This window comes from Streptomyces aureoversilis (assembly GCF_042657885.1).
Classification (GTDB): domain Bacteria; phylum Actinomycetota; class Actinomycetes; order Streptomycetales; family Streptomycetaceae; genus Streptomyces; species Streptomyces aureoversilis.
The window spans coordinates 172409-230079 of the sequence record NZ_JBHSKJ010000004.1; the positions used below are offsets into that span (position 1 = coordinate 172409).

A 57671-nucleotide genomic window follows, 5' to 3' on the forward strand; every position below is an offset into this window, starting at 1 on the left:
TCTTCGCCGACCGCTGGCAGACCGTGGCCCGGACCGTCCGGGCCCTCACGGAGGCGGTCGAGGACGGCTTCCACGACGGCACGGCCGCCTCGGCGCTGGGTCCCGGTTCGGCGTCGGCCCGGGCGTTGGGCGTCCGGCTGCCCGTCGCGCAGGGCCCGATGACCAGGGTGAGTGACCGGCCCGCGTTCGCCGCTGCCGTGGCGGCGGAGGGCGGGCTCCCCTTCATCGCCCTCGCCCTGGCACCGCCGGACCGGGCGCGCACCGTGTTGCGCGACACCGCGGCGGCCCTCGCCGGGCGGCCCTGGGGCGTGGGCGTGCTCGGCTTCGCCCCGGAAGAGATCCGGGGCGCCCAGCTCGACGTCATCCGGGAGGTGCGCCCGAGCCATGCCGTCATCGCGGGCGGACGGCCCGCCCAGGCCGCCGCCCTCGAAGAGGCCGGGATCGCCACGTTCCTGCACGTCCCCTCGCCCGGCCTGCTGCGGCGGTTCCTGCGGGCCGGGGCCCGCAGGTTCGTCTTCGAGGGCGCGGAGTGCGGCGGCCATGTGGGACCGCGGAACAGCTTCCCGCTGTGGGAGGCGCAGACTGCGGTGCTCACGGACTTCCTGGCCGGGCACGGGAGCCGGGACGCCCAGGAAGCGGCGGGTACCCGGGAAGGCCGCATGGAGGTGTTCTTCGCCGGCGGCATCCACGACGAGCGGTCCGCCGCCATGGTCGCCGCCATGGCCGCCCCGCTGGTCCGGCGCGGCGTCGCGGTGGGTCTGCTGATGGGGACGGCCTACCTGTTCACGGAAGAGGCCGTCGCCTGCGGCGCCGTGCAGCCGCTCTTCCAGCGGCAGATACTGGCGGCGCACCGCACGACCCTGCTGGAGACGGCGCCGGGCCACGCCACCCGGTGCCTCACGACCCCCGTCACGGCGGACTTCGGCGCACTCAAGGAGCGGCTCCAGGCGCAGGGTGTACCGGCACGGCAGCGCTGGGAGAGCCTTGAGCGGCACAACGTCGGACGGTTGCGGCTCGCCAGCAGGGGTGTCGAACGCGGTCCCGGCGGAGAGCTGGTGCCGGTGGGCGAGGACCGGCAGTTCCACGAGGGCCTGTTCATGGCCGGGGACGTCGCGGCGCTGCGCTCCGGCGTCACCACCGTCGGAGCGCTGCACCGTGCCGTGACCGAAGGGGCCGCGGACCACCTGGAGCGGCGGGCCGAGGAGCTGCGCCGCGTACCGGAGGAGGGCGCACCCGGGGAGACGTCCGAGGCGGCCGTCTCCCGGCCGCTGGACATCGCCGTCGTCGGCATGGCCTGCATGTTCCCGGGCGCACCCGACATGGCCGCCTTCTGGGCCAACGTGCTCAGCGGCGCCGACGCCGTCACCGAGGTGCCGGCCGACCGCTGGGACCCCGCCCTCCACCACGGCGCCGCCACCGTCTCCAAATGGGGCGGATTCCTGCCGCGCATCCCCTTCGACCCGCTGCGCTACGGCATTCCGCCCGCCTCCCTGGGCAGCACCGAGCCGGTGCAGCTGCTCGCCTTGGAGGCCGCGCGCCGGGCCCTGGACGACGCCGGGTACGGCGACGGCGGCCAGGGCGGCAGCGGCAGCGGCAGCGGCAGCGGCAGGACCTTCGACCGCTCCCGCGCCTCCGTGATCTTCGGCGCCGAGTCCGGAGGCGAGCTGTCCCACGCCTACACCCTGCGCGCGGTCCTGCCCTCCTACTTCGGCACGGTCCCGCCCGACCTGGCGGAACAACTGCCCACGCCCACCGAGGACTCCTTCCCCGGCATCCTGGCCAACGTCGTCTCCGGACGCATCGCCCACCGCCTCGACCTGGGCGGGGCGAACTACACCGTGGACGCGGCGTGCGCCTCGTCCCTCGCCGCTCTCGACTCCGCCTGCAAGGAACTGGTCACCGGCAGCAGCGACCTCGTCCTGTGCGGGGGTGCGGACCTGCACAACAGCATCGCCGACTACGCCCTCTTCTCCTCCGTGCAGGCGCTCTCGCCGACAGGACGGTGCCGCCCGTTCGACGCCGCGGCCGACGGGACCGTCCTCGGGGAGGGCGTGGCCTGCGTGGTGCTCAAGCGGCTGGCCGACGCCGAACGGGACGGCGACCGCGTCTACGCCGTGGTCAAGGGGGTGGGCAGCTCCAGCGACGGCAGGGCACGGAGCCTCACCGCGCCGTCTCCGCAGGGCCAGCGCGCCGCCCTGGAGCGGGCCTACAGGAGCGCCGGCGTCTCGCCCGCCGACGTCGGGCTGGTCGAGGCCCACGGTACGGGCACCGTCGTCGGCGACCGTACCGAGATGGCCGCCCTCGACGAGGTGTTCACCGCGGCCGGGGCCCGGCCGGGGAGCTGTGCCCTGGGGTCCGTCAAGGCGCAGATCGGGCACACCAAATGCGCCGCGGGCCTGGCCGGTCTCGTCAAGACCGCCCTGGCGCTGTACACGGGCGTCACACCGCCGACCGCGCAGCTGGAGCGGCCCGGCCCCGGCTGGCGGGAGGGGGACAGCCCCTTCGCCTTCCACACCCGGGCGCGGCCGTGGGCGGTCCCGGCCGCCGAGCGGATCGCGGGGCTCAGCGCCTTCGGCTTCGGCGGCACCAACTTCCATGCGGTGCTCACCGCCCACGAGGCGGGCATGCCCCCGCGGCACGGTCTGGACGCCTGGCCCGCCGAGCTCTTCCTCTTCCGCGGCACCGACCCTTCCGCCGCCCTCCGCGCCGCCGGGAAGATGCTGGAACTGGCCGAGGCCAACGACGCCGCCGGACGGCCCCGGCGCCTCCGCGACCTGGCCCTGACCGCGTCCCGCACGGCCGACGCCGGCCGGGAGCCGGTCCGGGTCGCCCTGGTCGCAGCCGATCTCGGCGACCTCGCGGGCAAGCTGCGCCGGATCCTGGAGACCGGCGACGGACCGGCAGCCGGCGGCGGCCCCGCACCGGGCGTCCACGTCGCGGAACCGGGGAGGGGGACGGGAAGGGGGACGGACCCCGGCAAGGTCGCCTTCCTCTTCCCCGGCCAGGGCAGTCAGCGCCCCGGCATGTTCGCGGACCTCTTCATCGCCTTCCCGGAACTGCAGCGCCATCTCGGCCTCGGCCGGGGCCACGCCGCCGTCCTCCACCCCCCGGCCGCCTTCGACGACGCGCGGCGAGCGGAACACCGGGCCCGCCTCACCGACACCCGAGCGGCACAACCGGCGCTGGGCATCGCCGGCCTCGCCGCGCACACCCTCCTCGAAACGGCCGGCATCCGGCCCGACATGGCGGCCGGGCACAGCTACGGGGAGCTCGTGGCGCTCTGCGCGGCAGGCGTCATGGACGCCCGCACCCTGCTGCACCTGAGCGCCGAGCGGGCGAACGCGATCCACGCGGCCGCCGGGGCGCACGCGGACGGGCCGGGCGGCATGGCGGCGGTCGCCGCCGGACCCGCCGAGGTCGAACGCGCCCTCGCGGAAGCGGGCCTGTCCGGCCGGGTCGTCGTGGCCAACCACAACGGCCCGGCCCAGACCGTCGTCTCCGGGCCGGTGGACGCGGTCGACGCGGCGGTGGAGGCCGCGCGTGCCGCAGGCCGCTCCGCGACCCGCATTCCGGTGGCCTGTGCCTTCCACAGCCCGCTCGTGTCGGCGGCCGAAGCCCGGTTCGCCGAGGCGCTGGAGAGCCGGGCCCTGGGCGCGGCGGAGTTCCCCGTCTGGTCCAACCGGACGGCCGCCGAGCACGGCGGTCCGGCGGACGTGCTGCGCGCGGAACTGGCCGCACAGATCGGTGCGCCGGTGCGCTTCGCCGAGCAGATCGAGGCCATGTACGCGGCGGGGGCCAGGATCTTCGTCGAGGCCGGACCGGGCACCGTGCTCACCGGCCAGGTCCGGTCGATCCTCAGCGGCCGGCCGCACCGGGCCGTCGCCTGTGCAGGAAGCCCCGGGGAGGCCGGCCGCGAGCTGCCCGGATTCCTCGACGCCCTGGCCGAGCTCGCGGTCGCCGGACTGCCGGTGCGCACCGCCTGGATGTTCCGCGGCCGTGACGCCGTCGACGCCGAGCCCCTGCCGCAGGAGCGGCCGGGCTGGACGGTCGACGGTCACCTGGTCCGCACCCGGGACGGTGACCCCGTTCCCGGCGGGGCGGCACCCGCTCGGCGCATCGCCGCCCCGGTGGTGGCGGCCCCGTACCACGAGGGTGATCCCCGAGGGGACAAGGACGAGCTGGTCTCCGAATTCCTGCGCACGAGCAGGGCCATGATCGCCGCCCAGCGCGATGTGCTGCTCGGGTACTTCGGCGCCGGGCAGCAAGAGCCCGTGACACTCCGGGCCCGGGCTCCCCTGCGTCCGGATCAAGCTCCCGCGCGTCCGGCTCAGGCTCCCGTACGTCCGGCGCCGGAGGCCGTGGCGCCCGCCCCCGCCGCACCGCCCGCGGCCCTGACCGAGGCGGACGCGCTGAAGCTGGTGTCGGAGGTCATCAGCAGGCGCACCGGCTACCCGCTCGACATGATCGCGCCGGGCCTGGACCTGGACGCCGATCTCGGCATCGACTCCATCAAACGGGCCGAGATCGCGGGCGAGTTCGCCCAGCGTGCGGGCCTGGGCACCGACGACGGTGCGGCGGCCCTCAGCGACGAGGAACTGGAAGAGCTCGGCAAGGCCCGTACCGCGGAGGCCACCGCGGCATGGCTGATCAGGAAGATCGCCGCCGCATCCCCGCCGGACGCGCACCCGCGGCAGCCGGTGCCGGTGGCCGGCGGAGTCCCGCGGCGGTTCCGGCTCGGGCCCGTACCGCTCGAAGGTGTTCCTGCCGCCGCGCCGTCCCCCCGCCTCGCCGGCCGGCGCTTCGCGCTCCTCGGCGCCGGCGACGTCGCCACGGCGCTGGCGGCCCGGCTGGAGCGGCACGGGGCACAGACCGTGGTCCTGCCGGCCGATCATCTGCTGACCGAGCAGGACGGCCCTGTGGACGGCGCGGTGCTCCTCGGCCCGCTGACCGGCTCGGACCTGCCGGTTCTCCCCGGTGCGTACCCTGCCCTCCGGGCCGCCCTGCAGTGCGGCCCGCACTGGCTCCTGACCGTCCGGGACGCCGCGCCGCACGACGCCCACGCGGCCGGCCTGCGCGGGCTGTTCCGCACCGTGGCCCGGGAGTATCCGCAGGCCGTGGCCCGGCTCGTGGAGCTGTCCCCCGGCCTGCCCGCGTCCGACGTGGCCGACGCCCTCGCCACGGAGATCCTTTTCGACGACCGGGACGCCCCGGTCGTGCTCCGTACCGGTGCCGGCCGGCAGGGCCTGGAGCTGCAGGAGATCCCGATCGTCCGCCCGGAGGCCGCCCTTGCGGGGCAGGAGAGCGACGCCGACGCCACGGCCGCCGCCGGGCTGAACCGCGACTCGGTGGTCGTCCTGGTCGGCGGTGCCCGCGGCATCACGGCACGGTTCGCCGTCGCCCTCGCGACCGCCGCCCGCTGCCGCGTCGAGCTGCTGGGCCGTACGCCCTGGCCCGGACCGGACGAGGAGCCGGCCATCGCCGCAGCGGGCGACCCGACGGCGCTGCACGGCGCACTCGCGGCCCGGGGAGGCCTGACGCCGTCACAGATCCGCGAGGAGAGCGCGCTCATCCTGGCACGACGCGAGATCGCCGCCACGATGGACGAGCTGAAGGGCGTCGCCGCCCGCGTGCGGTACCGGCCGGTGGACGTCCGGGAACCCGAGGCCGTGTGCCGGGCGGTCAAGGAGATCCATGCCGAGTACGGCCGTCTCGACGGCGTCGTCCACGGGGCGGGCGTGATCGAGGACGGGCTGATCGCGCAGAAGTCCGCCGCGTCCTTCCAGCGGGTCTTCGCCACCAAGGCGGACGGCGCCGCCACGCTGCTGGGCGCGCTCGAAGGACTGCCGGCCCTTCCCGCCTTCGTCGTGCTCTTCGGAAGCGTCGCCGCGGCGCTCGGCAACCGGGGCCAGGCGGACTACGCGGCCGCCAACGACGCACTGGAGGAACTGGGCGCCCAGTGGGCGGCCCGCACCGGAGGCCGGGCCCTGACCGTCCACTGGGGGCCGTGGGCCCCCACCGGAGCCCACCCGGGGATGGTCACCCCGGAGCTCGGCCGCGCGTACGCCCGGCGCGGAGTCGGTCTCATCGACCCCCATGAGGGTGCCCGGGCCCTGCTGCGCGAACTCGCCTGGGGCGGCATCCGCTCCGGTGCCGTCGTCTACACCGCCCCGGGCCGGTGACCATGACGCACACACCGGCGCCGCCGGTCGCCGTGATCGGAATGGCCGTGCTGCTGCCCGGCTCCCCCGATCTGGAGGCGTACTGGCGGAACCTGACGGCCGGCACGGACGCGATCACCGACGTCCCGGCGGAGCGGTGGGACGCCGGCTACTACGACCCGGCGGGTGCCCGCGGGGCCGACCGCATCTACTGCCGGCGGGGCGGGTTCGTGGACGAGTTCGCCGTGGTGGACACCGCCCGGTGCGGCATCATGCCCGCTGCCGTGCCCGGCACCGAGCCCGATCAGCTGCTCGCGCTGCACGTGGCGGCGGCTGCCGTGGCCGACGCGGGCGGCGAGCAGCGGCTGCCAGACCGGGACCGGGTGGGCGTGGTGCTGGGCCGCGGCAACTACATGGGGGCCGGGCTCGCCCGTCTCACCCAGCGAGTGGGGTTCGCCCACCAATTGGTGCGCACCCTCGGCGAGCTGCTGCCCGACCTGGAACCGGATCAGCTCGATCGCGTCCGGGCCGCGTTCACCCGCCGTCTGGGCGCCGACAGCCCGGATGCGGCGGCCGGCCTCGTGCCCAACCTCGTCGCGTCGCGGACGGCGAGCCGGCTCGACCTGCGCGGCCCGGCCTACACGATCGACGCCGCCTGCGCCTCGTCCCTGGTGGCGGTCGACCAGGCGGTCGCCGAGCTCGCCACCGGCCGCTGCGACGTGATGCTGGCCGGCGGGGTCCACCACTGCCACGACATCACCCTGTGGAGCGTCTTCAGCCAGCTGCGCGCCCTCTCTCCGAGCCAGCGCATCCGTCCCTTCCACCGGCACGCCGACGGCCTCCTGATCGGCGAGGGGTCGGCCGTCGTGGTCCTCAAGCGCCTCGCGGACGCCCAGCGGGACGGCGACCGCGTCTATGCGGTCGTCCGCGGCACCGGGGTGTCCGGCGACGGCCGCGCCTCGGGGCTCCTCAGCCCGGACCCGGGCGGCCAGGTACGGGCTGTGCGGCAGGCGTGGCGAGCCGCCGGCCTCGACCCGCGCGCACCGCACTGCCTCGGGCTCCTCGAAGCCCACGGCACCGCGACCCCGGCCGGGGACGCGGCCGAACTCGCCACCCTGGCCGAGGTGTTCGGTCCCGCGGCGGGCGGCGACCGCGCCGTGCTCGGATCGGTGAAATCGATGATCGGCCACACCATGCCGGCCGCCGGAGCGGCCGGGCTGGTCAAGGCTGCCCTCGCGGTCCACCACGGGGTGCTGCCGCCCACGCTGCACTGCGACGATCCGCATCCGGCGCTGGCCGGCACGCGGTTCCGCGTCACGGGCTCGGCGGAGCCGTGGGAGGGCGGGCCCGGCCCGGCCGCACGCCGCGCCGCCGTCAACGCCTTCGGCTTCGGCGGCATCAACGCCCACGTCGTCCTCGAACAGCCGCCGCCCGCCACCGGTGCGCGGAACCAGCGGAACCGCAGGGCCACGACCGCCGTGAGCGAGCCGGAGCGCGTCCTGGCCCTGGCCGCGGACACCCCGCGGGAACTCGCGGACCTGCTCGCCCTGGAGAACCACGCGACGGCGGCCCCCCTGGGCACCGGCCCGGTCCGGCTCGGCATCGTGGCTCCGACCCCCGAGCGGCGCGCGCTCGCCGCACGCGTGGTGGCCAGGGAACGTCACTGGCGCGGCCGCAACGACATCTGGTACGCGCCCGCCCCGCTCCTGGGCCCCGGCACCACGGGCAGAATCGCGTTCGTCTTCCCCGGCCTGGAGGCCGAGTTCGCACCCCGGGCGGACGGGATCGCCGAGTACTTCGGCCTTCCGCCCACCGCCGGCCGCCCATCCGGAGCGGGAGCGCCCGTCGGTGATCTCGGGCGCCATGCCGTCGAGGTGTTCGCCCTCGGCCGCCTCCTCGACGGCGCGCTGCGGCGGATGGGCATCCGTCCGGACGCCGTCGCCGGCCACAGCGTCGGCGAGTGGAACGCCATGGCGATGGCCGGCATGTACGCGCGGGAGGCCGTCGACGGACTCCTGGCCGCCTTCGACCCCGACCGGCTGCGCGTGCCCGGTCTCGCCTTCGCGGTGCTGGGCACCTCGGCCCGGCGGGCGCAGGCCGCACTGGCGGCGCCGGGGGACGGCCGCGTCGTCCTCTCCCACGACAACGCACCCGGGCAGTGCATGATCTGCGGCCCCCGTCCCCAGGTCGAAGAGGTCGTCCGGTCGCTGCGCGCCGAGGGGGTGTTCGGGCGCGTCCTGCCGTTCCAGTCGGGCTTCCACACCCCCATGCTGGCCCCGTGGCTGGAGCCGATCACCGCCGAGGCGGAGCGTCTGGAGCTGGTGCCCCCCGATGTCCCGCTCTGGTCGGCGACGACCGCCTCCCCGTACCCCACGGACCCGGCGGAGGTACGGAAGCTGTTCGTCCGCCACCTGCTGGAGCCGGTGCGCTTCCGGTCGCTCGTCGATGCCCTGCACGACGCGGGGTTCCGCGCGTTCGTCCAGGTCGGCACCGGACAGCTCACCTCACTCGTCTCCGCCACGCTGGAGGGCAGGGACCACCTCGCCGTGGCCGCCGACTCGCCCCGCAGGGACGGACTCGCCCAGCTCCGCCGCGTGGCCCTGGCCCTGTGGACCCACGGCGCCGGCATCGACCCCGCCCTGCCGCCCGCGCACGGTGCCGCCACGGTCCACAGGCGGGTGGACCGGTCCCGTGTCACGGTCCAGACGCCGACCCGGCTCGCCCTGGGCAGCACACTCGTCTCCCTGAACGGGCAGGACCTGGCGGAACTGCGCCGCGACCTTGCGCTCACCCGCACCGCGGCAACGGGTTCCGGCGAATCCGGCGCCGATTCCGTCGGCCGGTGCGTCACCGCGCTGGAGAAGGCCGCCGGGCGCTTCCCTCCCGCCGCGGAGCTCGCCGCGCTCATCCGGGAGACGGCCGCCACCGCGGCCGCACTGATCGACGCTGCCACGCCGGGCAACGCCGGCACGTGGGGCAACGCCGGCATGCCGGGCGACTCCGCCGCGCCCAGCGACGCCGTCACGCCGGGCCGCGGGTGGCAGACGGTGCTGCCCGTCTCCGTCGAGGCGATGCCGTACCTGCTCGACCACTGCTTCATCCACCAGCGCCCCGGCTGGCCCGATCTGGACGACAGGAGACCTGTCGTCCCGGGCACCACCATCGTCCACCACCTCATGGATGCGGCGGAACGGGCCGTCCCGGGCATGCGGGCGGTCGCCGTGCACCATGTGCGCTTCGATCAGTGGGTGGCCGCCTCCGAGCCCGTCGACGTACCCATCACGGGGATCCCGTCGCCGGACGGCGCGGACAGGTTCGACGTCTCCTTCGGCCGGAGTGCACGGGCGACCGTCGAGCTCGCGCCGCAGTACCCGGAGGCCGGCCGGGGCGCACAGCACCCGGCCCCTGCGGCCGAACGCACCCCCGAGCACACGGCGGCCCAGATCTACGACGAGCGCTGGATGTTCCACGGCCCGTCGTTCCAGGGCGTCACCGACATCACGGCCATCGGTGAACAGCATGTGCGCGGCGTGATTTCCGCCTCTGCCACGCCGGGGGCGCTGCTGGACAACGTCGGTCAGCTCATCGGCTACTGGATCATGGCGAGCCGGGCCGAGCGGGTCGCCGTGCTCCCCGTGGGCATCCGGCACATCCGCTTCGCCGGCCCCCGCCCCGCACCCGGCACCCCGGTGGAATGCCTCGTCAGGATCGTCTCGCTGACGGACACCATGCTCGAGGCCGACGCGCAGATCGTCACGGGCGGCCGGGTGTGGGCCGAGCTCACCGGCTGGCAGGACCGGCGCTTCGACAACCTGCCCGAGACCCGCAAGGTGGAACGCTTCCCCGAACGTCACACCCTCTCCCGCCCGCAACCCGGAGGCTGGAGCCTGCTCCACGCGTGGTGGCACGACAGCGCCTCCCGCGACCTGGTCATGCGCAACCATCTGGCCCGCGCCGAACGGCAGGCCTACGAGCGGCAGCCCCCGCGCGGCCGGGGACAGTGGCTGCTCGGCCGGATCGCGGTCAAGGACGCAGTGCGGCAGCGGCTGTGGGAGGAGGGCGAAGGGCCGGTCTTCCCCGCCGAGATCCGGGTGGGCAACGACGAACAGGGCAGACCGTTCGTCACCGGAGTGCACGGCCGGACCCTGCCCGACCTCGATGTGTCGCTCGCTCACTGCGCCGAGACCGCTGTGGCCCTGGTGCGGCACCGCAGCACCTGCACACCGGGAGGCGTGGGCATCGACGTCGAGGAGATCACGGAACGGCCCGCAGACCTGCACGAGTTCGCCCTGGGACCGGCTGAACGCCGGCTGCTCGCCTCTGCATGCGCGGAGACGGGTGAACCGGAGGCCCTGTGGTTCACCCGGTTCTGGGCGGCGAAGGAAGCCGTGGCCAAGGCGGAGGGCACCGGCCTGCGGGGCCGCCCCCGGGATTTCACGGTGCTCGGTGTCGGCCCGGACGGGCTCGTGGCGGCGGCCGGGAGACACGCCTGGTCCGTGCGGTGCCGGCGTATCGGCAACCCTCCCGGCCTGACCGCCAGGGACTACGTCGTCGCGTGGACGACCGGCACGACGGACGAGGTGCCCGGGCAAGCGACCAAGGAAGTGACGGAGGCAGCGACCGAGGAAGTGGCCGGGGAAACGGTCGGGGAAACGGTCGGCGAGGCGATCCGGAACGGGATCCAGGAGAGAGGGACGGCATGAACGACGAACGGACGAGCCCGACGGGTGCCGAGGACGGGACCGTGGTGTTCGAGGAGGTCCTCGAAATGATCGGCGCCATTCTCGGGGAGCCCGTGGACGACTTCCACGACGGGGAGATCACCAGGGAGACCAGGCTCCACGAGGACCTGGACATGGTCAGCATCGACTTCGCGGACCTGGGCGGCCGGCTCGCCGCGGCGTACGGGGAGAGGGTGAACCTGGCGGATTACTTCGCGGGACTCGACCTCAGCCAGATCATGTACCTCACGGTCGGTGACATCGTCGACTACGTCGTCTCGTGCCTCCACGGGGACGCGGCCGGGGCGGCGGGGCGCCGGGGATGAGAGGCGGCAGGCCATGAGCGGCTTCCTGTTCGTCGTGCCCCCGTTCGCGGGACACGTCAACCCCACCGTCGGTGTCGCGGCGGAACTGGTCCGGCGCGGCCACCGGGTCGCCTGGGCAGGTCCGCGGCACGCCGTGGAGCCGCTGGTGGGGGCGCGAGCGACCGTGTTCCCCTGCGCCGCCCCGGGGGTGCCGGGATCCGTTGGCGCCGCCGTTGCGAAAGCACCGGGAACGGGGGCTCCGGATCCAGGAAGGCCGGGCCCCGGAAGGCCGGATCCAGGTGCGTCGTTCCCGCCCCGGGAGCAACGGGGGGCGGCGGCGCTGAAATCCCTGTGGGAGGACTGCCTGGGGCCGCTCGCCGAGGCCATGGCACCCGGGGTCCGGGCAGCCGTACGGGAGTTCCGGCCGGACGTGCTCGTAGCCGACCAGCAGGCCCTCGCAGGAGGTCTGGTGGCCGACCAGCTGGGGATCCCCTGGGCCACCTCGGCGACCACGTCGGCGGAATTCACGGCGCTCACCGGCACGCCACAACTGCGGGCGTGGACCGACGAACAGATCCAGAGCCTGCGGAAACGCACTGGGGCACGGGGCAGCCGATCCGATCCGCGCCGTTCGGACCGGCTCGTCCTGGTGTTCACCACCGAGGCACTGGCAGGCCCGGCCCGGCACTTCGGCCCGCAGGTACGGCTGGTCGGACCGTCGATCGCCCCGCGGCCCTCCCCCGGCGGCTTCCCCTGGCACCGCCTGGACGACGCGCGCCCGACCGTGCTGATCACGCTCGGCACGGTGAGCGGCGATGCCGGGGCGCACTTCCTGCCCGCCTGCGCCGCGGCGGTACGCGACCGGTCCGACGCCCTCCAAGCGGTGATCGTCGACCCGTCCGGCGCCGTTCGCGACACCGGCGACGGGATCCTCGCCCTGCCGCGCGTGCCGCAGCTCGCCCTGCTGGAGCGGTGCTCGGCCGTGCTCTGCCACGGCGGGCACAACACCGTCTGCGAGGCCCTGTGGCACGGACTGCCCCTCGTGGTCGCACCCATCCGGTACGACCAGCCCGTGGTCGCCTCCCAGGTGGCCCGGGCGGGGGCCGGGCTGCGCGTCCGGTTCCGCCACGCGACCGCCGACCGGATCGGCGCGGGCCTCGACACCGTTCTCGGCGAGCCGCAGTACCGGGCCGCGGCCCGGCGCGTGGGGGAATCCTTCCGCGCGGCGGGAGGCGCGGCCGCCGCGGCGACCCACCTCGAACACCTCGCCGCCCGCACCGCGGTGGTACGGGCCCGAGCTCTGTGAACGTGACCGCGGGCCATGCCCGAACCGTCCCTCCTCCCCCTGGAGTTCCCACGTGCGTCATTCCTCGCCACCCCCCTCTCCTGAGCAGCGGGCCTCCTACCGTGACGCCCTCGCCCGGGGCGTGGACCGGTTCCTGCACCCGCCCCGGACCACCTGTCCTTGGTGTGACTCCGGGCGCCTCCGGCAACGCCTGCGCACCACGGACCTCCTGCAGCGCAAGCCGGGCACCTTCACCCTCGACCAGTGCCTGGACTGCGGTCACGTATTCCAGAACCCGCAGCTGAACGAGGACGGCCTGGACTTCTACTACCGCGACTTCTACGACGGCTACTGGGAGGAGCGCGCCGGGGAGACCTGGGCGAGCCTTCGGAAGGCGTACGAGCAGCGCGCCGCGTTCGCAGCCCCTCACGTCCGGCCGAAGACGTGGCTGGACGTCGGCACCGGGCACGGTCACTTCTGCGCGGCCGCCGCGGACCGGTTCCCCGGCACGGTCTTCGACGGCCTCGACCGGGGCGAGTGCGTCGAACTGGCCGCCCGGCGGGGATGGATCGAGCGCGCCCACCGCGGCCTGTTCCCGGATCTGGCCCCCGAACTGGCCGACGCGTACGACGTGGTCAGCATGCAGCACTACCTGGAACACACGGTCCAGCCGCTGCGAGAGCTGCAGGCCGCGGCCCAGGTCGTCCGTCCCGGCGGTCACCTCTTCATCGAAGTGCCCGACCCCGAATGCCGGTTCAGCCGCATTCTGGGCCGCTGGTGGATGCCCTGGTTCCAGCCGCAGCACCTGCATCTGATGCCCATGGCGAACCTCCGGCGCCGTCTGAAGGACCTCGGATTCACCGTGGTGGCCCAGGAGCGCTGCTATTTCAACGGCCCCGTCAACCTCCTGTACTCCGCCTTCCTCCGCATGCACAACGCGGCCCCCGCCCCCGATGCGCCCTGGTTCCCCGCCGCACCGACACAGCTGCAGAAGACGGCCCGCCAGGCGATGTTCCTCGGCGCTCTCCCCCTGATCCTCACGGCGAAGGCCGCCGACCGGCTCACCGGGCTCCTGCCGTCCGGCGCACGCGTGACCGACGCATACCGGCTCCTGGCACGCCGGGAAGCCCTGGACCCGGCGTGAGAAACAGATGACCGCTGCCGAGGTCTGAGCAGGCCGTTGCGTGTCATGCGGGCCCGCCGGCTGTGGGGGGCGATGTGTGTGAGGGGTTCAGGAGAGCCAGTCGGCGTAGCGGGTGGGGGCGAGGTGGGCGTTCTTGTCGGTGAGGACGTCGCCCTTGACGGCGGCGAACATGCCGGCGGTGGGATCGGTGACAACGGTGCGGCCGTCGGACTTGTGGGACAGGGTGAGCCGGCCCAGCTCGTCCAGGGCGAAGACCTCGGGTCCGGCGACGTTGCGGATGCCTCCCAGCGGGGCACCTGCGGCGACTTCCGCCACGGCATCGGCCACGTCCTTGGCGGCGATCGGCTGGATCGGCGTCGCCGGCAGCCGCACGGTGTCACCGTCGGCGGTCCAGGACAGGATCGCGTCGATGAATTCCATGAACTGCGTCGCGCGGACGATCGAGTAGGGGATCGGCCCGGCGGCGAGGATGTCCTCCTGGAGCGCCTTGGCCCGGTAGTAGTCCAGCTCGGGTACCTGGTCCACGCCGACGATCGAGAGAATGACGAAGTGCCGGACATCACCCTTCCGGCCCGCGGCCAGAAGATTGTCCATGGAGGTCTGGAAGAAGGCCGGGGAGGCTTCGTCGAAGGTCGGGGAGTTCGTCAGATTGACAAGGACATCGGCCCCCTCCACCGCCTCGTCCAGTCCTCGGCCACTGATGACGTCGGTTCCGGTGGACTGCGAGTGCGGGACCGCCTCGTGCCCGGCGGCGTTCAGTTTTCCGACGACCTGCGCCCCGATCAGCCCGGTACCGCCGATGACCGCAAACTTCATGACATACCTTTCGCCAGGACAGGTAGAGGTCGTACATTCGGCCGACGTGTTGCTCGGTTGGCCGACTCCTGCACTCAGCGGCCGACCGAAGGGTTCTGACCGCGTTTCCGTGACGACTATGCCAGAAAGACAGCCCGCGCCCAGTGGATGCGCAGTGCGTTCCAGTCTCGGGTGAGGGTGGCAAGGCGGCTCTGCTGCCAGGGCGCGGGGGGGCAGTTCCCGGTGGGTGCGTAGCTCGCGGGTCAGGAGCATGGCCCGGTTTACGGTGAACGCAGCCTGGTGGGCAGGGCCGCCGGCGGCGACGCGTTCCTCGTTCAGGGTCCGGGCGCGGGGTGTGGCGTGAAGGAGGATCCACAGCAGGGCCCAGTCCAGGTGCGGGAGGTAGTAGCCGGCGAATTCCCAGTCCAGCAGCCCGACGTCTGGACCGTCGAGGAGGCCGTTGGCGGGAAGCGGGTCGCCGTGGGCGAAGTTACGGGCGGGTCCGGCTGCCTGCAGCAGCCGGGTCAGGGCCTGGTGGTCAACGTTTGGAGGAGGCCGTAACCGAGGTAGCGGTCCAGCCGGTGCCGGTAGTCCCAGGCTTGGGCGAACGCCCCAGATGCGGGGGTCCAGCAGGCGAGGGATCCCAGGGCGTCGACGACTGCGCACACGTCCTGGTGCTCGAGTGCGGTCGGCGGGTACCGATCGGGGCTGAGGCGATGGCCCGGCAACCGCTCCAGCAGGAGCACTCCTGCCTCGGTGTCGGCGGCGATCAGGCGCGGTACGCGCACCCGCGGTGTGCAGCGGGCGAAGGCCAGGTAGGCGGCGGCCTCGCGGCCGAACTTCTCCCGCCAGAACGCTTCCCCGGTGGTGAGGACTTTCGCAACGACCGGCTCGCCGGCGCAGGTGCCGGCGATCAGGATGCTCTTGTCGGTGGCCTGCAGCAGCTGATCGGGGACGAAGTCCGTGCGCAGGCGCCGGGTCAGTGCCGCAGCCTCCGTCCACGAGGCGGAGGAGCTCATCATGTAGCCGTCGTACAGCAGGATGCCGATGTCCAGGGCCGGGCTGTCGGCGTGGGCGGCGCGGACTGCGCGGTTCCAAAGTCGGCCGCGCCGACCGTGGCGAGCGCGGCTGTGCCCACGGCCCCGCGCAGCAGGTGCCTGCGTGTCGTCATATGGCTCATGGCAGGGAAGTCTTGTGCCCTGAGGCGTCGCGTGCTCGCGGCATGTCCGGCATCTTGCGAATCATGTCCCCGCCCAACCCATAGTGGTCCAGGAACGCCTGCCTCAGCGTCTGCGGTGACTTGAACCCGCAGCGCCGGGCTATGGCGGCCAGTGACAGGCGGCTCGACCGCACCAGATGCGCGGCGCGCCTCCGTGCGGGCCTCGCGCACCGCCCGGGCCGGCGTCGTGCCGAGGTGCTCGGTGAACAGCCGCGTCAGATGCCGGGTGCCCACACCCGCCCGGGCTGCCAGCGTGCCGGGGGGCAGGTCCTCGGCCAGATGCGCGGCGAGGTAGCCGGCGAGGTCCCGCACCAGCCGGTCGCCGGGCGGCGAGCTGCTCACCGTACCCCCAGTGCGTCGTGACCCGCCGATGGTCCACCTGCCACGCCGCGGCCAGCACATACGTACCGGTGCACACGGAGGCGACGCGCCGGCTGCGCTCCGCCAGCCGCCGGACCTGCGCCGGCAACGGCTCGTCCGCCGACGCCTCCTCGAAACCCACGCCACCGACGACGATCAGCGTGTCCAGCCGCCCCGTCACCGTCTCCAGGCCACGCCCGGCTCCCAGCACGATGCCCGCCGAGCTGCGGGCCGCGCGACGGCCCAGCGTGCCGAGCTCTATGACGTACGGCGGGGTCGCTCCGTACCGGTTGGCGATGTCCAACGCACCGCTGGGGCAGGCAATGAGGACTCAGCTGACGATCTTCGATGCCGCCACGCCCTTGAGCGCTACGTCCCTGACGCCGCAGTAGGCCTCGGCCGGGCTGGCGTAATAGCGCCAGGGAAGGGCCGCCACGTAGCCGTCCACCAGCCGGAACTGTTCCAAGGCGGCCTCGTGGCGGCCCTGCTTGGTCAGGCAGTAGGCCAGCAGATGCCGGACCTCCGCGACCCTGGGGTGGTCCGGCCGGGCCGCGGCGACGTCCGCCAGGGCCGCCTCGGTCAGCTCCATCATCTCCGGCCAGCCGTAGGCCTCGTCCGGGGCGTCGTCGTCGTTGTGTTCGTACCAGCTGACCAGCGGGAACATCGTCAGCAGGCTGCCGTGCGGAGCCGTCGCCGCTGCCTGCGCGGCGAAGTTGCGGGCGAGGTCCGCGGAGCCGCACCACTTCGCGCTCCAGTACTGGAGCGCGTACCAGTGGGCCTGGTAGTGGTACGGAGCGCGGGCCGTGACCTGGCCCCACAGCTCGTGCAGCGCCTCGTGCGGGGCGCTCAGGCCCATGTACAGCGGGATCTGAAGGAGGTACGGGGTCGGGTCGCCGGGGTGGGCCAGGGCCGCGGCCCGGTCGAAGTCTTCCTTGGCCTCGTTCAGCACCCGGTGGAAGCCGGCGAACTGCTCGGCGGAGGTGTCCTCGGCCCAGGCCCCGCCACGGATCTGCCAGGCCAGCGACACCTTGGCGTTCGCGTGGACCACGGCCGCGTCCGGGTCGCCGGGGCGCGCGGCCTGCCAGGCCCGCAGCCAGGTGTCGTCGTCGGCCGCCCGCCTCCCGATGACAGCGACAAGGTAGGAGCGGCGTTCCCAGTCGGTGCCCGCGGCGGTGAGCGCCTGGGCGGCGGGCTGCCAATCGCCCCGGGAGAGGGCCGCCAGCACGGCTTCCGCCTCGGGGTCCGGGTACGTGCGGTCCGTTCTCTGGCGCTCCGGCGGCAACAGGTCCGTGCCGATTTCGGAGGCGAGTCTCTCCGCGCGCCTGGCGAGCCTCTTGGACCGCAGCCAGAAGCAGAGCATGACGATGATGAAGACGAGCGGGAGGATCTTCCCGGACATGGTTTTCTACGGTCCGATCAGTCGTGAGTTCAAGAGGTACGCAAGAGATGTGCAGAGGTGTGGACGGGAATCCCGGCAAGGCGGAGATGCGCGCGCGGAGATGCCGTCACAGAGCAGAGTCCCCCACATGAAGAAGAATCAGAGTGGAGAGATCATATGTGCGAATCGCGCATGGGCTGGATCGGTTTCACCGGAGCCGACCGGGGACGCGACGCGAGCGGCCCGGCCTCTCGACCGAGCGAGCGACAGGAAGTTCCGAACAATCTCGCGCATCGGCCGAAGCAACACGGTCGCAGTCGCCCCAGAAGTGCCTTCCCGGGCATGCGAGAGTTACCTCCTGATCAACAACACGCCGTCAACCACCGGGACCCGCTGCTCCGCCCTCGGCCCCGACGACCGCATGGACACCTTCGGATGGCCCCGGTGCGATCTGCCCGCCGACCACGCCGGCCCTCACCAGGACTCGCACCTCGACATGATCTGGGTCGGAGAAGACTGACCGCCACGAGGACCACGCGCCGCCGCGCTTCCGGCCGCGGTCGCCGAGCGCTGCGTCCGGGCGATATCCGGGTCGGCCGCGCCCGCCGCGCACCTGGGGTGGCCGGCGTCGATGTGGGCAAGGGCCTGAAGCAGGTGACGCAGCGCCGGGCCGGGCGGTCCCGGTGGCACGGCCAGCGACGTGGTGAGGGCGGGCCCGGTCAGTGGGCGCACGGCTACGCCTGGGAATGGCGGTAGCCCGGTCACCTCGTAGAAGACCGTCCAGGAGGGCGGCCGGCCCGTCCCGATCGCGGTGAGTGTCGCCTGGAAGTCGGTGAACGGTGGCCCCAGGAGCGGTTCAGCGCCGGCGGCACGGAAGGCGTCGGTGATCAGATCGTGGAACGGCGGATTGTTCTCCCGCGGTGCGAGCCTCAACGGCAGGTCAGCCAGCTGCTCCAGGCGCAGGGCGGGCTCGGCCGTCAGCGGATGCCCGGCGGGCAGAGCCACGTGGAGCGGGTCGCTCCACACCGGCAGGAGCTCAAGTCCCGCCGCCCCAGGCAGGGCCCGTACGAGCGCGGCGTCAAGTTCGCCGGAGCGCACCGCGGCCAGTCGGTCGGCGAAGGCCAGGCGCCGTAGCCGGACTTGGAGCTGCGGGGCGGTGGATGCCAGGTGGTTCAGCAGGCGGTAGATCCGGTCGCCGGGGCCCTGGACGCTGCCCAGCCGCAGGATCCCGTCGTCACCGGAGGCGATGTCGGCCGCCACCTGGCGGGTGCGGTGCACGGCCGCGAGCACGGCGTGGGCTTCGGGCAGCAACCGCTCACCGGCCCCGGACAGACGCACATGGCGGGTGGAGCGTTCGAACAGGGTGATCCCCAGCTCGCGCTCGAGGCGGCGGAGCTGCTGGCTCACCGCCGACTGGACGATGCCGAGGCGCTCGGCGGCACGGCCGAAGCCGCCCTCCTCGGCGACGGCCACGAAGTACTGCAGCTGCCGCAGCTCCATGCGTTCCCCTCCCCCGATTCTTCACGATCGGTGATTTCTGCAGGCGACAACCGCTTCTGGTTCGCAGATTCATCCCCGGTTCAAATGGAACCCGACCTCAGGGGATTCGAGGAAGGATACAGAGAAGATGATTCGGCACACGGACGGCACCGGGGACGCACTGATCGTGCAGCCCGAGGAGGCCGAGCACGTACCGCTGCCGCATGGCGGAGGCTTCCGGTTGCTGGCCGACGCCAGCGGGACCGCCGGCGCGCTGGGAGCGAACCGGCTCACCCTCGGTGAGGGCGCCGACGGCGCCAGACCGCACTACCACGCGCTGTCGTCGGAGCTGTTCTACGTACTCGACGGCACGATGGAATTCTTCCTGGACGGTGAGGTGACGACCGTGGGGCAGGGTGGTCTGGTCGTCGTCCCGCCCGGGATGCCGCACGCCTTCGGTGCCGCTCCCGGCTCGACGGCCGACCTGATGGCGGTCCTGACACCGGGCGTCGACCGTTTCGGTTACTTCCGGGCTCTGGGCCGAATCCAGCACGGCCTGGACTCCTTTGACAGTCTCCTGTCCGAGCAGGACCGCTACGACGTGCATTTCCTCGACGCCTCGGCCTGGCGGTCCGTACGGTCCGGCTGACGGGCGGCCCTGGTACGGCGGTCACAGCAGGCGCTCCGCGAGGTAGCGCTGGAACTGCCACAACGGGCGTTCCAGATGGGAGAACCGTCCGTTGGACGGAGCCGGGTGGGAGGCCAGGCCGCGCTGAACACCCCGGGCGGCCACCAGGTCCTCTTCCTGGATCCGGGCGATCTGAGCGCGTATGCCGACCATCTGCTCTTCGAAGCCGGGTGTGTCCGGTACTCCGGGCGGGACCATGGCCGTGATCCGTGTGTCGTGGGTGGCGGGACCGGTGGGCAACCAGCGGATGCTGACCGCGCTGTCGGGCAGGAGCGCCAGGACGAACTGCGGGAAGATCCCGGCGATGAGCATCCCCGGCCGCGGCCCCTGATCGGATCGCGGATGCCTCCCCGGGCCGGTGTCGTCCCGCTCGGGGTCCGACAGCGGCGTGAACATGGTGAACCAGCGACCGTCGCACTCGTGGACCTCTGTGTCCCGGCCCGGCAGCACCGGCTCCAGGGTTGCCGCGTGCGTACCCATGTGGTGGTAGTTCTCCGAACCGTTCTCCACCGCCACCTTCCAGTTCGCGGGTACGCCCTCCCAAGTCTGTGTGTGAACACTCACCCAGTCCGCGATGTTGTGGCCGCTGAGCCGCAGGTCCAGCTCGTGCAGTTCGGGTGCCGCCGGTGCCGCGCCGGGGTCGAGGTTGAGCATGACAAAGCCGTTCCAGACCTCGACGCGGTGCGCCGGGAGCCGGCAGCCAGCTTGGTCGAAGTCGACCCGCTGCATCAGTGGAGCACCGGCGAGCTGCCCCGCGTACTGGCCGTTCAGCCGGTAGGTCCAGGTGTGATACGGGCAGGTCAGCCGTTTCAGGCAGCCTTGCTCGGGGACGGTCTCCGGGGGCAGGAGGTCCATGAACCGGTGGCGGCACACCCGGGACAGGGCATGCAGCTCGCCCTCCTCGTCCCGGGTGATCACCAGTGGCGTGCCGAGGACGTCCAGCCGCAGATAGCTGCCCGGCTGCGGAATCTCCTCGGCCCGCGCCACGCACAGCCACTCCCGCCGGAAGATCCGTTCGACCTCCCATTCGTACAGCTCGGGAGAGGTATAGGCATGGGGTGGCAGCGTCTGGCCGCGTTCGAGCGGGAGCGCGGCCAGACGCCGCAGCTCCGCGAGCATCTCGCGCAGCGCCTCAGCCTTGGTCTGGTCGAGAGTCATGGTGATCAGCCTTCCCTTCTGGTGATCAGGGGTGCCGAACCGAAGAGGGACAGCGCATGCCGCCGCCCGTAGCGGCGGCTGTAGGAGACGGTGATGAGGACGACAGCGCACAACAGCGCCAGTCCCTTCGCGCGGTTGAGCGCCGGGACCGCCTCCACCGGAAGCAGCAGGGCGACGAACACTCCGGCACCGCAGTCCAGCAGCTGGGCACAGCCCCACAGGACCGTCAGCCGGGTCAGTCCGCGGCGCAGCGCCGGCGAGACGCCCCAGGCAGCTTCCCGGGTCCGTGCCGCGGTGGGCACCTGCCAGTACTGGCCCACCTGGAACGCGAAGGGCTTCGCCACGAGAAGCGAGCCCAGGATCCAGAGCCCGGCGGCCGCTGCGAGTCCGGCGTCCTTGACGAGGATGACCCGCGGACTGCCGGTGAGCAGCGACGTCACGATGCGCACCGCCAACATGCCGATCATGAACGCCTCGAAGCTGTGCACACGACGCCGCGTCGCGACCTCGACGGCCATGCGCACCGCCGGGACCGCCCCGCTGAGCGTCAGCGCCAGCCACTGGCTGATCCCCTGCGACCGCAGAACGTAGAACACGGCCAGCGGAAGAGCCACGGCGAACAGGATCGGAGTGGCGGCTGTCCGCCACGCCGGCATGTCCTGTGTTCCGGTCCGACCGTTCGGTGATGCCATACGAAAAACCGTAGGGACCGGTGAAGATCACTTGATCGACGTGAGGGACGATACAGTCGGTACATCCTTTGATGTACCGGTTCATCCCGATTATTGACGGTGGTGGGCGGCGGACCGGGGTCCAGGCACCCAAGCGACCGACTCCGCCACGGCGGCTTGCGAGTCCGCGGCTACGGCGAGTGCCGCGACGGTGACGGCCCTGGCGCTCGCGTGCCCACCTCGTTCACCTCCCGTTGGACCCGACCCGACCCGTCGCACGTTCACTCGTGTGGGTGACTCAATGGCGTAAATATCTCGATATCATGAGAACTCCTTTTTGCGTATGTTGCCGAGAGGTGGGGGCAATGGGGGAAAACGTCTCGGACGGTACGGCAGTGGTGGACGACCCCTTCGACATCGATCTGCGGGTGCTGCATCCCGATGGCGGCCTTGATGTGTGGATGTCCCGCTGGCCGTCGCAGGGGTGTCCCACCAGGCCGTTGTGCGGGCCGACCGAGTCGCCCACGTGGGCGTCGACGTGCGGCGGTGGTCCGCAGTCCGGGAATCCCTGCAAGTGCTTCTGAGCTCCGGCTCGCCTGGTGTGGTGATGGAGGGGAAAGGCTCATGAGGAAGCCGATAGGAAAGGCGCTCGGAGTGCTCGGAGCGCTCGCCGTGCTGGGGGCAGGCGGTTGGGCATGGCTGTGCGGGCCCGGTGACGTTGCGCCGGCCACGGTGTGCGTCGGCAATGTGAACTGTCAGGAGATCAACTGACCGGGGCGGGGCCGCCTTTGTACGTGCCCGGCGAAGTGGCCATGGTGCGGCTGCCCCTCATGCCCGCCGTTCACCTGTCGAAGACCTGGTCGGGGGCCTCGCCGGCGGCGCCCGGCATGGAGGACGGACAGGAGGCGCCGGACGACTGGCCGGAGGACTGGCCCCGCACCCTGACCGAGCGGCTGTGGAGTGACGCGCGACTGCGTGAGGCCGTGCGGATCTCCAGCCCCGCTCTGGCCGCCTCCGCCGACCGCCTGGTGGCCGGCCGGATCACCGAGGCCGCTCGCCGCCGGCGCGTGGCCCTGGCGCTGACCCGCTACGCGGTACGTGCCGCCGGACGGCCCACGCCGTTCGGGCTCCTGGGCGGCGTTTGTGCCGCACGTTTCGGTGACGCGGCGGACGTACGGATCGGGGACGTCCACCGCCGGGCCGTCCAGCCGGACGGCGCGTGGCTGGCTGCCTTCCTCAGCAGCCTCGAACAGGACGCCAGCATCCTGTGCCGCTTACGGCTGATGGCCAACGACCAGTGCCACGTACGGGGAAACCGTCTGGTCCTGCCATCCGGGCGACGAACGCCGACCGGTACGGGCCCCGAAGCCGGTCCGCCGCCCGCAGGGCCGTCGGGCTTCCGCGAGAAGTCGGTCCGCCTGACCAAGGCTGTGGAGGAGGTGCTCCGGGCCGCCGCCACGCCGGTCACCGGCGGCGGGCTGCTGGATGCGCTGGTGCGCTCCTTCGGCGAGCAGCACCGTGACGCAGCCTTGACCTTGATCCGTGCGCTGACGGCCCAGGAGTTCCTCGTGTCCGAGTTGCGCCCGGCCGCCCTCCTGGCACCTGATCCGCTGTCCCGTCTGGACGAGATGCTCTCGGCCGTGGGCGATGCCGCCGCCCGGCAGCGCGAGGATCTGGGGCGCGTACGGGAATGCGTGACCTCCTACCGGCTCGGCGGACCGGGCGGCGGGGAAGGAAGGCTGGAGGCACTGATCACGACGCTGTACGCGGTGCAGGACACTCCGACGAGCGACCGTCCCCCCGTCCAGGTGGACATGTTCCTTGATGCCGACATCACGCTGCCCGCAGAAGTCGGCCGCGAGGCCGCCCGGGCACTGGAGGTGCTGTGGCGCGTAGCTGCTCGCCACCCCCAGGGAGCCGGCGCGACGTACCACGCCGCATTCGTCGAGCGGTACGGCACGCAACGCCTCGTACCCCTGAACGAACTGCTTGACCCGGAGCGCGGGCTGGGGCCTCCGGAGCACTACGCACCCGCCCACCGGCCGTTCGCCGCCCGGACACCTGCTGAGGGGCATGACGACCATGAGGACAGAGCCGGAGCCGGGCGGGAGATGCTGCTCGGCGAGCTCGTCCAGACCGCCGGCGTGGGTCCGCACCGGGAAGTGGTGCTGACCGACGCCCTGGTCGAGCGGCTGGCAGCGATCGGAGGGGGCCGTCCGGTTCCCCCTGCGGCACCGACGGCCGAGATGTGCGCCCGCCTGCTGGCGGCCTCCGTGCCCGACCTGACAGCAGGCCGTTTCCTCCTCGCCCTGTCGGGCACGGGAGGCAGCGCGCAAGCCGGGGCCCACTTCGGGCGCTTCGCCGGTCAGGTGCCGGAGTTCGCCGCAGAACTGGGCCGCATGCTGCCGGCCGGCCGGGAAGACAGCGGCGCAGTGCCCGCGCAGCTGATGTACGCGCCGTCCGACGCGCGGCTGACCAACGTCTGCCGCGTCCCCCCGGTGCTGGCTCACACCGTGGTGGCCGGGGGCCATGCCGACCCTGCCGACCCCGGCGCGATCCGCCCCGACGACCTGCTGATCGGCGCCGACGAGCACAGGATGTACGCGGTCTCCCGTCGCCTCGAACGCGAAGTGACCGTCCTGGTACCCCACATGCTCAACCCGCACGGCGCCGCGCCGCACCAGGCGCGGTTCCTGCAAGAGCTGGCCTTCCAGGGACGCCGCGTGCACTGGGCCTGGTCGTGGGGAGGACTCGAGGTCCTGCCGTTCCTGCCGCGCGTACGACGCCACCGCACTGTCCTCGCCCCCGCCCGCTGGCGGCCGGACGCGACGCTGTGCGATGCCCCCGGCTCCCCTCGCCGCTGGGAAGCGTCCCTCGACCGTTGGCGGGCGACGTGGCACGTCCCCGACCACGTCGTACTGGCCCGAGGTGACCACCGGCTGACCGTGCACCTCGGGGATGCCTGGCACCGCAGTCTCGTCCGCGACGAGCTGCGCAGGCACCCCGACACGGTGATCGAGGAAGTCCCCGTGGTCGCCGGTGACCCCGGCAGCGGCTGGTCGGCCGGCTTCGCCGCAGAGGTCGTCATCCCCCTGCTACCGTCACCGTCACCATCGCCGTCACGGTCCTCGCGCACCGCCCGGTACCGGCCCCGCACGCTCGTCCGTCCCGTCGCGGCACCGTGCCACCTCCCCGGCGGAGAGTGGCTGTCGGCCAAGCTCTACGCCTCCGCGAACCGGCACGACGACATCCTCGTCGACCAGCTGCGGCCCTTCGTCCGCATGCTGCCCGAGGCAGTGGACCGGTGGTTCTTCCTGCGCTACGCGGACCCGGCACCGCACCTGCGTCTCCGCTTCCACACGCCACCCGCGGTGCTCGGCACCACCATGCTGCCGGCGCTGCACGACTGGGCGAGATCGCTGCGGGAGCTCGGCCTGCTCCAGGACCTGACCTTGTGCGCCTATGAGCCGGAGATCGAGCGATACGGCGGCACCGAAGCGATGACGCCGGCCGAGCAGGTGTTCCACGCCGACAGCCTGGCCGTCCTGGAGGCCTTGCACGCGCGGGCGGCCGGCCGGTGGCAGGTGTCCGGGCCGGAGCTCGCCGCGGCCTGCATCATGGATCTGGCGCGGCAGTTCGCCGGCGTCCTGGGAGACGGCTACGCCCTCTCCCTCGCCCTTACCACCGGGCAGGGCTACCACCACACGAGCGCGCACCAGCGTGCCCGAGCACGTTCCTTCCTCGACCCGGCGGACGGCGAGGAAGACCCGCACGAGGGTGGGTCGGAGAGACCCTTGGGGCGTGCAGCGAGCGACGCCCTACGCCTCCTGCTCGCCTCACGGCACCCGGCCGTCAGCGCCTACGGGCGACTCCTGCGGCGCGCAGGACCGCAGCAGGGCTCGTCCGCGACAATCCTGCGCAGCCTCGGGCACATGACGGCCAACCGGCTCGGTCTCACGCCCGCCGACGAACTGGCCGCCCACGAGCTGGTCCGTGCCACACTGCTGGCCGGCCGTGCGCGCCACCGCAACCGCCGCGGCCACCGTAGCCACCGCGACCACCGCGCGGGAGCGTCGGCGTGACCGCCCGGAACGCCATGCGCCGCCGGGCCGCTTCCGCAACGCGCGAACGCGCGGCCGAGGTGGTGGCACACGTGGCTGCCCGACTCGCCGACCCGGCGGAAGTGGCGGCCCGCTGCTCAGGGGCGGAAGAGCAACTGTGGCAGCCGCTGTCCTTGTCCGACGGCCACCCGGGCGTGGCCCTGCTCTTCGCCGAGCTGGCCGCCCACGACCCGGTGTTCCTGCGCACGGCTCACGGGCACCTGGCAGCAGCGGCCCGTGGCGCACTGCCTGACGGCGGTCTGTTCAACGGCGTGACGGCCCTGGCCTTCGCGGCCACGGCCTCAGCCGCCGCCCACGCGGACCCCCGTGCCTATCGGACGCTGCTGCAGCAGCTCGACGAGCGCATCGCCAGGTACTGCGCACTGCTGTCGGACCACGAACGCGAACGGCGCGCCGACAGCCAGGCCGCCGGGCCGACAGCCTGGAACGTCTACGACGTGATCACCGGCTTGTCGGGGGTCGGTCGGTACCTGCTGCTGCGAGGCGACACGGCCGCTGCGGGCCGGGCGGCTCGTGCCCTGGTCTCGGTGTGCGCACCGGTCGCACCGGTCGTACCGGTCCAGAGCGGCCGGGGCCCGGTACCGGGCTGGTGGGCAAGCCACGGGCCCGGGGCGGACGCCGACGCCTACCCCGACGGCCACCTCAATCTGGGAATGGCCCACGGAGCACCGGGGATTCTCGCCTTCCTCGCCCTGGCATGGCGGCAGGGCTGCCGCGTGGACGGTCAGCGGCGGGTGATGGGCACCATCGTGGACTGGCAGCTGGAGCAGGCCGCGACCGACAGCGCGGGTCCGTACTGGACGTACGCTGTGCCGCCGGGCGACGCCACACCGACCGGTGCGAACGGTACGGCCGGCCTCCCGGCCCGGACCGCCTGGTGCTACGGCAGCCCGGGCATCGCCCGCGCCCTGTGGCTCGCCGGCGATGCCCTCGGGGAACCCTCCTGGCGACAGCAGGGCCTTGCAGCCCTGCTCGCAGCACTCGAACGCCCCGGCGCCGATCGGGATGTCCACGACGCGTCCTTGTGCCACGGATGGGCGGGGCTGCTCCAGATCACCACCCGCATGGCGCACAGCTGCCCGGACGCGGGGCTCGAACCAGCGGTCGACGACCTGGCCGCACAAGCCCTGAACGCCTTCGACGCGACCGCGCCCTTCGGCTTCCGCCAGCACCTGCCCAGCGGTGGGCCCGTCAGCCGCCCCGGCTTCCTGGAAGGGGCTTCGGGCACCGCTCTCGCGCTGCACGGGTACGCGCGGGCAGCACTTCCCCGCATCGCGTGGGATGCAGCACTCCTACTGAACTGAGGGGCCTGAACCCCCGCCAGGTGGCGCCGGTCCGCCGTCCGGCGGAGTGGGGTGGTCCGCGCGAGGGATGTGCCCCGGCCCGTCCGTCACAGAGCCTTTTGTCTGAAAGCGCGGCGTACATACGGAGGTTGTGGTGGCTCTTTCCACCAACTCGCAGACACGCGTCGGTGCCGGGCCACCGCCCGCCGGTTCAACATCACCGACATCATCGACTCGGTCGTCGGGGTCTGCACCAAGGCCCGCACGGGCCTCGTCCTGGTCGACGAGCTGCACAACATCTCGCTGACCACCCGCCACGGCGCCGAAGTCGCCGACACCCTCAAGTACTTCTCCGAACGCATCGCCGCCACGTTCGTCTACGCCGGCATCGACATCGAGCACAGCAGCCTGCTCTCCGGCACCCACGGAGCCCAGATCGCCGGACGCTTCACCCTGATCCCCACCCACCCCTTCCCCTACGGCCAGGAGTGGAAGGGGCTGGTCAGCACCATGGAAAAAACGCTGCTACTGCACCGCCACACGCCCGGAACACTGGTCAAGCTCGATCGCTTCCTGCACCAACGGACCGGCGGCATGATCGGCGCGCTCTCCCACCAGATCCGCGGAGCCGCGATCGACGCGGTCCTCACCGGCACCGAGAAGATCACCAAGCAGGGGCCTGACGGCCATCCCTCTCGACGCCGCCGCGGAGTCCCCCGGCTGCTGACCGACGCGAGGCACACATGGTGACCGTGACGCCCCGCAGCACCACCCCGATCAGAAAGCTCCCAATCAGCCGGAGGTCCTCGAACAGAAGCAGTGCGTCGAGTGCGGCAGGCCCCTGCCGATCGGGGACTACCTCACGATGCGGCGGCGGTGCTCCCAGGCTTGCCGCCAGAAGAGCTACCGCAAGCGGCACCCCAAGCCGCTCACCCGACAAGCCGCCTACCGCAGGCGGATGAACGCGGCTCGCCCGCCGCAGATCCAGGCCAGGAGCTGCCGGGCCTGCGAGGCCCCCCTCCTCTCCGGACCCACCACCAAGATCTACTGCTCGAAGCGCTGCGCCCGCTGGGCCTATACCACCCGACGCATCGATCGCGGCCTGCCACGCCTTCCCCAGCCGGCCGCCGACATCCCTCGCGGCATCCAACCGGACTGCTGCGTCGTCTGCGGAACGCTACTCACCTTGGGCGCCACCGGACAGATCCGGCTGACCTGCTCAGGCTCCTGCCGGGCAAAGCGCGCCTACTGGCGCAAGAAGGAGAAGCTCGCTATTACCTCCCAACCAGTCCCACTTCGGCGTCAAAGGGCAGCGGTGGATGTCTGGGCCGCCCGTTCGAAGGTCGCAAGGTCACCCTCCCCAGCCCGTTCGTTAGTGGTCCATCTTGACATGCTGGTACCTTGTGTTGTCGATTGATCACAATGAGTCACCTCACTGTCGGGGGCCGGTTTGCGCTCGTGGCGACGCTGTCTGGACATGACTCCCGTCCGGGAGCCGCAACTACGAGCTGACTACACGGCAGCTGGTCGCTATCTTCGGCGGCGGGAGCTTGCCGTGTGGGGGGTGGTGCGACTGCTGGCGCCGCCCGAGTGGCAGCCGCACGCTGCTGCCGGGACAGCACTGCTCGTTTTCACCGACGACGTCTGCGACCGGGGCGCTGCCTCGGGCCGTTTGAAGCGGTTCGAGGCATGGTCGGGTCGTGTGCAGGCGGCACTGGACTCCGGCACGTCCAGCCATCCCCTGCTGCGGGCCTATCTGCATTCCGCGCAGGCGTGCGGGCTGCCCCGCCGCTGGATGGATACGTACCTGGCAGGCACCCGCATCGATCTGGACTTCCCCGGGTTCGATGATGAGGCCGACTACCAGCGATACATCGAGACGTTGACGTGGCCCGGGGTGATGGTGAGCACGGGACTGATGCCGCGCCTGGTGGCCGATGAGAGCTTCGCGGACTCCTGTCGTCTGATCGCTGACGGATTTCAGCGGATCGACTTCCTGACCGACTTCCCCGAGGACCTGCGCAGCGGGCGCCTGACGCTACCCATGGCCGACCTTGACCGTCACGGTGTCAATCGTGCCGATCTCGAAGCGGGCCGGGACACTCCTGGTGTGCGAGCCTTGATCGGGGCTACAGCCGGCCTGGCACGGGCCTCACTCACCGCGGCGCAGCGCATGGTCGATCAGGTGCCCGATCCCTACCGGCCGCTCGCGCGCTGCCTTCTCGGCCTTTACCATCACCGTCTGGACAGGGTCGTGGCCATGGGCGCCGCCGTCACGCGCCAGCCGGTCCGTGAGGACCCGTTGGTGTGTCTGCGGCTGCTGGCCCGATCTCGCCGGCCGGAGCTGCCCAGTCAGCCGTCCCCCATGGACGACGGGGCGGGCACACCCGCCCGCGCGTCTTCCCCGCTCCATCGCTGACCCCCGTGGAACAGCTGCCCGCCCGTGTGCGGCGGGCAAGGAGTGCGCAGTCATGGGAACCACCAGCACGGGCGACTGCCTGGTTCGCCCAGCAGGGCATCACATCGAGCGGGTCCTGACCGACAAAGCCAGGGCCTACACCAAGAGCACCTGGCGCGAACGGGCATCAGCCCTCGCTGGACCAGGCCCTGTCGGCCCCAGACCGACGGCGATGCCGAACGCTGGCACCGCACCCTGTTCGACGGATGGGCCTACATCCAGCCCTGCACCTCAGACGTCCAATGGCAGGCAGCGTTTCCCCAGCGGCTGGACTGGTACAACTACCACCGGCCCCGCACCGGCATCGACGGCTATACACCAGCCGGCCGGGTCACCAACTTGTCCGGACAGCACGCTTAGGGCTGGATGGTTACCGAAGAACGGCGTGCCACGGCAGCCAGGGGCAGGTAGCGGTGACGTTCAGGGAGGAGTCGTTCCGCGGCCGCGATGCAGGTGTAGAGGCGCCGGGTGCGTCGGTGCTGGCGGTCGGTGACGGTGACGCCCAGGCGGTGCAGGTAAGGGAGGGGAAGGGTAGTGAGGGTCAGCCGGGCCGCACGGCGGGCCAGAGGCGGCCAGAGCGCTTGCCACAGCGCCGGTGGTACCCGGCCCGGGGGCGGGCTGTGGAGCAGGGCGCGGCCTAGGAGGTCGCGGACTGCCTGGTTGTCTTCGAGTTGGTCCTCGACGGTTGTCCGGAAGTAGTCCCAGAAGCCGTCCAGGGACGCCGGCAGGTCGTGCCGACCCAGTCCGAGGACCTGGCCTACGGCGAGCCACTCGCCATACATGGCCTTCTGGTCCGCGAGGCTCAGGCGCCTGCCGGACAGGGCACCGTAGGTGATGACCCCTTCGAAGAGGGTGGCGTGGACCCACGCGTACGCGTGCGGCTCGAGGGCGTGGTAGGGGCGGCCCTTCGAGTCCGTGCCACGGATACGTGCATGAAGGGCGCGCAGGCGGCGTGCCTCCGCCGCTGCTTCCTGGGGCGGGGTGTAGACGACGCGTTGGATGGAAGTGATGGTGCGCACGAGGCGTGGCAACAGGTCGGTCTGCAAGCTCGAATGCTCATGCAGACCAGCGCCGACGACGGGATGAGCGGCCTGCAGGACCAGAGCCCGGGCGCCGATGCTCAGGACCGCCCAGCGGCCCATCTGCTGCCAACACACCGAACCCGGGCCTGGCGGACCCGGCGGGGGGCCGGGGGCGCGGGTGTCGGAGGTTTCACCGGGCGCGTTCATGCCGGTACCCGGGCTGAAAGGGCGGTCAAAGTCCGGCTGCGGTGGGCCGTTGCTAGGGCTCGGACCGGACCGATGATGCCGAAGCCGACCGGGCGGAGGGCCAAGGCCGCACCGCGGCGTTCGTCGGTGCGGGCGGTGACGGTGCAGACGGCGATCAGGTGCGATTGCAGATAGCGGGGCAGCGGGAGCCGCACCGGCAGGTACGCGGCACGGTCGCGGCCCGGCGGGGTGCCGGTCGCCTCCAGCACCCGGTGCCAGGCGGTCGGCCGCGGACGACCAGCCGTCATCCGCGCGTGCCTACGGCGACGGCAGAGGGGACCTTGCCGAAGCGCCGCTGACGCAGCTGGTACACGTCGAGGGCCTGCTGCAGGTGTTCGGCCCGGAAGTCGGGCCACAGCACGTCGAGGAAGACCAGTTCCGCGTAGGCGGCCTGCCACAGCATGAAGTTGGACAGGCGGTGCTCGCCTGAGGAGCGCACCAGGAGATCGATATCAGGCAGGTCCGGGTACTGCATGTGGCCTGCCAGAGCGTCCTCGGTGACCTGCTCGGCCGGTACGCCGTGCTCGATGAGCGAACGGGCGGCGCGTACAACGTCGCGCCGCCCCCCGTGGTCGAAGGCCATCGTGAGGGTCATGGCGGTGTTGTGGCGGGTCAGGTGCTCGGCGAACGCGATGTCCTCGTGGACGAAGTCAGGGATGCGGGGGTCGGCCTTGCCCAGGTAGCGCATCCGCACGCCCATCTCGTTCCAGTCACTGGCGTTGTTGCGGATCACTCGCTGGTTGAACAGCATGAGGAAGTCGACCTCATCCTGCGGACGGCGCCAGTTCTCCGTGGAGAACGCGAACAACGACAGCCACGAAATCCCGGAATCACGGGCAGCACGTACGGCTGCAACGATGGCTTCCTCGCCTGCGGAGTGGCCATCGATGCGCTCCAGCTCACGTTCGCGAGCCCACCGGCCGTTGCCATCCATGATCAACGCGACATGACGTGGTGGGCACTGCACAGATGGCTCCTCAGTACGGTCGAACACGGCAGCACACCAGGCGCGCTGAAGGCTGCCCGGTGTCGCCGAACCAGCATCTGAGTACTCAGCCGTGGGTCATGCGCCCGACACGCCCGATTCCCTCGTACGGGAACGAATTTCCACCGTACGGCCCCTCCCACCCTGCGCCCTTCGGCGCAAACCATGCCAGCGCAACATGCACTGCATCCGCCCACCTCCCGGCTGCGGGCCTGCCTTCGTCGGCACCCGAGAAGAACTCGCCGTCCACGAAGCCGCAGCCTCGTCCGCCTCTCCCACGCCAGCGGACACCAACCACTCCACGAGCTGACCTCATCGGTCACCCACCTCGGCCAAGGGCCCACTCCCCTGGCTCACCGGCACGGCTTGATCGGTCCAACTTCAATGGCAAACGATCCAACTTCGTTGTCAGAGGACACGGGCGCCGGGTCCCGCGCCTGCTGCCACTGGTCCCGGCCTGGCTGACCGGCGGCGCCCTGTCGGTGTACGGGGTGGTCCTCAACGTCATGGCTCTGCTGAGCGCCACCGGGGTGACCTCACCTTTCGAGCCGAAGCCGCCGTTCGACACCAGCGCGTCCCTGACCTGGATGGTCTGGTTCGGCGGCCTGGCCTTCGGCGGCTTGGGCTCCGCCCTCATCGTGGCAGCCCGCTCCTACGCGGCCCGCACCCGCTCCACCTGCGCGGGTGCGGAGGCACCGGGGGCCTGACGGGTGTGTCCAAGTGTGCCGCCTCCGCGGCACTCCGGTGGACCGGCTCGGAGCTCGAGCGCACGGCCGAAGTGCCCGCCCGGTGAGAGGCGGGCACTGTCGTACGCCGCGGCGTCAGGGCCTGCGGTACTCGCCCTTGGCGGACACGGCCTCGAAGGTGCACTCCTCGCTGATCGTGGTGGAGCTGCGGGCCCCCAGCGACTCCCACGCCGTGGTGTGCCGCACGACCTGTCCCAGGACCCGGCAGGAGTAGGCCATGCGGACCTGGCTGGCGGATCCCTTGCCCTTGCAGGTGACCCATACGGCGGTGTTGGCCCGGTGACCCTGGCAGCTCGGCGGCTTCCAGGCCTTCTCCGCACCGCTCGTTCCGGCTTGCGCGGCGGGGGCGAGGACGAACCCGGCCGCGCCGAGGGAGAGGGCGGCAACCGCGGTGGCTACGCGTCTGAACACGATGGCTCCTTGTGCCTCAAGTTGTGCCTCAAGTGGAAGGCGAGCCTCGGCCCCGATGGCCCTCGGGGTGGCCCGGGACGAGCTTGTGAGCATCGGCGAAACAGGGTCAATGCCGTGGTCCGTCCCGGACGCGGAAACCGTGTCCGGCCTGCTGTCCGGGCCTTGTCCGGACAGGTTGGCCGGTTCGCGGATTGCGGCCCCGGGCGACGCCCGGAACCATTCCGGCATGAGGGGGACGGGCATACATCTGCGCAGGGCACGCGACGCGGGCGAGTTCACGGACCGCATGCGGCGGCTCAAGGAACGCTCGGGCCTGACCTACCGGGAGCTGGAACAGCGGGCGCAGGATCGCGGCGAGGTCCTCCCCCGCAGCACCCTCTCGGACGTACTGCAACGCCAGTACCTGCCCCGGCCGGAACTGCTCGTCGCGTTCCTCCACGTATGCGGGGTGGAGGACGAGCGCGATATCGAGGCCTGGCTGGAAACGCGCACCCGTATAGAGGGCGCGTCGGGCAGTGGACGACGCCTCCGGTCCAAGCCGTTGGCCGCCGCCGTGGCCGTGATCGTCATCCTCCTGCTGGCGGCAGGTGTGTGGATGCTGCTGTCCGACGACGACGAAGGGGAGGCACCCATACCGGCCACCCCGGCGGCGGTACGGGGCTGGGTGGAGATCCGTCCGGCCCGGACCCCGCACCTGTGCCTGACGGAGGGGCGCGACCGCAGTGGGGCGTACGCCAGTGCGATCGCCGCCCAGCGCCCTTGCAAGGAGGCGAAGCCGCCGCGCACCTACCTCAAGCCGGTGCACGACGGCCCCGACGCCCCGCACTACATCGAATGGCACCATCCGCAACACGGCAGGGGTTGCCTGACGATCCGACGCAGCGCCCCGGCGAAGGGCATGCTCGAACCGTGGGACGCGTGCACCAGCTCCAACAAGGATCAGCTTTTCCGCGTAGAGCCTGCCGGAGCGGCGTCGCGCTATCGCCTGCGCGTGGAGGCCACGTCCCAGTGCATCGGCATCGCCGCCGACGACACGCGCCCGGAGGCAGAGGCCGTCGAGAAGCGGTGCGCTGACGGACCGGACCAGCAATTCCTCATCGAGAACGTGGCCTGACCGGCCGGGCGCTACGTGAGACGGCCGCCGTCGGCGGCGTTGACCGCTTGACTTTTGGCTCCTTTGACCTCGGCGCTGATTCAGGCGGCGTCGGCGCGGCCGCCGAAACCCGGTCGCGGCGGCCATGCACCGGCCGAGCGATTGCGCCGCAATCGCTCCCCGAGCGTGGACGGTCAGCCGAGGCCGGGCTGGGCCCGGTAGTACGGCTCCAGCGCCGCCCGCGAGCCGTCGCCCATGGCCACCGCGATCCTTTGCATACGGGCCCCCTTCAGATCACCGGCAACCAGCACTCGCGGGTGCTGCTCCTCCGGCGGGCAGTACCCGTCCGCTCCGACGACCAGGCCCGGCACGGCTGCCGGCTTCGAGCCCATGTTGCCCAGCACGGTGTCGACGACGAAGTTGTGCACGCCGCCGCCCGGGCGCCAGGCACTGATCCGGAAGCCCTCCGGGACCGGTGCGATGGTGACGCGGTCGACGATGTCCAGGCCGAGGCGCGGGTTGCCGGCGACCTCGTCGGTCTTGTACCGGTCAGCCTCAGGGAACAGCACATCGAAATGCACCTTCGCCCGCGGATGCGCGCGCAGCCAGGTGCCCAGCGGCCGGTCCGCGCCCAGCACCACCACCCGGCGTCCTTCCAGGTCACCGGCCGCCGCCCACCACAGCGGCGGCAGCCATCTGGTCTCCCCCGCCTCGACCCAGGGGGCATCCTCGGGCGCGAGCGCCGTCACCCCGGTGGCGACCACCGCGGCCGACGCCGTCAGGACACGGCCGTCGTCGAGCGCGACCTCGGCACGGTCGTCATGGCCGGCCACCCGTACGACCCGGCCGGACAGCACGCTGACACGCCCCAGCTCCTGATGCCGGGCAAGGTCTCCCGCGAGCGCCTCGGCCAGCGCGGCGCCCGTCGACCAGCCACCCGGAACGTTCTCCAGAGCCCCGATCGCCCGCAGCTTCGCCCCCACCTCCTCGGCCTCGACGACCACGCACGTCATCCTCAGACTCGACGCCATCACCGCAGCGGCCACCCCGGCCGGCCCCGCACCGACCACCAGCAGGTCCGCATCCCACGACGGGCTCATGCGCAGGCTCCTTCCGAAGAGCAGGGGCTGCCCGCCCGACTCCGTACGGGTCGTGGCGGCTGATGGGCTTCGGCGGCCGCCGGCCCGGCTACCGCTTGCACAGCTTCATCGGCCATACTGCCCGCCGTGGAGCACCGCAGAGACCAGAACAACCCGACCGTGCACGCCGCCGGAACCGATCCGGCGTTCGTCCCCGGCCTGACCCCGCCGCGCCCTGCCGAGGCAAAGGAGCGTACGCCGGTACCGGCGGACGCCGAACCGGATGCCGGCGCCGCTTCAGAACCGAAGGCGAAAACGGAGGCGGAAACGGAGGCCGAGGTGGAATCGGAAGCGGAGGTGGCTGTCGCCGAAGGGGAACCTCGACCGGTCGCCGACGGCCCGGTCTTCGAGGTATCCGACCGACGCGGTTCGATCACCGTCGACAGCACCGGCGTCACGTTCCGGCTGGACGACGAGATGGCCGAGTTCGACTGGTCGGAGATCGGCGCGGTGGAGACGAACACCCCCCGGTTCGGCCGCCGACTCACCGTCAGCGTGTACACCAGCCGCCGCAGCTACGACACCCACATCGACGCGCCGAACCGGAACCTGCTCAAGCAATGGGTGACGGAACTGGACACAGTGCTCGACGCGCACTTCGAAGACAGCAAGAGCACCAACTGACCAGCAGGAACAGGCTCTCACGGTCTGCGGCGGCGCGAGCGCGACACCGCAGACCGGCATCGACGCGGCCCGGCGCCCCGATCAACCGGCGGCCACAGCCCCAGGCCGAAGCCACACCGGGCGTTCACGAGTGCACCTGACGTGCAGCAACGAGGCCCGCTGGAGATCATTTCCCGATCCACCGTTGATCGCTCCCAGCCCATGCCGTCATGGGCACCCGGTTAGCGGATGCCTGGAGTCCTACAGTTCGATGGTGCTACCAGCTGGTGCAGGATGAACGGACTCAGGGGGGGTGGCCGTGGCAGGATTCGAGCGGCGCGGGACAGGCGGGCGGCAGTGGCGTGGTGGGTGGGCAGGCGGGGTAATGCTCTCGCTGGCCCTGGTGGTGTCGACCGCGGGCTGCTCTCACGGGCCCGATGACCGGAAACTGCGTTCTCTGGCGGTCTCGGACCAGGCGCGGGCCAGGAGAGCGCAGCAGGAACACAAGCTCCAGGCGCTGGTCGGCCGCCTCGGTTCCGTGACCGGCCTCGATTATGCGTTCACCCGCTTCAGGGACGACTGTGCCAGACCCGGCTCGCAGGCCCTGTGGGGCTCGGACGATCCCGAGCACTCCCTCGTCTGCGACATGGAGGCGGTGGCCTACTTCGGCGTCCGGGACGACATGACCGACGTCCTTCCCAGGATCCGCGCAGCCTCCCTCGCGCAATGGGGGCTCCAGGACGAGAACGGCGAGGACTTGCCCTACGCGAGGGGATCGGTGCGCTACGCACTGGACTACTACCGCAACCACGGCAAGTATCCGGACGGGCGCAACATGAGCCCACCGGAACTCCAGTCCCCTGACCTGACGATCGCGTGGGATGTAGCGCCCTACGGGCTGGTGGAAGAGGCACCTGGATGTCCGCCACCGCGATACCTCTACCTCCGCTGCGACATCACCCCGGAGGCGACAGCGACCGTCCGTGCCGTACGCGCCAAGTACGGAACCGTGCTGGCCTTCCGTATCGGCCAGGAGGCACACTCGTCCTGGCGCGGCTACTACACCGTGCCCCGCAAGCGGTAAGGGCATAACAGCAGTCCCCGAGCCGACTCAGGAACAGTCGGGGTAGTGACGCCCGGGGGTTCAGATCGCTGCCCTGGCCTAGCCGGCCTTGACGCGGGGCGCCTGGAAGTGTTCCGTGTGCTCGGCCACCCACTGTGCGAACGTGCGCGCCGGGTGGCCGGTCACCTGCTTGACGGTGTCCACGACGGTCGTGGAGGCATCGCTGGGAGCGGAGTACCAGCCGATGACATAGTCGGCGTCCGCCCGGGGCACACCGGTGGCCATCAGCCGGTCGACGGCCTGCTCGTGCGTGATCGGGACGAAATCGATGTCGCGCCGGATTGCCCGGGACAGGATGGCGATCCGTTCACGCGGGGTCAGCGATTCGGGCCCGGTGAGGTTGTAGGCACGCCCCGCATGGCCGTCTTCGAGCAGCGCAACCGCTGCCACTGCCGCGATGTCGGCCTCGTGGACGAGCGCGCTGGGAAAGTCGTACGGCTCGCGCACGATCCCCTCGGACCGAACCGATTCGCTCCAGGCCAACGTGTTGGACATGAACTCTTGCGGTTCCAGGCGTGTCCATTCCACACCCGAGTCCGCCACGGCCTGCTCGACCGGCCCCACACCACCACCCCACAGCACGGTGATGCGCCGCACACCCGCGCCGACCGCCCGCCGCACCAGCTCGGGCCCGACCTCGGCGAGCCCCGCCGTCACCGTGATGTGCAGACGGCTGACGCCATCGAGGGCGGCGTCCAGCCTCTCCGGTGCCGTGTGCGTGCCGGCCACCAGCTCCACCTCGGCCGGAAGCCTTCCCGCGGCCGCGGCCGCAGCCGGATTCCGCGTCAGTGCCCGAACGCGCTCTCCTCGGCGGACCAGCTCTGCCACCACATGCCGCCCCGTGTTCCCGGTGGCACCCGTAACCAACGTCGTCACAGTTGAGTTCCTTTCGTCGTCGACGACCCTAGAAGCTCAACCGCAGTTGAGATCAAGAAGCCCGCCCGACCACCGGTGTGCCCGTCGGTTCGTCAGTCCGTCGGTTCGTCAGTCCGTCGGTCCGTCGGTCCGTCGGTCCGTCGACGGGCTACACCTCGGCGACGAGGAACTGCTCGGCCCGGGGCGGGCGCAGGCCGTCGTGACGGTCGGCGAAGTACCGGGCGGCCAGGTCGTCGGGAGATACGTGCACGGCCTTCGTGAACCCCGCTTCCAGGGCTGCTTTCTGCATTTCGCCGGGTGAGTAGAGGCTGATGAACGGGGTGCCGGAGGCGGCGGCGTTGCGCATCGAGAACTCCTGGACCTGGCGCTGGTCCAGGTCGAGCATGTCCAGCGGCAGCAGGAACGTCGTGGCGAATACGGAGCCGGGCGCGAGTGCGGCGACCTGGCGCAGCGTCGCTGTGTTGGCTTCGTGTGTGAGGTACATGCTGACGCCGGTCGACGCGACGACCGTCGGCTTCCGCGGATCGAACCCGGCGGCCGTCAGCCGTTCCCACCACGAGTCGCCTGCCTCGAAGTCGACGGGCACGAAGGTCAGCCAGGGCGGGATGTCGTAGCCGAGCTCGTCGAGACGCTGCCGCTTCCACGCCTGGGTGCCCGGCTGGTCGACCTCGAAAACGCTGAGGCGGGAGCCGAGTTCGGGGCGCCGCTGGGCGAAGGTGTCCAGGCCTGCGCCGAGGATGACGTACTGGGTCGCGCCGACGTCGGCGCGTTCGGCGACGAGGTCCTCGATGAAGCGGGCGCGGGCGACCATGGACGCGCGAACGCCGCTGACGCCCGGCATGGTCATGTCGCCCCGTTCCCGCCAGTGCTGCCCGGGATCGGCGAGCTTCAGCCCGATCTCGTCCTCCAGCACGTGGGGCGGGGCGTCGGCCTGGACGTGAAGGGCGCGCCACAGTGCGACGCGCACAGCGGTGTGGTCGGGTTCGTGCAGGTCGGGGCGGTGTTGTTCGTCAGCCATGGCGATGCCCTTCTGTGCCGTCGTTGCCGTCGTTGCTCTTGTTGCTCTTGTTGCTGTCGCTTCTGTCGCGGAGCGGGGATTCGAGTGCGACGATCCGCCCGTCGGGGTCCCGGACCAGTGCCTGTTGGACGCCCCAGTGCGTCGGCGTGAACTGCTGGGCGAACTCCGGTGCACGGTCGGGCGCGAAGGCCTCGGCGTCCGCCACCTTGAGCACGGGGTGAGTGGCGAGCTCGCGTTCGTGCTGCTCGACGATGAACACGTAAGGTCCGCCGGCCGGATGGGACCAGTGCCCGGAGCCGTGATCGGTCTCCAGGACGTTCTCGAAGCCCAGCGACTTCCAGAACGCAGCAGTTGCACCATAGTTACGGGTCTCGACGAGGAACCCCTCGATGCCGTCAGTCGTCATGCGTGCTCTCCTTCCCGGCGCTTGCGACGCGCTGGAGGTACTCGGTCAGGGCTGTCGCGACAATCGCGGAGAGGGATAGCTCGGTGTCGACAGCGTGATGTTTGACCTCGCGGATGAGGTCGACGGGCAGGTAGACGTTGAACTGCTTTACCTGTCTCTCGGCGGCCATGTTTAGGATGCTAGCAATCTAGGGGCGCATGTGTGGTGACCGGCGTCACAGAGGCGCCCCCGGCGGCAGCTGCTCGCATTTCGGTAAGCAGATGACTGAACCGCCCTCCGCATACCGGACGTTGGGCCCCGCTCCTACCGGCGGCCTACGCCTCAAGGCCGGTGGGCCGTTGTGTGCCGGGTTCGGCTTGGAGCCCGGCAACGCGGGGCGGTCGGGTTTCGGACCGGCTCAGATGGCGCACAAGCCCGCGATGCCGAGTGTGATCAGTGCGGCGACCTTCAGCAGTTCGAGGCCGAGGTAGAGGTGGTGGGCCCGCGAGCGTGGAGGGTTCTGTCCGGCGAGTACTCGTTCGCTGCGCCGGTTGAGTGCCGGCCGGACGGCCGCGAGCTGCACAACCAGGAGAGCTGCGACTGCCGCAGCGGACACGGCAACGAACGCGGTGGAGGAGCCGATCGCGACCACCACGACGATCACTGCGGCCAGCGCGGCCTCGGCGATGTTGAGTGCCCGGAACACCACCCGCCCGATACTCACACCCAGGCGGGTGACATCTGCTTTCGTCGCGCCGGCCGCACGGAGCGCGCGGAACTTCAGGGGCGCCTCAAGGCAGGAAATGCCCAGCACCATGCCCAGCCAGGTGAAGGAAGCCGCGATGGTCAGGGCAGCTGCGATGTGGCTCATCACGTGTTCCCCCTGGGGACTGGCTGTCAACTACGGGACCCACCACACCCATCCTCCGCCCCACCCCCTGCGAGTGCGAAGGCGCGGGGCCGAAGGGCAACGCGGTGAGCGGCTCTGCTGCCGAGCGAGGTGTCCTAGATCACTGAGGCGAGTTCCGTCAGGAATCCATCATTCCGGCTTCCATCGCCCTACGTTCACCGAACGCGACAGGATCGCCACAGAAACGACACGTCCTCTCCACAGAAATCGATCATGAACAGAACCGTGAAGAGAGCCGCGAGGGGACGTGCCCGCAGGCGCCAAGCTGACCGCCTACAAGGGCGGTGTCCAAGTCAGTGACGCCAACGGCAGCACGATCGCAACGGTGCAGCCCGGCACCGTCACGGACACCAACGGCACGACCCACAAGGTCGATCTCGCGGTGAACGGCAACACCGTCACCCAGACCATCGAAGGCGTCACCGGCGACACCGTCACCGGCACGATCACGCCCCCGACCTACTCCCTGGGCAGCGACACCCCCGCCACCCCCGCCGCAGCCGCCGCGAAGAAGACCACCAAGATGATGACGGCGGCGAATTCCCTCATGGCCGCTCCGCTTCCAAGAACAGCGACGAGCACGACAAGTGCATGGCCAAGAAGATCGGCACGAGCATCGTCGTCGGAGGTGCCATGGGCGCCCTCACCGGCCCCGAAGGAGTCGCCATCGGCATGCTCACCGGCGCGTTCAAGGGCATCGCCAAGGGCGTCATAGAATGCTGACCCAGCACGTGACCTGATTCACCTCAACGACCGCGTCCCCCTGCCTACGGACTGGCAGGGGGACGCGGTGTTTTCGGGGGCGGCAGCCCTCCTGCCCCGAACAATTCATGCTGGAGGAAACGTGGAAGGGAAGACAGAAGTGAGCGAAGGACCGCCGGCCTTCTACATCTTCCTGGCGCCGGGCCACAGCACGCGCACCCGGATGCGCACAGCCCTGGCAGAGGTCTTCGATCTGCCGGCCCATGACGTCGAGCTGTATGACGGCGACGATGCGACCGGCACGTACGACTGCCGGTGGGACGCCCCCGTGCTCTGCGGCTTTCAACGGCGCAGGGGAGATCTGGACTGGGCCTTCGACGTCGGTCTCGCGGCAGAGCGGTCCTACCGCCCGGCGGAGCGGGACCTGGCCGTGCTCCTCGCCCGCGCCATGGGCACCTCCCTCCTCTTCCCCGGCGACGTGCACCTGCCCTGGATCTGGCAGGTCGCGACACCGAAGGGCGAGGTGAGCTACGCACGTCTCGACGAGCCCGAGGAGGAGGGCGGCGAGCTGACGGTCCCGGCGGTGGAGATCGCGGTTCCGGAATTCCCGAACGCCGACGTCCTTGCCTTCCCGGAACTCGACCGCATGCGACAGGCCGGAGAAGGCCACGCATCAGATCGTCGACACCGCTGACCGACACCTACGGTGGTCGGCGCGGGCCATGGGCACCCGTCTGCCTCAGACCCGGGCAGCGCCCGCGGCATCACCTCGGTCCCGGCCCCGGGAGCTGTCCGATCAGCAGCGAAAACAGTCACTGCAGTGACCTCGGCTGGTGGCTCACAGGGTCTGCCCTTCTTCGATGAACGCGGCGATCAGGCTGTGGGGGACGTCGTCGCCGAAGAGGAGCTCGATGAGGTGGGTGCCTTCGGCGGCGGCTTCGGTGCTGCGGGGGAACATGGCCTGCTCGTATTCGGTGAGGGCGGCTTCGACGTCGTCGGGGTGCGCGGCGAGGGCCTTGCCGAGTTCGGCGCCGTCGAGCATGGCCAGGTTGGCGCCTTCGCCGTTCGGGGTCGCGAGGTGGGCGGCGTCGCCGAGCAGGGTCACGCCCGGCACCCGGTCCCACCGATGCCCGGCCGGCAGAGCATAGTGGGGGCGCAGGACCGGCGCGGTGTCGCCGTCGGTGATCAGGGCGGCGAGTTCCGGCGCCCAGCCGCCGAACTCTTGCGCAATCCGTGCGGTGGCCGCGGCGGCATCGGTGAAATCGATGTCGGCGAACCAGTCCTGCGGCTTGGACAGCCCCACGTAGATGTGCAGGGTGTCGCCGCTCTCCCGGTGGGCGAAGATCTCCTTGCCCGGCGCGGGCACGATCATCGACCCGCCGCCGACCGTTTTCGCCGCGGCCGGGTGCCGGGTGTCGGCGTCGAACAGGTAGGTTTCGACGACCGACGTGCCGGCGTACTCGGGTATGGCGGTGGAGAGCAGCGGACGGACCCGTGACCACGCGCCGTCCGCGCCGACCAGCAGGCTGGTGGCGACGGTGCTGCCGTCGGCGAAGGTCACTTCGTGGCGGCCCCCGCCGAGGGCGCGGGTGCTGCCGGCCCTGTGCCCCCACCGAACGGTGCCGTCCGGGAGTGAGTCGAGCAGGATCTGTCGCAGGTCGCCGCGCTGCACCTCGGGGCGTCCGCCCGTGCCGTCGTCGGCTTTGTCGAGCAGGACGGTCCCGTCCCGGTCGAGGACCCGCATCGCCTGGCGGCCCTCCAGGACGATGGCGTGGAACTCGTCCATCAGGCCGGCCGCCTGGAGGGCGAGCTGCCCGTTGTAGTCGTGGATGTCGAGCATCCCGCCCTGCGTGCGAGCCGACGGTGAGGACTCCGCCTCGTAGACCGCGGCCGGGATGCCATGGACGTGCAGGACGCGGGCCAGCGTGAGTCCGCCGAGTCCTGCGCCGATGATCGTGACGGGCGTCTGCATGGTGGCTCCTCGGAATCGGGGCCGCCCGGTGAGCTCCGGTCGGCCGTCTCCGGAACGGTCCCAGGCCCCGCCGACAAGCCGCCGCCATCGGACCGACAGCCCCCGATAGATGACCGACACCGCGGCTCTGCCGCTGGAAAGTCGGGGCGGAGCCATGGCTCCCGCTTCGCGGAGCGGGATCAGATCGGCAGCCCGATCAGCCCCCATCCGCGGTGGCGGGCTTCTGCGACGACCTCGGCCCATCCGTGGAGCAGCGTGGTGAATTCCTCGAACCTGCCAACCCAACGCCCGGGAGTGGCTGCATAGGTGTTGAACGGTTCGCGCAGCGCTTCGAGCCGGGGGTCTGCTGTGGTCCATGCCTGTGCCAGGGCCGGTACGTCCAGGGGCGGGCAATAGACCAACGGTTCGCCGTACCAGGGTTCGGCGGCGCCCTCGACCGGGTCGCTGTCGGCGCCGGGCGGGGCCCAGATCAGCCCGGCGAGGAAGGTGTCCAGTGCGCTGCGCAGGTCAGCCGGGGCGTGCTCGCGAATGGCTTCCCACCGCTCGCCTGCCCAGAAGTGCGGTTTGAAGGACCCGAGGGTGCCGGCGAACTCGTACCGTGCGCACCAGGACGGGAACGATTCGTGGGCTGGAGGCAGCCAGGCCCAGCCCTCCTCCAGGGATCCGTCGTAGTCGTCCGGGTCCGCGGCCTCGATGAGTACGCTCTTGCGCTCATGGACGGGGCTGCTCTCCAGCTCGGCCCAGTCCACTATGAGGGCAGTGATGTCCAATCCCATGATCACGAGCCTACGGCCCACACCCGAGCCACCACGATCCGCATCCTTCCCTCCGCCGACGCGCTTCGACAACACAGACAACGGCGACTATGATCCACGGCGACATCGCGTGTCGGTCACCGGCTGGGTGAGGCATGGAGGTGTCAGGAGATGCCCTCGGAGGCATTCCTTGACAGTTGAGTTGAACCACACGATCGTCCACGCCCGGGACAACCGGGAGTCCGCAGAGTTCTTCGCGGGCCTGCTGGGCCTTGAAATCACCGCCGAGTGGGGCCCGTTCATCGCGGTCGACCTGAGCAACGGCGTCACGCTGGACTTCGCCACGATCCCCGCGGACCGGATCGCTCCCCAGCACTACGCGTTCTTGATCTCCGAGGAGGAGTTCGACGCGGCGTACGCGCAGATCAGTCAGCGCGGCATCGAGCACTACGCCGACCCGCGCCGGCAACAGCCCGGCACGATCAACCACAACGACGGCGGGCTCGGCGTGTACTTCATGGACCCGGCGGGCCACGCCATGGAACTCATCACCGTGCCGTACGGCGGCTGGACCTCGTAAGCACCAGGCAACGAGGGCCGCACCCCCACACGGGGTGCGGCCCTCCGCCGCCCGTCAGCACCAGCACCAGCCTGTCCGACGGTCAGGTCGGCGGGCCCGCTTGGCCATGCTGTGCCCCTGACGCGATTCGTCGGACGCACCTGAGAAGGCCCAGGTCCCTGTGTTCCCTTCCTTCCCAGGGTGGCCACTCGTGGGAGTGGAGTTCTTGAGGCCCGTTAGCTCAGACGAGTGACTTTCCGGGTTCTTTCGGGCGTATAGGGCATGCCTGCCTTGCAGGAGTAACGGCACAGGGGAGGACGAAATGAAGTGGATCAGGATTCCCGTGATGGCGGCGGTCGCCGCCCTGACCCTCACCGCAGGAATGACCGATGCCACCGGCCGGACCGGCAGTGCACCGGCCTCCGAACCCAGGGCCGCAGCCCCGATGGATCACACCGGGAGTCAAGGCGCCGAGGTGGTCATCCCCGCAGGCCAGGCCAGAACGGCCATCGCGCCGTGCCCAGCCGGCCGTGAACCGAGCGGAGGCGGCGGCGTCAGGTCCGGTAAAGGGCTCTTCCTGACCGGCTCCTCACCTCAAGGCAATGCATGGGAAGTCAAGTTCAGCAACAAATCGGGCGTGGAGAGGCGAGGTTCAGCCTTTGTCGTCTGCACCGCTCAGTCCCACACGCGCCTGGCCGACGCCCCGCTCACGGTACCCGCCCACCAACAGAGCGTCAGCAGCTTCCTCAGGTGCCCCGGCAGCCAGGTACCCACCGGCGGAGGCTGGGAGGCGACAGGCACCGACGTCGTCGGCCTGCGGTTCTCCGCCTCGACCCAGTCGTACCACGCCGTGGTGTTCAACAACTCGGACGCGGTGCAGAACTTCAATGCGGTCGCCCTGTGCTCGACGGTCGCCCACGAGCCCCGGCTCGGCAACCAGATCACCGTCCAGCCCGGCGATGAAGGCGTTGCGACCGCCAATTGCGACCCCGGCCAAGTAGCCAGCGGTGGTGGTTCTTTCCCCAGCGGCCAGGCATTCATCGGCGCCTCTCGCGCACTCCCCAACGGCACCGGATGGCAGATCACCGCCGAGAACACGACGGGCACACCCCAGAAAGTGACTGCAGAGGCGATCTGCACATCGTCGTGACGCATCGCCATGAGACGGTATCCGCCGGACACGCCTTAGGGTACGGCGATGGATATCTTCCATCTGCGCTACTTCGTGGCGGTCGCCGAGAACCTCAGCTTCTCCCGGGCCGCGCGGCAACTGCACATGGCCACTTCGCCGTTGAGCCAGCGAATACGGGACCTGGAGCGCGAGCTCGGCCAGCGGCTGTTCGACCGGGATTCGCACCACGTGGCCCTGACCAGCGCCGGCACGGCGCTGCTGCCCGTCGCGAAGGACGTCCTCGGCCGGTTCGACGACATCCCCTGGCAGCTGCGCCGGGCCCTGGGGCCGGAGCGGCAGACGGTGTACGTGGGGGTGGTGCCGGCCCTGCACCCGCGGCTGCGGGAGCAACTGGAGCGGGTCGAGGAGCGCTGCACCGAGGGGTTCGACGTCAAGCGCTGGCCCGGCAACAGCGCGAACCTCGTCAACGCGGTGCAGCGCGGCGACCTGGCCATGGCGCTGGTGCACCTGCCGGTGCACGCCGAGGGGATCGAGGTGCTGGAGCTGCTGCGCGAGCCGCTGGCCGCGCTGCTGCCTGCCGCCGAGTTCGGCTCGCGGAGCTCGGTGTCGCTGAGCGAGCTCACCGAGCACACCTATGTGACGTCGGCGCCCGGGACGCTCCCGACGTATTTCGACCAGCTGCGGGTGCGTTTGAAAGCCGCGGGAATCCGTAAGGAAATCACTCTCAATATCGGGGATTATGCGAGCGTCCGTGAGATCGTGACGAACGGCTCGGCATTCGGAATCACCCTGCTCAGCACCAAAAGCAGTGAGAGCGGAAAGGGGTCAAGCGTCGTCCTGCCTTTCCGGGACTTCTCCCCCGCCCTCGCGACGGGGCTGATCTGGCGCCGGGACCGGGCCGAGCCGGACGGCGACCTGTACGGACTCGTGACGGAGGCCGGGTCCGTGTTCACCGGGCCCTCCTGAGAGCCCCGCCCAGGAAACGGCGTGACCGCTGTGGTCACGCCGTTTTTCGCGTTTTGGTGTCACTGATCGCTTGGGTTTCCGCACGTCACCGGACTAGCGTTTTTCTCAGGACGCGGGAACGCACCGAAGAGGGTGCGGGGCTCCCCCGTTCCCCGTCCCGTTGTCCGTAGTGGAGTGGTGATGGAATCCGCAGAGTCCGCAGAATTTATAGAATCCGTAGAATTCACAGAGCCCGCAACAGGAACAGACGCGCCCGCGGGCCCGCTCGCCGGAGTCCGCGTCATCGACATGGCCACCGTCGTGATGGGGCCCTACGCCGCGCAGATCCTCGGCGACCTGGGCGCCGACGTCATCAAGATCGAATCGCCGAACGACACCGTCCGCGTCGGCGCGCTGCACCGCACGCCCGGCATGACGCCGCTGAACCTCAACGTCAACCGCAACAAGCGCAGCGTGACGCTCAACCTCAAGGACAAGGGCGAACGCGCCAGGGCGCTGGAGCTGATCGGCACCGCCGACATCCTGATCACCAACATGCGCATCGACGCCCTGCGCCGCCTCGGCATGGATTACGACAACCTCGCCGCGGCCCACCCCCGCCTCGTTCACGTCCATGCCCAGGGGTTCCGCCCGGACTCCGACCGGGCCCGGCTGGCCGCGTACGACGAGACGGTGCAGGCCGCCTCCGGGCTGCTGGACCTGGCGCAGCGCGCGGGTGACGTGGGGGCGCCGGTGGTGCTGCCGAGCATCATCGCCGACAAGGTCGCCGCGCTGACGATCGTCTACGCGGCGCTGGCCGCCCTCGTCCACCAGCGGGCCACCGGCCGGGGGCAGCGGGTGGAGGTGCCCATGGTGGACACGCTGCTGGCGTTCAACCTGGTCGAGCACCTGCAGGGCCGCACCTTCGAGCCGCCGATGGGACCCACCGGATTCCCGCTGTCCATGAACAAGGGGCACCGGGCCCGCCCGACCAAGGACGGCCTAGCCATGATCATCCCGTACAGCCCGCAGAACTTCCGCGACCTGTTCGCCGCCGCGGGCCGTCCCGACCTGGCCGACGATCCGCGAGTGAACGGCGAGTTCATCGACGCGAAGCGGGACGGCGAGGCCCTTGCCGAGCTGATGGAGACGGTGACGCCACGGCTGACCACGGAGGAGTGGACGGAGGTCTGCACCAAGCACAGCATCCCGGTCGGCCCCGTGCTGCGGCTCGACGAGGCCGCCGAGGACCCGTACGTCCGCGAGGGGCATCTGCTGGACGTCGCCGAGCACCCCAGCGAGGGAGCGTACCGGGTGGTCGGTATACCGCTGACGTTCTCCGCCTCACCGGCCTCGGTGCGCCGGCACGCGCCGCTTCCCGGTCAGCACACGGAGGAAGTGCTCGCCGAGCTCGACCGCGGAAGGGCACAGCGATGAACACAGCGATGAATACGGCGATGAACAAGGCAATGGGCGCGGCGACGAGCGCCATCCGCACCGAGACCGTCGGCAGCACCCTCGTCGTCACCATCGACCGGCCCCGGGCCCGTAACGCCGTGAACGCCGAGGTGGCTCTGGGCATCGCCGCGGCCGTCGACCGGCTGGAGTCCGACCCCGGGCTGCGGGTGGGCGTCCTCACCGGCGCGGACGGCACCTTCTGCGCGGGCATGGACCTCAAGGCCGCCGCCCGCGGCGAACAGGTGACCGTCCCCGGCAAGGGCTTCGCCGGACTCGTCGAGGCCCCGACGACCAAGCCGCTGATCGCGGCCGTCGAGGGCCACGCCCTGGGCGGCGGATTCGAACTGGCCCTGGCCTGCGACCTGGTGGTCGCCGCCCAGGGCGCCCGCTTCGCCCTCCCCGAGGTCAGGCGCGGACTGATCGCCGGTGGCGGCGGAGTCGTGCGGCTCCCCCGGCGCGTCCCCCATCACCTGGCGATGGAGCTGCTGCTGACCGGCCGCACGGTCACCGCCGGACGCGCCCGCGAGCTGGGCGTCGTCAACCGCCTCACCCCGGACGGCGGAGCGCTTCCGGCCGCGCTGGAGCTCGCCGAGGAGATCGCCGCCAACGCGCCGCTGGCCCTGGCCGCGGTGAAGAGGACCGTCCGGCTGGCCGACGGCGCGCCGGAGGCGGAGGCGTTCGCCGCGCAGGCCGCCGAGGCCGGAGCGCTGCTGCGCTCGGCCGACTTCGCCGAAGGGGTGCGTGCCTTCACCGAGAAGCGCGCCCCGCAGTGGAGCGGACGATGAACCGCACCCGCATCCTGGGGACCCTCAACACCCCCGTCACGGCACCCGCGTACGCCCCGGTCGCGGCCCGTTTCACCGATCGCGAGTACCTCAGCATCGTCTACCGGACCGACCCCGAGGCGCTGCGGGCCGTGGTGCCCGAGCCGCTGCGGGTCGACGAACCGCTGGTGCGGTTCGAGGTGATGAAGATGACGGACGTCACGGCCTACGGCCCGTACGTCGAGGCCGGACAGGCGATCCCGGTGCGGTTCGGGGACGAGCGCGGCGAGTACCTGCACGCGATGTACCTGGACAGCTTCGCCGCCACCGCCGCGGGCCGCGAGGTGAGCGCCTATCCGAAGGCGATGGGCACGCCGGCCCTGTTCTCCGACCACTCCGCGCTGGTCGGGACGCTGGACTACGGCAGCGTGCGGGTGGCCACCGCGACGATGGGCTACAAGCACCGGCCGCTCGCCCCGGAGCTCGCCCGCGAGCAGATCGCCGTGCCCACGTACATGCTCAAGGTCGTCCCCGGCTACGACGGCACCCCGCGCGTCTGCGAACTGGTCCGCACGCGGATCACCGATCTCGTGGTCAAGGAGGCCTACACCGGCCCCGCACGGCTGCAGCTCTTCGAGCACGTGCTGGCGCCGCTGGCGGACCTGCCGGTGCGCGAGATCGTCTCGGCCTGCCACATCGTCACGGATCTCACGCTGGACAAGGCCGTTCCCGTCCACGACTACCTGACCGAGGAGGACGCGTCATGACCCCCGAGTGGAAGACCGTCACCGTCGTCGGCGCCGGCACCATCGGCCTCGCATGGGCCGCGCTGTTCGCCTCGCACGGAATCGAGGTGACCGTCACCGATCCGCGCGAGGACCTCGACGCGGCCGTCGACGACGCGCTGCCGATGCTCGCCGCCGGACTGCCCGGCAGCGACGCGCCCGAACTGCGCGGCCGCATCCGCACCACCCACGACCTGGCCGACGCCGTGGCCGGAGCCCGGCTCGTCCAGGAGAACGGCCCGGAGAACCTGCAGTTCAAGCAGCAGCTGTTCGCCGACATCGCCCGGCACGCCCCGGCCGGCGCTGTGCTGGCCACCTCCAGCTCCGGGATCGTCGCCTCCCGGATCGCCGACGGACTGCCGGACATGGCCGCCGCGCGGCTGCTGGTCGCACACCCCTTCAATCCGCCGCACCTCGTGCCGCTCGTGGAGATCGTGCCGGGCGAGCGCACCACGGAGGACGTCGTCGAGGCGGCCGTTGCCTTCTACCGGGCCCTGGGCAGGACGCCCGTGCGGCTGCGCAAGGAGGTCCCCGGGTTCGCGGCGAACCGGCTGCAGAGCGCGGTGCTCCAGGAGGCGATCCACCTCGTTGTCAGTGGGGTGGTGGACGCCCGGGAGCTCGACACCGTGATGAAGGCGTCGCTGGGCGGCCGCTACGCGGCCGTCGGCCCCTTCGAGAGCTTCCACCTCGGCGGCGGCCCCGGCGGCATCCGCCACATGATGCAGCACCTGGGCCCCGGCCTCACCGAGGGCTGGCGGCGCCTGGGCCGCCCGGAGCTGGACGACGCCGCCGTCGCCACGATCGTCCACCAGACCGAGGCCGCGTACGGACACGGCCCCGAGGCGTACCGGGAACGCGCCCTGCTCCGCGACCGCAAACAGCTCGCCCTGAACGCCGCGCTGCGCCACGCCGACCACGGCTGAACCTTTCACGAAGGAGTCATCGATGCCCAAGCCCGCCAACGCCACCCCCGATTTCTTCGGCTTCGCCGACCTGCTCAGCGATGCCGAGCGGGCCGAACTGGCCGGCATTCGCGATTACTTGGAAAGCGAGATCAAGCCGCTGGCCCAGGACGCCTGGGACCGGGCGGAATTCCCCTTCGAGGTGATCGGCAAGGTGGCCAAGCTCCGGCCGGCCGGATACACCTATCCCGAATTCGGCGACGGCCGCCCGCGCAGCGAGCTCTTCTCCGGCTTCCTCACCATGGAACTCAACCGCGTCGACCCGTCGCTGGCGGTGTTCTGCGGGGTCCACACCGGCCTGGCGATGGGCAGCATCCGCGGCGGCGGAAGCCCGGAGCAGCGCGAGCGCTGGCTGCCGGACATGGCCGCGATGAACAAGATCGGCGCATTCGCCCTGACCGAGCCCGAGGGCGGCTCCGACGTCGCGGGCGGCATGCGCACCACCGCCCGGCGCGAGGGGGACACCTGGGTCCTCGACGGTGCCAAGCGGTGGATCGGCAACGGCACCTTCGCCGATCTCGTCGTGGTCTGGGCGCGCGACGTCGCCGACGGCAACGTCAAGGGCTTCGTGGTGGAGAAGGGCACCCCCGGTTTCACCGCCACGAAGATCGAGGGCAAGATCGCGCTGCGGACGGTGCAGAACGCCGACATCGTCCTCGACGGGGTACGGGTCCCCGAGGCGAACCGTCTGCAGCGCATCGACAGCTTCCGCGACACGGCCGCCGTCCTGGCGCACACGCGGGGCGGCGTGGCCTGGCAGGCGCTGGGGATCGCGGTGCGCGCCTACGAGCTGGCCCGTGGGTACGCCGTCACGCGCGTGCAGTTCGGCCGGCCCATCGGCTCCTTCCAGCTGGTCCAGGATCTCCTGGTGAAGATGCTCGGCAACATCACCGCGATGTTCGGCATGGTCGTCCGCCTCAACCAGCTGGTCGCCGCCGGCCGGAGCAGCGCCGAGCAGGCGGCGCTCGCCAAGGCGTTCACCACCACCCGCATGCGCGAATGCGTCGCCTGGGCCCGTGAACTCTTCGGCGGCAACGGCATCGTCCTCGACTACGAGATCGCCAAGTTCTTCGCGGACGCCGAGGCCGTCTACTCCTTCGAGGGCTCCCGCGAAATGAACACCCTCATCGTCGGCAAGGCCGTCACCGGTCACAGCGCCTTCGTGTGACGAGCGGACGTGGCCGGGTGGGGCCCGCCCCGGCTCCCACCCGGCCGGTCAGGCGTGGACGGCGGGACACCTCACGGGCATCCCGGGTAACTGAGGGTCGCATTCCGCAAGTTGGCTGGTATTACTGATGCATGCAGGAAGAGACCGCGCAGTGTGCGATCGATACGTTCATCTCCGCATTCAACGCCTCGGACGACAGGTATGTGACCACCCTGCTGGCCCAGGCCCTGACCTCGGACGTGATCCTCTGGGGACCGTTGGGGCGCAGCGAGGGGCTAGAGGCAGTCGAGCGCTTCGTACGGGACATCCGGCGTCATCCGGCAGGGAGCGGCACGATGACCCGTTGCTCGGGAGTGGACATGCCGGACGAATGGGCTCGGTACCAGTGGGTTTTCACTACACCTGACGACGGCCCCCGCCTGGCAGGCACGGATGTCGTCCACCTGCGGCGGAACCTCATCGATCAGATCATTGTCTTCGCAGGAGACACCCAGCCCCTCCCCTGAGCACCTCACACGTCTCTTCCGACGTCGCCATGACCGACGCACACGACTTCCGGGAGCCAGCAGTGCCGGCAGGGCCGAAGACCTTCCCGTTCGTCCACTATCTGCTCGGGGTCGAGGGTCTGGCCTTGCTGCGGTCCTGGCTGGTCGGTGACGCGGCGGCCTCGGCCGCGCGGATCGCGGAGGCGGCCGAGTTGTGCCGGCGGTGGTCCGCGCGGTCCCCGTCCGGCGACGTCGTCGTGGAGGAGAGCCCCGTACCGGACGGCTACGAGACATGGTCGGCGTCGTACGACGACTCCCCCAACGCCGTCATGGTGCTGGCCGACCGGGCCCTCGAACGCGCCCTGTCGGGGATTCCCGCGGGACGGGCGCTCGACGTGGCATGCGGAACGGGACGCCAGGGGGAGCGGCTGCGGTCACTCGGTCACCAGGTGGTGGGCGTCGACAGGTCGCCGACGATGCTGGCGCGGGCCCGGCAGCAGCTGCCCGGCAGCGGGCTCGTGGTCGCGGACATGGGGGCGCTGCCCTTCGCGAGCGGCGGGTTCGACGTGGTGACCTGCTGCCTGGGCCTGGCGCACCAGGACGATCTGCGGCGGGCGGTCGGCGAGATCGGGCGCCTGCTCCGTCCCGGGGGCCACGCGATCCTGTGCGACGTCCATCCCACTCTCGTGCTGCTCGGCGGCCATGCCGTCGTGCCGCTCGGCGAGGGGCGTGTGGGCTTCGTCCGCAACCACCACCACTCGCACTCGGCCTACCTGAAGGCGTTCGCGGAGCACCGGCTGGATGTCGTGGACAGCGCCGAACCGGTCTTCACCGAGGAATGCCGGGTGAGCATGTCGGCCGCGACGCAGGTGCCCGAGGCCGCGCGCGCGGCGTTCACCGGGTTGCCGGCCGTGCTGATGTGGAAGCTTCGCCGAGCCCGCTGAACCCGGCCTGGTTCAGCGGTCGTTGGCGTCTTCCCCGGTGTGAACCTCTGGGGTAGAGTCCTGTGGAGCAAATGCTGGTCATGTACAGGTAATGCCGTGATACCGGACTCCATCCTCGCGTCGGGGAGCAGAGCATGGTGCGCGCCACAACTCGACCTGCACGGCTCGTGATCCCGATACCCCGCATCCGCACCCGCACCGCGCGACCCGCGGGCTGCGCGGCGGCCGGCACGGACCGGGTCCGGGGCCGGTGACGCTCGGCCGTGAACCCTTCCGGCGCTGGCCGCAGCGCCTGGTGGCCCGTGGATTCGCGCCACCACCGGAGCCCGAGCCTCCGGTCACAGCCCTGGTGCGGGCCGGCGCCGACGGCACATGGGCGAGACTGTCCGGGCGGGGAGCGGCCGACGCCCTGCCGGACGTGCCGCCTCACGGCTTGGCCGTGCTCTGCCCCAGCTACGTCAGCCGCTGCAGCCCGCGGGAGCACATGGAGATCGCCGGCCACGTCCTCGACCAGGTGGTGGCGCTGCGTCGTGCCCGCCCGCGGCTGCCGGTCGTCCTGTGGTTCGGCATGCAGTGGCGGGCGGGCGAGGAGGCAGAGGAAGCCGTGCGCCGGCTCGCCCGGATCGGGGACCTGGCCCGGGAAAGGGCGCCCGGCCTGGCGTACGTGGGCCTTTCGCTGCCCGGCCCGGGGAAGGTGCGGACGACGAACGCGGCGCTCAGGGCCGCCGCGCCCCTGCGCCCCGCGGCGTGGCTCTGGCTCGACGACGACGTCCGGATGGAGCCGGGGTGCGTCGAGCGGCTGGTCGAGCGGTTCGAGGAGCGCGGGCGAACCGGTGCGGTGGGCGCGGCCAAAGTGGCGCTGGCCACCCGGGACAGCACCTCCCGTGTGCTGCGTCGGCTGGGGCTCACCACCGCGCCCCGCAAGAACTACCCGAACGCCTGCTGCATGCTCGTCGAGGCCGGCGTCGTGGCCGGCGGCATTCCCACCAGGATCGGCGCGGACGACGCGTACGTACTCTTCGAACTCCTCGACCCGGCGGCCGAGGATCCCTTCCACGCCCTGGAGGTCCTGCCGGACGCGCGCTGCCGGTTCTTCCACGGGGGAACACCCGGCACCGCCGTGCGCCGGCTGCGTTCGACGCTGTTCAGCCACCTCCTGCACATGGCGGACTATCCCTGGCCGAAGGCACGGGTGTACTTCGAGGAGACCCTCTTCCACGGACTGTGGCCGCTCGCCCCGTGGGACGGCCGGCGGGGGCCGGCCGGTGGAACGCTGCGCTGGGCGGTGAAGGCGGTCCACTTCTCCTGGTTCGCCGCCGCCGGGTCGGCGTTGCTGGTCCGCGGACTCGTGAACCGCCCGCTCCGCCGGGCCCCGTGGGCGGACACCTCCGACTACCTCGGTCCCCCGCGGCCGTCGGCACGAGGCACGTAGTTCCCTGTGTTCCCCATGGCAGTGACCGAGCGCGAGGGGTGAAGAGCATGGCACGACAGCCCACGAGTCTGAGCGGACACTTCCGCACCGACCTGTCGGGGAGGTTCAACGAACTCGACGTACTGCGCCGGCAGTGGGCCTTGTTCGCGGCGAACACCGAGGGACAGGTCCTGCCCCCGTACGAGGTGCTGATCCACCCGTCCAGTGGCTGCAACCTGCGCTGCCAGTGGTGCATCGGCGACCACGTGCCCGTCGAGGTCTGGGACGACGACCACGAGCGGCTGGTGATGCTGGACGCGTCGAAGGAGGCCCCGGACCGGCTGCCGGACGTGCTGGCCGAACCGAAGGCGATGATGAAGCTCGCCGAGGACCTCGTCGGCTACCGCAAGACCGCGGCGTACCAGTCCGGCGGTACACGGCACACTGCGGAGTTCGGGGTGTGCAACGTCTCCTTCTCCGGGCTGATCGGCGAGCCTCTCGTCGCCCGTGCGGCGCTGATTCCGGCCATCCGCTACCTGACGGCTCACGGCATGCGCGTGGGGATGTTCACCAACGGCGTGCTGATGGACGACCGGGCGATCGACGTCCTGGTGCACACCGCCTACCTGCACCTCAGCCTGGACGCGGGCAAGGCCGAGACCTACGGCGCGCTGAAGTTCAAGGGACACCGCTCCGGAGCCGTCAAGTTCGAGCGGGCGGTGGAGAACCTGCGCAAGCTGGTCACCCGTCGCGACGAGCTGGACACGGAACTGGAGATCAGCGTCTCGTTCATCCTCTACCCCGAGAACTACCACGAGGTGCGGGAGGCCGCGGAGCTGGTACGGGAGATCGGGGCCGACCGGCTGCGGCTGAAACGCGACATCTCGGGCGACCGGCTGCTCGACGGGGCGCAGCGCGAGCATGCCAACCGCCTCATCGCGAGCATCCGGGACGACCTGGTCGACGACGCGTTCCAGCTCGTCGAGGTCCACCGGCTCGACGAACTCGGCGAGTCGGCCCGCCGGTTCTCCCACTGCTCGATCACCGACATGATGGCCGCCATCGGCTCGGACGGGCATCTGTACCCGTGCAACTACCACCCCCGGCCGAACGGCGCGTCCTACGGGAGCGCGATCGACACCTCCTTCCGTGAGGTCTGGGAGGGGGAACAGCGGATGGCGCTGCGCGCCCAGCTGCCCTCCATCTGCCCCAAGGTGTGCGATCCGTTCAAGAACCGGGCCAACGCCATGCTGCAGGTCGCCCACGGAATCGCCCGGGAGCACGGCCTGGATCACCTGGAACGTGACGTCACCGATCTGGTCGTCTCCGGAGCCTACGATCCGCACCACGGCCACCGCGCCGGCGGCCGCGGCGGACGGTGACGGGCGGCGAGGCCGCACGGCGGTCGCGCGTGCTGGTCACCGGGGCCGACGGCTATCTCGGCACGTCCGTCGTGCGGCGGCTGCGCGAGGCGGGGCACGAGGTGCTGGGCCTGACCCGGCGTCCGGGCGGCGGGGTCCACCGCCCGGACGGGGCGCGGGCCGTGCACGGCGACGTGCGGGACGCGGAGCGGCTGTCGGCGGTGGTGCGCGAGGCGCGGATCGACACGGTCTGCCATCTCGCGGCGCTCACCCGCACCGCCGAGTCCCGCCGTGATCCGCTGGGGTACTTCACCACCAACGTCCAGGGCACGGTGAACGTCCTGAGCGCCCTCGCCGGCCCGGGGCGGGCCGCCGGCCACGCCCGCCTGGTCTTCGTCTCCACCTGTGCGGTGTACGGGCCGGGCGACGGCACCCCGGCGCGCGAGGACGACCCGCTGGGTCCGGACACTCCCTACGCGGCGTCGAAGCGTGCCGCCGAGGAGGTGATCGGCTTCCGGGCCGGGACGGGCGGACTGGGTGCGGTCACCTTGCGCTGCGTCAACATTGCGGGTGCCGACGGGTGCCCCGACCCGGATCCCACCCGTCTGGTGCCCCGGACGCTCCTGGCGGCCACCGGCCGGGTCCCGGCCCTGACGGTGACCGGGGACGGGTCCTCGGTCCGCGAGTTCGTGCACGTCGACGACGTGGCACGGGCGTGTGCGGCCGCGCTGGACGCCTGTCGCGCGGGCGAGCACGCGGTGTTCAACGTGGGCAGCGGCACCGGCGTCGCGGTGCTCGATGTGGTGTCGGCCGCCGAGGAGCTGACGGGGCGTACTGTTCCGGTCGTCCACCGGGAGGGCACCGAGCCGGCGGTCCTGCGGGCCGACAGCGGGCGCATCCGGGACCGGCTCGGCTGGCGGCCGCGACGGTCGGCCATCCGGCGGATCCTCTCCGACACTCTGGCGGCCGGGCTTCCGGAACCCTGACCCCGGCCCCGCGGGGTGCCGGCTGCCGTCCGGCCGCCGGCACCCCGCGGGGCGGCCTTCACTTCCGCGGCGGCCTTGCCCGGCCGCCGTTGTAGGCCATGAGGTTCCCGAGGACGAACAGATCGACGTCGCGCTCGCGGAAGTCCATCAGCGCGTCGTGGGCCCGGTGGGCGATGGCCCGCCCCCGGGCGTTGAGCGAGGTGTTGATCAGAGCCGGTGTCCCGCTCATCCGCTCGAACTCCTCCAGCAGGTGGTGCAGCCGGGGGTTCTGCTCGCGGCCGACGGTCTGCAGCCGCGACGTGCCGTCCACGTGCCGGGCCTCGGGTATCAGTCCCTCGGGCACGTCGTAGTTGAACAACATGTACGGAGAGGGGGGCGCGCCGGGAAACAGCTCCTGGAAGACCTCGGTGCGCATCACCGCGCCGAGCGGGCGGAACCATTCGCGTTCCTTGAGCCGTTCACTGAGCCGCTTGCGCATCCCGGCGACGTCCGGGCTGCCCAGCAGGGACCGGTTGCCGAGCGCCCGGGGGCCGCTCTCCGACGGCCCGCCGACCATGGCCACGACCCCTCCCCCGGCCAGCACGCGCGCGGCCGCGGCCGGCTCGTAGGGCAGCGGGTTGAGCGCGGCGGCCATGATGGTCTCGCGGATCTCGTCCTCGGTCTCGGCCTCGCCGTTGAGGTACACCCCGAACGGCTCGACCGGCAGGCCGTACAGGAACCGCAGCGCGTAGACGCCGGCGCCGAGCGAGTGGCCCGCGTCGCCGCAGGCCGGAGGGATGGCGATGTCCCTGTCGAAGCGCTTGCGCAGGTGCGCGTTGGCCACCACGTTCAGGGCGCACCCGCCGCCGAGTGCCAGCGGGACGTCGTCCCGCCCGGCGGCGTCGATGTGCTTGGCCAGCGCCGCGTGCACGCTCTCCGTGAACATCTGCTGCAACGTCGCGATGCAGTCCGCCCGCTGCTCGAAGTCCTGGACGAACCCCGGCCGGGCGAGCAGCTCGGCGCCGACCCGCTCGGCCATCGCCCGGTCGGACAGGATGCGGTCGTCGATCCCCTCCAGGAGCTCCCGGACCGCGGTGGACGGCTGTCCGTAGCCGCCGAGGGCCATGACCTTCCCCGCCACGCTCGGGCCCTTGCCGAAGCCGAAGAGGTACCCGAACGCGCTCCACCCGAAGCCGGTGCCGTACCACGGCAGCGGTTCGGTCTCGACCCACTCGAGCCGGCCTTCCGCGTACTGGAAGAGCGAGCTGTGGGAGATCTGCCCGCGCCCTTCGTTGGTCAGTACCAGACAGCCGTCGGGATGGCCCGCGTACTGCAGCGCCAGCGCCGCGTGCGACACCTCGTGGGTGACGATCACGCAGTCCACGGTCCTTCCCAGCAGGTCGCAGGTCGTGCGGTAGTGCGGCGCCCCGCCGTTGACGGCGGCCATGGCCCGGTTCAGATCGGGTATCCGCAGGACGGATTCGCGCACCGGCGAGCTGACCGCGACGAGGTCGATGCCGTCC

At 71.4% G+C, this 57671-nt stretch carries 49 protein-coding genes and 3 pseudogenes (2 of these 52 running past the window's edge); 30 read left to right on the forward strand and 22 right to left on the reverse strand.

Annotation, left to right across the window (positions count from 1 at the left end):
* From ACFPP6_RS08575 to ACFPP6_RS08595, 5 genes are all read left to right on the forward strand, one after another.
* On the forward strand, positions 1-6179 hold the 3' portion of the coding sequence (locus ACFPP6_RS08575) for an SDR family oxidoreductase (protein ID WP_417801529.1). 733 nt of this gene lie to the left of the window's left edge; the window shows 6179 of its 6912 coding nt (coding positions 734-6912); the start codon falls outside the window, past its left edge; it ends in the stop codon at positions 6177-6179.
* Positions 6180-6181: 2 nt separating this feature from the next.
* Positions 6182-10861, forward strand: coding sequence for a beta-ketoacyl synthase N-terminal-like domain-containing protein (locus ACFPP6_RS08580; RefSeq protein ID WP_382038756.1), 4680 nt, complete (start codon positions 6182-6184; stop codon positions 10859-10861).
* On the forward strand, positions 10858-11205 hold the full coding sequence (locus ACFPP6_RS08585) for an acyl carrier protein (RefSeq protein ID WP_382038758.1): 348 nt from the start codon (positions 10858-10860) through the stop codon (positions 11203-11205). Before ACFPP6_RS08580 ends, ACFPP6_RS08585 begins: the two co-directional genes overlap by 4 nt.
* 364 nt (positions 11206-11569) lie before the next feature.
* The gene (locus ACFPP6_RS08590) at positions 11570-12490 is read left to right on the forward strand and encodes a glycosyltransferase (RefSeq protein ID WP_382038760.1); all 921 of its coding nucleotides are present in this window, start codon (positions 11570-11572) and stop codon (positions 12488-12490) included.
* Positions 12491-12542: 52 nt separating this feature from the next.
* On the forward strand, positions 12543-13613 hold the full coding sequence (locus ACFPP6_RS08595; RefSeq protein WP_382038762.1) for a class I SAM-dependent methyltransferase: 1071 nt from the start codon (positions 12543-12545) through the stop codon (positions 13611-13613).
* 87 nt (positions 13614-13700) lie between these two features.
* Here the strand turns inward: ACFPP6_RS08595 and ACFPP6_RS08600 are convergent, their stop codons facing one another.
* From ACFPP6_RS08600 to ACFPP6_RS08625, 6 genes and pseudogenes are all read right to left on the reverse strand, one after another.
* A complete protein-coding gene (locus tag ACFPP6_RS08600) occupies positions 13701-14429 on the reverse strand; it encodes an SDR family oxidoreductase (RefSeq protein WP_382039230.1) in 729 nt (242 codons plus the stop codon).
* A gap of 342 nt (positions 14430-14771) precedes the next feature.
* A pseudogene (locus ACFPP6_RS08605) lies at positions 14772-15050 on the reverse strand (phosphotransferase); the annotation flags it as partial.
* Entirely contained in the window at positions 14933-15430 is a 498-nt protein-coding gene (locus ACFPP6_RS08610; RefSeq protein WP_382038764.1) for a protein kinase family protein, read from the reverse strand. The pseudogene ACFPP6_RS08605 and the gene ACFPP6_RS08610, both read right to left, overlap by 118 nt.
* A gap of 297 nt (positions 15431-15727) precedes the next feature.
* Entirely contained in the window at positions 15728-16198 is a 471-nt protein-coding gene (locus tag ACFPP6_RS08615) for a DJ-1/PfpI family protein (protein WP_382039232.1), read from the reverse strand.
* A 120-nt stretch (positions 16199-16318) separates the two neighbouring features.
* Complete coding sequence (locus ACFPP6_RS08620; protein ID WP_382038766.1) at positions 16319-17386, reverse strand: hypothetical protein; 1068 nt, start codon at positions 17384-17386, stop codon at positions 16319-16321.
* 453 nt (positions 17387-17839) lie between these two features.
* Positions 17840-18865, reverse strand: coding sequence for a LysR family transcriptional regulator (locus ACFPP6_RS08625; RefSeq protein WP_382038767.1), 1026 nt, complete (start codon positions 18863-18865; stop codon positions 17840-17842).
* A gap of 127 nt (positions 18866-18992) precedes the next feature.
* On the opposite strand from ACFPP6_RS08625, the gene ACFPP6_RS08630 reads away from it, so the two are divergent.
* Entirely contained in the window at positions 18993-19493 is a 501-nt protein-coding gene (locus ACFPP6_RS08630; RefSeq protein WP_382038769.1) for a cupin domain-containing protein, read from the forward strand.
* A 21-nt stretch (positions 19494-19514) separates the two neighbouring features.
* Here the strand turns inward: ACFPP6_RS08630 and ACFPP6_RS08635 are convergent, their stop codons facing one another.
* Complete coding sequence (locus ACFPP6_RS08635; protein WP_382038771.1) at positions 19515-20690, reverse strand: aromatic ring-hydroxylating oxygenase subunit alpha; 1176 nt, start codon at positions 20688-20690, stop codon at positions 19515-19517.
* Between the two features lie 5 nt (positions 20691-20695).
* Positions 20696-21382 (reverse strand): VC0807 family protein, encoded by a 687-nt coding sequence (locus ACFPP6_RS08640; protein ID WP_382038772.1) that lies wholly within the window; start codon positions 21380-21382, stop codon positions 20696-20698.
* A gap of 773 nt (positions 21383-22155) precedes the next feature.
* On the opposite strand from ACFPP6_RS08640, the gene ACFPP6_RS08645 reads away from it, so the two are divergent.
* The 5 genes and pseudogenes from ACFPP6_RS08645 to ACFPP6_RS08665 form a co-directional block, all read left to right on the forward strand.
* Positions 22156-25443 (forward strand): lantibiotic dehydratase, encoded by a 3288-nt coding sequence (locus tag ACFPP6_RS08645; protein WP_382038774.1) that lies wholly within the window; start codon positions 22156-22158, stop codon positions 25441-25443.
* Between the two features lie 71 nt (positions 25444-25514).
* Entirely contained in the window at positions 25515-26786 is a 1272-nt protein-coding gene (locus ACFPP6_RS08650) for a lanthionine synthetase C family protein (RefSeq protein ID WP_382038775.1), read from the forward strand.
* Between the two features lie 183 nt (positions 26787-26969).
* Positions 26970-27492: pseudogene (locus tag ACFPP6_RS08655) on the forward strand (ATP/GTP-binding protein); the annotation flags it as partial.
* An 837-nt stretch (positions 27493-28329) separates the two neighbouring features.
* A complete protein-coding gene (locus tag ACFPP6_RS08660) occupies positions 28330-29184 on the forward strand; it encodes a squalene/phytoene synthase family protein (RefSeq protein WP_382038776.1) in 855 nt (284 codons plus the stop codon).
* A gap of 68 nt (positions 29185-29252) precedes the next feature.
* A pseudogene (locus tag ACFPP6_RS08665) lies at positions 29253-29583 on the forward strand (integrase core domain-containing protein); the annotation flags it as partial.
* On the opposite strand, the gene ACFPP6_RS08670 reads toward ACFPP6_RS08665, so the two are convergent.
* From ACFPP6_RS08670 to uppS, 3 genes are read right to left on the reverse strand one after another with little or no spacing between them, the layout of a single operon-like run.
* Complete coding sequence (locus ACFPP6_RS08670) at positions 29580-30452, reverse strand: oxygenase MpaB family protein (RefSeq protein ID WP_382038778.1); 873 nt, start codon at positions 30450-30452, stop codon at positions 29580-29582. The pseudogene ACFPP6_RS08665 and the gene ACFPP6_RS08670 overlap by 4 nt on opposite strands.
* Positions 30449-30739: a hypothetical protein gene (locus ACFPP6_RS08675; protein WP_382038780.1), complete on the reverse strand. Its 291-nt coding sequence runs from the start codon at positions 30737-30739 to the stop codon at positions 30449-30451. The genes ACFPP6_RS08670 and ACFPP6_RS08675 overlap by 4 nt, the downstream gene beginning before the upstream one ends.
* The gene (gene uppS, locus ACFPP6_RS08680; RefSeq protein WP_382038782.1) at positions 30736-31485 is read right to left on the reverse strand and encodes a polyprenyl diphosphate synthase; all 750 of its coding nucleotides are present in this window, start codon (positions 31483-31485) and stop codon (positions 30736-30738) included. The genes ACFPP6_RS08675 and uppS overlap by 4 nt, the downstream gene beginning before the upstream one ends.
* A 497-nt stretch (positions 31486-31982) precedes the next feature.
* On the opposite strand from uppS, the gene ACFPP6_RS08685 reads away from it, so the two are divergent.
* The gene (locus ACFPP6_RS08685) at positions 31983-32183 is read left to right on the forward strand and encodes a hypothetical protein (RefSeq protein ID WP_382038784.1); all 201 of its coding nucleotides are present in this window, start codon (positions 31983-31985) and stop codon (positions 32181-32183) included.
* 114 nt (positions 32184-32297) lie between these two features.
* On the opposite strand, the gene ACFPP6_RS08690 is transcribed toward ACFPP6_RS08685, so the two are convergent.
* Complete coding sequence (locus ACFPP6_RS08690; RefSeq protein WP_382038786.1) at positions 32298-32633, reverse strand: hypothetical protein; 336 nt, start codon at positions 32631-32633, stop codon at positions 32298-32300.
* A gap of 85 nt (positions 32634-32718) precedes the next feature.
* Here ACFPP6_RS08690 and ACFPP6_RS08695 point away from each other — a divergent pair, with 85 nt between their 5' ends.
* The gene (locus ACFPP6_RS08695; protein ID WP_382038788.1) at positions 32719-33747 is read left to right on the forward strand and encodes a helix-turn-helix domain-containing protein; all 1029 of its coding nucleotides are present in this window, start codon (positions 32719-32721) and stop codon (positions 33745-33747) included.
* 173 nt (positions 33748-33920) lie between these two features.
* On the opposite strand, the gene ACFPP6_RS08700 is transcribed toward ACFPP6_RS08695, so the two are convergent.
* Complete coding sequence (locus tag ACFPP6_RS08700) at positions 33921-34826, reverse strand: NAD(P)/FAD-dependent oxidoreductase (protein WP_382038790.1); 906 nt, start codon at positions 34824-34826, stop codon at positions 33921-33923.
* 126 nt (positions 34827-34952) lie between these two features.
* On the opposite strand from ACFPP6_RS08700, the gene ACFPP6_RS08705 reads away from it, so the two are divergent.
* Both ACFPP6_RS08705 and ACFPP6_RS08710 read left to right on the forward strand, forming a co-directional pair.
* Complete coding sequence (locus tag ACFPP6_RS08705; protein WP_382038792.1) at positions 34953-35489, forward strand: hypothetical protein; 537 nt, start codon at positions 34953-34955, stop codon at positions 35487-35489.
* Positions 35490-35853: 364 nt separating this feature from the next.
* Positions 35854-36552, forward strand: coding sequence for a hypothetical protein (locus tag ACFPP6_RS08710; protein ID WP_382038793.1), 699 nt, complete (start codon positions 35854-35856; stop codon positions 36550-36552).
* A 78-nt stretch (positions 36553-36630) separates the two neighbouring features.
* Here the strand turns inward: ACFPP6_RS08710 and ACFPP6_RS08715 are convergent, their stop codons facing one another.
* The 6 genes from ACFPP6_RS08715 to ACFPP6_RS08740 form a co-directional block, all read right to left on the reverse strand.
* Positions 36631-37467 carry an NmrA family NAD(P)-binding protein gene (locus ACFPP6_RS08715; protein WP_382038795.1) on the reverse strand — a complete coding sequence of 279 codons (837 nt, stop codon included), beginning with the start codon at positions 37465-37467 and terminating at the stop codon, positions 36631-36633.
* Positions 37468-37615: 148 nt separating this feature from the next.
* Entirely contained in the window at positions 37616-38485 is an 870-nt protein-coding gene (locus ACFPP6_RS08720; RefSeq protein ID WP_382038796.1) for a class I SAM-dependent methyltransferase, read from the reverse strand.
* The gene (locus ACFPP6_RS08725) at positions 38478-38891 is read right to left on the reverse strand and encodes a VOC family protein (protein WP_382038798.1); all 414 of its coding nucleotides are present in this window, start codon (positions 38889-38891) and stop codon (positions 38478-38480) included. Before ACFPP6_RS08725 ends, ACFPP6_RS08720 begins: the two co-directional genes overlap by 8 nt.
* Positions 38881-39060, reverse strand: coding sequence for a DNA-binding protein (locus tag ACFPP6_RS08730; RefSeq protein ID WP_382038799.1), 180 nt, complete (start codon positions 39058-39060; stop codon positions 38881-38883). The genes ACFPP6_RS08725 and ACFPP6_RS08730 overlap by 11 nt, the downstream gene beginning before the upstream one ends.
* A gap of 228 nt (positions 39061-39288) precedes the next feature.
* The gene (locus ACFPP6_RS08735) at positions 39289-39741 is read right to left on the reverse strand and encodes a hypothetical protein (protein ID WP_382038801.1); all 453 of its coding nucleotides are present in this window, start codon (positions 39739-39741) and stop codon (positions 39289-39291) included.
* 312 nt (positions 39742-40053) lie between these two features.
* A complete protein-coding gene (locus ACFPP6_RS08740; RefSeq protein ID WP_382038803.1) occupies positions 40054-40230 on the reverse strand; it encodes a hypothetical protein in 177 nt (58 codons plus the stop codon).
* A 141-nt stretch (positions 40231-40371) separates the two neighbouring features.
* Between ACFPP6_RS08740 and ACFPP6_RS08745 the strand changes: the two genes are divergently transcribed.
* Both ACFPP6_RS08745 and ACFPP6_RS08750 read left to right on the forward strand, forming a co-directional pair.
* Positions 40372-40503 carry a hypothetical protein gene (locus ACFPP6_RS08745; protein ID WP_382038805.1) on the forward strand — a complete coding sequence of 44 codons (132 nt, stop codon included), beginning with the start codon at positions 40372-40374 and terminating at the stop codon, positions 40501-40503.
* 139 nt (positions 40504-40642) lie between these two features.
* Positions 40643-41176 (forward strand): hypothetical protein, encoded by a 534-nt coding sequence (locus ACFPP6_RS08750; protein ID WP_382038806.1) that lies wholly within the window; start codon positions 40643-40645, stop codon positions 41174-41176.
* Between the two features lie 144 nt (positions 41177-41320).
* On the opposite strand, the gene ACFPP6_RS08755 is transcribed toward ACFPP6_RS08750, so the two are convergent.
* The gene (locus ACFPP6_RS08755) at positions 41321-42454 is read right to left on the reverse strand and encodes an FAD-dependent oxidoreductase (RefSeq protein WP_382038808.1); all 1134 of its coding nucleotides are present in this window, start codon (positions 42452-42454) and stop codon (positions 41321-41323) included.
* A 179-nt stretch (positions 42455-42633) separates the two neighbouring features.
* Positions 42634-43230 (reverse strand): hypothetical protein, encoded by a 597-nt coding sequence (locus ACFPP6_RS08760; protein WP_382038809.1) that lies wholly within the window; start codon positions 43228-43230, stop codon positions 42634-42636.
* Positions 43231-43399: 169 nt separating this feature from the next.
* Between ACFPP6_RS08760 and ACFPP6_RS08765 the strand changes: the two genes are divergently transcribed.
* The 13 genes from ACFPP6_RS08765 to ACFPP6_RS08825 all read left to right on the forward strand — a co-directional run bounded on the left by ACFPP6_RS08765 (position 43400) and on the right by ACFPP6_RS08825 (position 56169).
* Positions 43400-43789: a VOC family protein gene (locus ACFPP6_RS08765; RefSeq protein WP_382038811.1), complete on the forward strand. Its 390-nt coding sequence runs from the start codon at positions 43400-43402 to the stop codon at positions 43787-43789.
* A 301-nt stretch (positions 43790-44090) separates the two neighbouring features.
* Complete coding sequence (locus ACFPP6_RS08770; protein ID WP_382038813.1) at positions 44091-44918, forward strand: hypothetical protein; 828 nt, start codon at positions 44091-44093, stop codon at positions 44916-44918.
* A 48-nt stretch (positions 44919-44966) separates the two neighbouring features.
* Positions 44967-45866, forward strand: a complete 900-nt coding sequence (locus tag ACFPP6_RS08775; protein WP_382038814.1) for a LysR family transcriptional regulator — start codon at positions 44967-44969, stop codon at positions 45864-45866.
* A 180-nt stretch (positions 45867-46046) separates the two neighbouring features.
* Positions 46047-47282, forward strand: a complete 1236-nt coding sequence (locus ACFPP6_RS08780) for a CaiB/BaiF CoA transferase family protein (RefSeq protein WP_382038816.1) — start codon at positions 46047-46049, stop codon at positions 47280-47282.
* A gap of 20 nt (positions 47283-47302) precedes the next feature.
* The gene (locus ACFPP6_RS08785; RefSeq protein ID WP_382038818.1) at positions 47303-48088 is read left to right on the forward strand and encodes a crotonase/enoyl-CoA hydratase family protein; all 786 of its coding nucleotides are present in this window, start codon (positions 47303-47305) and stop codon (positions 48086-48088) included.
* Positions 48085-48834 (forward strand): acetoacetate decarboxylase, encoded by a 750-nt coding sequence (locus ACFPP6_RS08790; RefSeq protein WP_382038819.1) that lies wholly within the window; start codon positions 48085-48087, stop codon positions 48832-48834. Before ACFPP6_RS08785 ends, ACFPP6_RS08790 begins: the two co-directional genes overlap by 4 nt.
* Positions 48831-49775: a 3-hydroxyacyl-CoA dehydrogenase NAD-binding domain-containing protein gene (locus tag ACFPP6_RS08795; protein WP_382038821.1), complete on the forward strand. Its 945-nt coding sequence runs from the start codon at positions 48831-48833 to the stop codon at positions 49773-49775. The genes ACFPP6_RS08790 and ACFPP6_RS08795 overlap by 4 nt, the downstream gene beginning before the upstream one ends.
* A 22-nt stretch (positions 49776-49797) precedes the next feature.
* On the forward strand, positions 49798-50982 hold the full coding sequence (locus ACFPP6_RS08800; RefSeq protein ID WP_382038822.1) for an acyl-CoA dehydrogenase family protein: 1185 nt from the start codon (positions 49798-49800) through the stop codon (positions 50980-50982).
* Between the two features lie 131 nt (positions 50983-51113).
* Positions 51114-51488, forward strand: a complete 375-nt coding sequence (locus ACFPP6_RS08805) for a nuclear transport factor 2 family protein (protein ID WP_382038824.1) — start codon at positions 51114-51116, stop codon at positions 51486-51488.
* A gap of 29 nt (positions 51489-51517) precedes the next feature.
* The gene (locus tag ACFPP6_RS08810; RefSeq protein ID WP_382038826.1) at positions 51518-52411 is read left to right on the forward strand and encodes a class I SAM-dependent methyltransferase; all 894 of its coding nucleotides are present in this window, start codon (positions 51518-51520) and stop codon (positions 52409-52411) included.
* A gap of 250 nt (positions 52412-52661) precedes the next feature.
* Positions 52662-53843, forward strand: coding sequence for a glycosyltransferase family protein (locus ACFPP6_RS08815; RefSeq protein ID WP_382038827.1), 1182 nt, complete (start codon positions 52662-52664; stop codon positions 53841-53843).
* Positions 53844-53890: 47 nt separating this feature from the next.
* Positions 53891-55204, forward strand: coding sequence for a radical SAM/SPASM domain-containing protein (locus ACFPP6_RS08820; protein WP_382038829.1), 1314 nt, complete (start codon positions 53891-53893; stop codon positions 55202-55204).
* Between the two features lie 29 nt (positions 55205-55233).
* Positions 55234-56169, forward strand: coding sequence for an NAD-dependent epimerase/dehydratase family protein (locus ACFPP6_RS08825; RefSeq protein ID WP_382038831.1), 936 nt, complete (start codon positions 55234-55236; stop codon positions 56167-56169).
* A 58-nt stretch (positions 56170-56227) separates the two neighbouring features.
* Here the strand turns inward: ACFPP6_RS08825 and ACFPP6_RS08830 are convergent, their stop codons facing one another.
* Positions 56228-57671 carry the 3' portion of a carbamoyltransferase C-terminal domain-containing protein gene (locus ACFPP6_RS08830; RefSeq protein WP_382038833.1) on the reverse strand. The gene runs 167 nt beyond the window's last position, so 1444 of the gene's 1611 nt are visible here — the last part of the coding sequence; its start codon lies beyond the right edge, outside the window; the stop codon is at positions 56228-56230.

Bases quoted from the DNA above. Each gene is read 5' to 3' on its own strand.
- ACFPP6_RS08780 (WP_382038816.1), top strand. From the start codon at position 46,047: ATGGAATCCGCAGAGTCCGCAGAATTTATAGAATCCGTAGAATTCACA.
- ACFPP6_RS08725 (WP_382038798.1), bottom strand. From the start codon at position 38,891: ATGACGACTGACGGCATCGAGGGGTTCCTCGTCGAGACCCGTAACTAT.
- ACFPP6_RS08700 (WP_382038790.1), bottom strand. From the start codon at position 34,826: ATGAGCCCGTCGTGGGATGCGGACCTGCTGGTGGTCGGTGCGGGGCCG.
- ACFPP6_RS08775 (WP_382038814.1), top strand. From the start codon at position 44,967: ATGGATATCTTCCATCTGCGCTACTTCGTGGCGGTCGCCGAGAACCTC.
- ACFPP6_RS08755 (WP_382038808.1), bottom strand. From the start codon at position 42,454: ATGCAGACGCCCGTCACGATCATCGGCGCAGGACTCGGCGGACTCACG.
- ACFPP6_RS08805 (WP_382038824.1), top strand. From the start codon at position 51,114: ATGCAGGAAGAGACCGCGCAGTGTGCGATCGATACGTTCATCTCCGCA.
- ACFPP6_RS08810 (WP_382038826.1), top strand. From the start codon at position 51,518: ATGACCGACGCACACGACTTCCGGGAGCCAGCAGTGCCGGCAGGGCCG.
- ACFPP6_RS08585 (WP_382038758.1), top strand. From the start codon at position 10,858: ATGAACGACGAACGGACGAGCCCGACGGGTGCCGAGGACGGGACCGTG.
- ACFPP6_RS08630 (WP_382038769.1), top strand. From the start codon at position 18,993: ATGATTCGGCACACGGACGGCACCGGGGACGCACTGATCGTGCAGCCC.
- ACFPP6_RS08770 (WP_382038813.1), top strand. From the start codon at position 44,091: ATGAAGTGGATCAGGATTCCCGTGATGGCGGCGGTCGCCGCCCTGACC.
- ACFPP6_RS08635 (WP_382038771.1), bottom strand. From the start codon at position 20,690: ATGACTCTCGACCAGACCAAGGCTGAGGCGCTGCGCGAGATGCTCGCG.
- ACFPP6_RS08580 (WP_382038756.1), top strand. From the start codon at position 6,182: ATGACGCACACACCGGCGCCGCCGGTCGCCGTGATCGGAATGGCCGTG.
- ACFPP6_RS08795 (WP_382038821.1), top strand. From the start codon at position 48,831: ATGACCCCCGAGTGGAAGACCGTCACCGTCGTCGGCGCCGGCACCATC.
- ACFPP6_RS08600 (WP_382039230.1), bottom strand. From the start codon at position 14,429: ATGAAGTTTGCGGTCATCGGCGGTACCGGGCTGATCGGGGCGCAGGTC.
- ACFPP6_RS08720 (WP_382038796.1), bottom strand. From the start codon at position 38,485: ATGGCTGACGAACAACACCGCCCCGACCTGCACGAACCCGACCACACC.
- ACFPP6_RS08685 (WP_382038784.1), top strand. From the start codon at position 31,983: ATGGCTCTGCTGAGCGCCACCGGGGTGACCTCACCTTTCGAGCCGAAG.
- ACFPP6_RS08670 (WP_382038778.1), bottom strand. From the start codon at position 30,452: ATGAACGCGCCCGGTGAAACCTCCGACACCCGCGCCCCCGGCCCCCCG.
- ACFPP6_RS08745 (WP_382038805.1), top strand. From the start codon at position 40,372: ATGGCCAAGAAGATCGGCACGAGCATCGTCGTCGGAGGTGCCATGGGC.
- ACFPP6_RS08620 (WP_382038766.1), bottom strand. From the start codon at position 17,386: ATGTCCGGGAAGATCCTCCCGCTCGTCTTCATCATCGTCATGCTCTGC.
- ACFPP6_RS08675 (WP_382038780.1), bottom strand. From the start codon at position 30,739: ATGACGGCTGGTCGTCCGCGGCCGACCGCCTGGCACCGGGTGCTGGAG.
- ACFPP6_RS08710 (WP_382038793.1), top strand. From the start codon at position 35,854: ATGCTCTCGCTGGCCCTGGTGGTGTCGACCGCGGGCTGCTCTCACGGG.
- ACFPP6_RS08785 (WP_382038818.1), top strand. From the start codon at position 47,303: ATGAACAAGGCAATGGGCGCGGCGACGAGCGCCATCCGCACCGAGACC.
- ACFPP6_RS08640 (WP_382038772.1), bottom strand. From the start codon at position 21,382: ATGGCATCACCGAACGGTCGGACCGGAACACAGGACATGCCGGCGTGG.
- ACFPP6_RS08735 (WP_382038801.1), bottom strand. From the start codon at position 39,741: ATGAGCCACATCGCAGCTGCCCTGACCATCGCGGCTTCCTTCACCTGG.
- ACFPP6_RS08790 (WP_382038819.1), top strand. From the start codon at position 48,085: ATGAACCGCACCCGCATCCTGGGGACCCTCAACACCCCCGTCACGGCA.
- ACFPP6_RS08800 (WP_382038822.1), top strand. From the start codon at position 49,798: ATGCCCAAGCCCGCCAACGCCACCCCCGATTTCTTCGGCTTCGCCGAC.
- ACFPP6_RS08625 (WP_382038767.1), bottom strand. From the start codon at position 18,865: ATGGAGCTGCGGCAGCTGCAGTACTTCGTGGCCGTCGCCGAGGAGGGC.
- ACFPP6_RS08610 (WP_382038764.1), bottom strand. From the start codon at position 15,430: ATGATGAGCTCCTCCGCCTCGTGGACGGAGGCTGCGGCACTGACCCGG.
- ACFPP6_RS08590 (WP_382038760.1), top strand. From the start codon at position 11,570: ATGGCACCCGGGGTCCGGGCAGCCGTACGGGAGTTCCGGCCGGACGTG.
- ACFPP6_RS08760 (WP_382038809.1), bottom strand. From the start codon at position 43,230: ATGGGATTGGACATCACTGCCCTCATAGTGGACTGGGCCGAGCTGGAG.
- ACFPP6_RS08820 (WP_382038829.1), top strand. From the start codon at position 53,891: ATGGCACGACAGCCCACGAGTCTGAGCGGACACTTCCGCACCGACCTG.
- ACFPP6_RS08730 (WP_382038799.1), bottom strand. From the start codon at position 39,060: ATGGCCGCCGAGAGACAGGTAAAGCAGTTCAACGTCTACCTGCCCGTC.